We start from the raw sequence: 55,239 nt of genomic DNA, 5'->3' as shown, positions 1-55,239 counted from the left end.
TCTACGACCTAGACAGGGAACTGTCACAAATGAACGGCTACTACGTCCGGTATTCCGACGATATGCTTTTTATCGGCAAGGATTATGAAAAAGCGATGGACACACTCCAAAAACGCCTGGAAGATAAATCCATGAAGCTAAATCCCAAGAAAGTGGAATACCTGGCAGCCGATGTCTGGTTCAAGTTCTTAGGATTCAGTATCAAGGGCGGCATGGTCTCGCTCTCGTCATCACGCATCAAGACCTTCCAGCACGAGATCGAGCGGCGGACAATCCGCTGCCGGGACACGACACTGGCAAAAGCCGTGGACGCCGTGAACCGTTACCTGTACAAGGGCGAGTTCAGCTGGGCGATACAGGTATTGCCGGTCTGTAATGTGAAGAGTGACCTCAACGAGCTGAACAAGTTCGTGATGGACTGCTTTAGAGCCGTTCAGACGGGCAGGTGCAAGATCGGCGGTCTGGGATATGTCCGAACCAAACCGGATGGCTGCATCGTCCGGGGACGGGGACGCAACGTGAAGGCCAACCGCGATAAAACAGACCGGGACATACCGGGTTACCTGACTGTCGGCTGCATGCGTAACGCCCTTCTGACCAGCCGGGCGGTGTACAACACGCTGGTGGCATCGCTATAAGTTACGCCGGGCACACGGCAGAACGGGTGGACGGGCAGGCTATTCAACGTTACAGGCTTATAACCAGAATCCATATCGAGATTAACCGGTCTAACACCCGGTTAATCCCATCTCGATTCTGGCTGCGCCTGTAATGTATCGGGAAATTAAAGTCATGTGCCGTCTGTCCCGTACCCGTTACCGGAGCACACCGGGAAAGTTCAAGGAATAGGTTTGGGCATCCCGCGTACCAACGTCTTCTTTCCGAGTCTGAAGGCGGCTGACCGTCGCCTTCGGACTCCGCAGAAGACCCATACGCGGGATACATCGGAAGCATAAAGCCATGTGCCGGTATTATGAGAACTTTCAGTCTTTTCCAGCACGGGAACGTGCGGTTCGGGGGAATGGATTCAGCCTGCTGTCCCCGATAAGCCCGTCTCGCGCCGTCGTATCCCTAACGTTATACGACGGCGCCATTCCGGCTTCCGCCACAGCAGACATCGGACCTGTAAAGGAACGTGCCGGCATTCCGGGAACCGCAAAAAGAACAGCACAGGGCAAAGGGGGCAAGGCCGGGATTTCAACAGAGCCGCAATTCACACGGCTGGAGCCTGTGTTATCTCCTGCTAACACGACAGATGACACAGGTTCCAGCTGTACTCGCGGCCCGTATCAGGTTTTTAAAGGGATGTGCCGTCCGGATGAGTCCCCTGAACAGAAGGTAGCGCGACCGCATATGCACGAGGGACCCAAATTCAAGATACAGTATTCAAGCTTGGTCCTGAGCCAGGCAACTACCTGGTTCAGGACCGAAGTCCTACTGTATTTATCAGGACTATAAAGATACGCGCCAGGGGTTTGAGTGCCATTAATTGTAAACAGGTGAGAAAATGGAAGATATTTACCGAGAAACCGTCACCGCCATAGAGAACGGCGCAAATTTCCGGATTGATTTCCAGTCCAGAAGTTTAAAAGTAAACGGGAGACACATGATACGGAACGGCAGGTATGATGGCGCTCCGTGGTTGCCGGAGTACGGCTGCGGGGATTTTTTCACGGATGTGGAGGAGCTGTACCGCCGCTATAAACATTCGATACCATCGGAGCGCAGCCAGAGCAAGTCCCGCCGGTATTTCATGGCATTGCCCGAAAGTGACCTCGAGGACGGGGACATGCTGTACGGGCAACACCGGGATACCGCGCAATTCGAGCTGGAATTCTATATCCTCTGCCGGATTATAGGCGGGTTCACATGGAATCCCGAAACGATGGGCAAATGGTTCTGGCAAAGCGAAAAAGACAAGGACCTGGTGATACTCAGAAAATGGGTGGAACCCGGAAGTAATCAACTATTAACAAATTCACAATGAGCAGAAAGAAACAAGAAACAAAAGTCCTGTGCCCCGGATGCGGCACGGAATTCGCCATCGCGGACAAGGAATTTGCCGCCACGGGCACCGTTATCGGCAAGAATTCGGATTTGGGCACCGTCTATCCGGTGGTGGCCGGCCATAATTCTCCCGCCGGACTTCCCAAAGGGGCGCGGGAGCGTATCGAGGCACTCCGCGGTGCCGGTGTGGACGTGAGCTGCCTGTTCGCCATGCAGGGAGCCGAGGGCGGCGAGTATATCGCCTCCAACAAAGACGGGAAACTTACCATCCTGGATGACAACGACCCGATATTCGGCAGCATCATGGCACAGGGTACCGTTCCCAACAACCGACTCTTCCGCCGGTGGGTCATGGCACAAATGTTCCATATGATGTCATACACGCATTACCGTGAAAAAGAGCCGGCAGGGGTGACCGAGATGATTCACCGGAAAGGCTATGATTACCAGTGGAAAATGCTCTTGAACGAGCTGCACGCCCAGATGAAGATGGAACACAAGGACATCACGGGTTTTGCCGAGAGAAACCGCTGGTTCAACCGTGATGTGGTTTTGGCCATCGCGAGCGACTATGTCAACGCGCTGAAAAAACACGTGGGCAACCTGGAAACAAGAAAATGCAAGGGAGTTCCCTACAAGCGTATACACGGCCGTAATATTTTCGTGGAGGACCTGCAATCCAAACTGTACTACCCGCTTTCCATCGCGATAACCCACATCAGGCACGCGTTGGACGCCACACAGCTTTACAACGCGGTCAGACAGTTCAATGACCGTCGTATCCGGCTGCCATGGGGCACTCCTCAAAGCAAGGCATGGATGGATGCCTATAAGGGAGCCGGGGCGTTCTTTACCATGCAGAACCTGATTCGTTTCCACGGTTGCACGGCTGTCAGTGACCGGGGTCGGCGTCTGGACAAGTACCAGTCACTGGCGTTCCTGTCAGCCAAGGCGGAAGAGTATAAAAACGGAGAAGGCTGGCGGTTGCTGGCAGTCCTGAAAAAAATGCTGGCGGACAACAATATCAACATCAAAAAGAAGATGGCGGCATGGCGTAAGAAATAGGCCGTCATCTCCATCCGCCCGGTAGGCGGCACGGTGTGGCGGGTCAGAATAAATTAGTACTCCCTCCATTGAAATGATGCTCATCCCTGTTAACACAAGATGAGCATCTTTCAATGGAGGCATTACATCGAAAACGTAAAGAGATGCCCCTGTTTGACGACCACACCGCTATTCTAATCAAAACGACATAATCCTTTATACGATGAGCAAGAAACAACTACGACGCAGGGCCTACCTGCTGTACCGGTTACGAAAACAGGGTATCCGATGCCTGACACGTTGCCGGACCATCTTCTACCCTTACGGGGAGGATCCTAAATCAGTACCGCAGATCTGCAGCCTGATAAGCGAATTCCATTTCCATGTCCAGTTTGAAATACCCGCCTGACATGAAACCGGGAGACATTGCAACGCTGAAAGTGCCCTACAAGGGCTATCGCCGTATAGAGCTGTTGGAACGGCTCCAATACACCTGGCTGGTACGCATCTGCGAGAGCGGGAAGGAGATCGAGGTCTATGAAGACGAGTTCGAAACGGATTAAAGGCACGGAACAATGAAAGGAGAACAACAGGAAGAACGCATACCGAACTTTATCGGCAATGCCGTCATTATCCTCACAGCCGCCCATCTGGGCTGCGAGGTGGAGATGCTCGCCACCGCACAGGAGGTGTGGCGGACGAAACGCCTGCCCGAGGCGGTACTGCTGGGCATGTACGAAAAGGCCGCATGCGATGCCGTGTCGGCTGTCCGGAAGAGAGGTCTGGCGGAACAGGCTGACCGTCTCGGAGAGATATTTTACAGGACGGGGGAATTTCCCCCGCCGGAAGAAGACAATACATAAAAAGGAGTAACAAATGAAAACAAGGACTTTTCAGGAAATATATGATTTCTGCCGTACGGACGATACCTACCGGAGCTATTTCGAGGCATCGGACGAGTCCCGCATTACCGGAGCAAGGGCAAGAAAGTACTATTACGGCGACATCCGCCGAGGCCAGTGCCGCGTGGGGACATTCATCTACTGCCAGTCGATGCGGCAGCTTGAAAGGTTCCTCGAGGGCGCAAGGCAGGACCACTACATCCATGTTGACCCGCCGGCCTGCCGGGAAGTGAGCCTCAAGGACGATATGTTCCCCGGCCAGACCGCCTATATCGTGGTACATGTCAGGAGGCAGGGTGTGCAGATTGAAATCGAACACCCGTTGCATGGTGGATGGGTGCATTTCACGGCACGCTCCCACCGTCCCTTCACCAGGGAGGGAATCATAGCCGAGGCGAAGTCCTACATTGACAGCCACATCCTGCTGGCACCGGGAAGATACCGGGACTTGCAGCTGGAACATATGGTTTCCAAGGAACAGTTCCCCGCATGGTACAGGCAGTATAAAATGAGGCTGCACGACCGGGCGGAAGCCGAACATCGGGATATGGTGGACAGATACAGGCACAGGAACGACCTTACCTACGGAGAAGCCCGTGACATGCTCGCGGCTTCGGGTATATTCTTCGACCTGAACTGCGACGAGTTCGAGCGGGACGAGATTACGGAACAATTTGTAAGACTTTGTAACAAAACATAATACCCAGGCAAATGAATCTATATAATCAAATCAAATATAACGGGTATCGCATCAACATCTATTATGATGATGACGCCCGAAGCCCGCGTGAAGCGTATGACAATCTCGGTACGCTTTATACGGCACATCGTCGCTACCGCCCGGAGAAGGAGTTTGATGACCACTTCGATATCGACAAGGTTTTTGAAGGGCATATCGGAAATTTCCGGGAATCGTTCCTGAAGGAATATATCGCCCTGCCGGTCTACCTCTACGACCATGGCGGCATTACAATATCCACCTCGCCGTTCAGCTGCCCGTGGGATTCCGGATTTTTCGGAATCATCGCGGTACCGTTGGACAAGGTGCGCCGGGAATACGGGTGGAAGAACATCACCGCGAAACGCAGGAAGCGGATCGAGGGATACCTGCAAGACGAAATCAGTACCCTTGACAACTACTATACCGGGGAAGTTTTCGGGTATCGCATCATGCCGGAAAGTGACGATGACAATGAACTGGACAGTTGTTGGGGATTCTATGGTACGGAATGTATGAAAGAACTGGAAGCCGAATGCAGGCATATTATCGACGGGCAGAACAAAGCGGCAGCATAAAATAGAAAAATACGCATAATAACTGGAAATACAATGAAGACATCATACGGACTTGAATTTGACACGGTAACAGAAATCAATCCTGAATGGAGCGACTATGACAAGACGATAGCAGGATGTCACCTGGCCAATGCCAGGGTGGTCATCGTGGATACGGAATACGGGCAACCGATAGACAATGAGCATGACCTTGAAGAAATCTACCGGATTCTCGAAAAGAAAAAGACAGGCCATACTAAAAATGAACGACATGGAAGAAAAACGAGATAACAAGGAAATCAGGGTACGCCTGCACCATATCGACCGTGGAAACTGCACGGAAGTATGGGAGGTGCAGACAGAGAAGGGGAAGCCCAGACGCTATCTGGGACGTGACGACGGTTATGGACCGAAGGAGTGGTACACGCTCTGCGATGCTCCCTACGGCTATTGCGAACGCGACTGCCATGTGAGGGAGGACCTCACCCTCATTGTCTGCGACAAAGATTGGAACGAGGTGTTGCGAGACGGAACGGACAGGGAACGCTTTCCTGAAAGTTTCCCTTCACTGGATGAAGCCTGCAACGAGGCATGGAGCAAGGTCGTGAAAGTGCTTCCGCATGTCACGCACAAAGGTTTCGGGCAGTGGATCACCAAACAGTCATTCCTCCCGCTCAGCCAGACCGAAGAATTGAATTGGCGGGATAGCTACTATGAGGAAGAAGCGAGTGAGATACTCTCACGTTTTACATGGATCGGTGAAGAGTATGCCATATTCAAGGTTACCCAGAGGCACACCAAGTGCGACGCCCAATGGTACGAGTATTACGCGGGGAAGACAAACCGGCAGGAACACGAGTGGTATACCCGTTTCTTCGGTTACGAGTACCATGACCGGCATATCAGCGACGTACTCCGGACACTCGGAAGGCGGTGCGACGACATCATCCGTACTGCGGTGGAAACCCGCACGGACCACTATTACGGGCGTACGGTTTCCTGTTTCATGGACGAGTTCATCGGTTACGACCTGTCCCATGAACAGGTCCGTGACGCCAAGGAATGCAGATTGCGCAAGGCACGGGAAGACTACGACGAAGCGAACGCCTACTATTACAAACTGAAAGAGAATGAGGAAAGCATCCGTGGTATCGAATTGATGCTGCACTGCATAAGACAACAAATCCGAAAAATGAAAAGATAATGGCCAGAAAACTACATGTAGCCAGAGTTTGGCAAATCGAATACAAATATCCGGGTATGTATGGCGGGGGCGGTCAGGATATCTTTTATGATATCCTGACAATGTTCGAAGTTGATAACTCCGCAGAAGACGCCTATACCGATGACTTCGAAATAGCCCGTTCGGGTCTGCAGCAGCTAAGAAAACATATCTCAGAACAGGATGAAACCTTCCGGCAGAATGCCGAAGAATTTTATTCCTGCCTGGCAAAGGTCGGGATGGACCGGGAAAAGTTTATCGAAGTACTCGATTGTCTAATCAACGGCAGTGACCAAAGCGATGCCTATGTGCATGTCTCATGGTTTTAATGATATGCCATGAAGGCGTTTCGAGCAAACCTGCCGTAACATCAAACCTGTATGAAACCTAAAGATAACGGGCTGGCCAACCTTCATGACCGGAAACGTGAGGAACGCGGTTTCTGCTGCATGCAACTGATCATATTCCTTACAGACAATGGAGTGAAGAGCTGGGATGAATGGCACCGGGCGCATACCGACGCGGCCCGGGGCGAATGCAGATACCGCAAGCGGTGCCCGGTTTATGGACGTAGCAAACATTTAATGAACAATAAATAATATGGTACTTAATATTGTAAAAAACGACCTGCCTGCCTCATGCATTGCAGAATATGTAAGATGCGTATTTGACAATGCCAAAGTAAACATCAAAGATGAAAATGCAGTATCCGTCGACATCGAAGTGACCGGAAAGAACGAGCTGCACTCTTTGGAAGGATTAAAAGAGTTGGAATACTATTTTAAAGATTATGACATAAGAATATGGTGACCGCCATGCAACGGGCGGCAAACCGGAAATTGTTCAACTACAGATAAAAAACAAGCAACATGGAACAGGAAAAACCTACAAAGCCGGAAACAGACAGAACCTTTCCGGAAGACGATGACACACTTTACCGTGAAATGACAGTGCACATGCCCCGCTGCTATTTTCCGACTTCGCTAGGCGAGAACAGTATCCTCAAATTTGCCGGAGAGGAATTCCGCCGCGTCAAGAATATTGTCTGCCGGCGCTACAACTTTAACGAGGACAAATATATCCGGGAGAACGCCGGCGTATCCCCTTTCGACTCTGTTCGAGGCAACTTCGAGCAGGAAGTGTACAGACGTCTCCGTAAGGATTATGCGCACCTCAGTATCATCTCCATCAGAAGATCACTTATGGAGAAAATCCGCGACGCCGTGAAGAAGGAGAACAACATCATCGGCACGTTCTACCGCAACTGCGGCGTACATTACCGGGAGGCGGAATCAGCGGAGTATGAAACCTCCCCGATAGTGGTGGTCCACAATTCCGCTTTTTACGGATACGGCGGTTATGAAAGTGCGACCGTTTATGAACTTTTCATCGACGGGAACGGCAAACTGCTCTGCACGCTCAACGGCGAAGCCGGCGAGGATTTCGATGAGCCCATCGGACAGGTACAGACCGAGGGATTGCTTGAGATTGCCCACTGGCTGGAAGAACACGGGTTCATCTCCGCTGATGTCAATGACGACGAGATTGTCGTATGCGAGGGGTGCGGTTCAGACAATATACAGACCCAGGCATGGGTGGATCCGAATGCCCGTACATTCATCGGTACCACGGGTATAGACCGCTATGATAACTGGTGCGACGAATGCGAGGACCATCAGCCATTCTGTACTTTAAAAGAGTTCAAAGAACGCATGGAGGAATGGTGGAACTCGTTGGACGCAAATCAAATGGAACAGATCACGGGTTGCCGTCAGGACAAGTGTCCGGCCGGAGACAACCATCAGGGGTTTGCCGAAACCTGCAATGAATGGTGGGAAAACAAGGGCTATGACGAGAAACGTAAAATCTGGAAAGAACATAATGACTGCTGATTATGATTTACAATCTTCTTAAACGCATACAGAACCTGTTGGCTTCCAAGCCGTCCGGGACAAAGGAGGAACAGGAAATCCTGAGTCTGGTCAGCCAGGCGCTTCCTGCAATGCTCAATGGGCATGATACGGAAACACTTGCCGCCAATGAGCTGCTGGTACGGATATGCCCCGACACCAAACGGCCGGTCCTCGTATGCCATAACGGCAACGGGCAGTGCCTGTGCCTGCACAATGGGACGACGGAAGAGGATGCCGTCGACGTGGACTTATGGCTGCGTTCCAACGGTAGAGAGTGTAACGGCTACAACAAGTTGCAGGAGGCTGTCGTGGACCTTGCCTACAATGCCGGGGCGGACAACCTGTGGGAGGACAGGGACTCCCGTGCCGTCAATGCCGAGATCGTCCAGTGGGCGGAAGAATTCGAGACTGAGCATGCGGGCACTGATTGGGATGCGGAGGACTACTTCCTTGCCATCGACAGGTTTTACAAGGAAAAGACAAAACAAATGAATCCGGTTACAATACCGGCGAACTGAAAAAATGGCAACCGAATGGACAAGGAAATTGCAGAAGAAATCATCCGGGAAAACCGTTATCCGTCCGGATATGACATACAAGACTATCTGTTTGACAATGAGGATACTGTGCTTTCTCTGGAGGACGGAACGGAGCTGCTTGATGACTTCGACCTCTGGAAAGAACGTTCCGACCTCGAACTTGAAAAAATCATGGACCGGAACTACTGGTCCTCGACTGGTGGATATTAGATTAAAAACAGGAATATAATTATGGTAAGAGAACTTTATCAACGGCTCAGGGAATATTTCAACAACTTACCCGAACCGACAGAAGAGGAAAGACAATTTATCCGGGAGCTGAACGCCGGGTATTTCCCTATCACGTCCGTCCACCGCGATGACCTGGAAGGACAAGGTTTCGATGTGGAAAAGATCAGCGATGACGACATGCAGAATCTGGCGGAAAAGATGGCCGACGATTACTGCGAACAGTTGTTCTGGCCCAGCATGGAAATCATTGCCGGAGAAATCCTGAGTTTCCCGAAAGTAAAAACAAAAGACATTATCTGTCCGAAATGCAATTCGGAAAATATCCGTTATGATATTCACGAAAGTCGGTTCCACTGCGGCGAGTGTTCCCTGGCATGGGATGACAAGTTATATGCACTCGTGGAATTTCCCGAGGAAAGTGCTCCTTTCGAGGAAGAAGGAACCGGTTATCCGGCATGGGGAAGCGGGGAGAACGGGGCGCTTTACGTGCCCGAGGAAGACTATATACGCCATACCGGCAAATCTCCCGAACGGGACAAGTGTTACCGTGCCGTGTGTTGGCCGGACTCCCAGAAATACATGGGAACGAAAGGTTGTGAACCCATACAGGATGAAAACGGGATACGGGATTTCGGCACATCGGCATACTGGGTGCCGCTGCTTCTGACGGAAGAAGCGGCAGAGCGACGAATGGACAAGAAAAAGGTACCGGTATGCCCCGAATGTGGGGGCACAGATATTGACATTCTGAGTGACGAGGGCGTGGCCGTATGCAATGACTGCTGCCTTGAATGGCCTTACGCGGAGGATTGAGAATGGAAACGGTAGATGTTTATACGGAACGAGGCGACCTGGTCACCTGTTCCGATTGCGGCAAGGTGATGCTCCTGCCGTATGGAGCGGATAAATGTCCCGCCTGCAAGAAAGAAGGTTGCCTGGTATGGACGGACGAAAGCTTGCGGGAAGCCGACATCGACTCCCTGCTCGAGAGGCACTGTAACCTGCACCAGAAGAGCGAACTGCAACCGGAGGAGTATCTTTCACTTTCCATACTGGTGACCGAGTATATTCCATATCTGGCCGATAAACCGCAGACAGCGCGTGAAACCCTGTTCCTACTCCTTGAAACCGGCTCTCTTTTCGAGAAATACTGGCGGGATACAAGATGCTTCCAATCCGAAAATATCTACACGCCCGCCATCAAGACACTGCTTGACAAACTGGACGTGAAACTGCGAGAGGGCGACACGATTCCGGTAGAATACCAGGATTGCCGCTCCCTGGAGGACTTCTTCAGGGTCGTTGCCGGCGAGCGTCCGGCAAAGGAAGAGGTATCGTTTTCTTCAGATAAGGAGGGAAACTATTATTTCAACGGACGCAAGGTCAAGGTGGAAAATTCTGACGAGTACGCCTACCGCCTGCTGAAAACCAAAATACAGACGAGCTACCGGCGTCCGGTAGATTTTTACTTCCGCTTCCTTGCCCGTTTCGGACCATACGGAACTTATGGCAACGTGTATTACCCGAGTATCACGGACCTGATATGCAGGCGTTACCTGCCTGAAACCGCAAAATGAATTCCGGAAAGGCGATGGACAACGGTTCACCGCCTTTCTTATTGTATAACTTTTTTAATATCAATCATTATGGCAACAGCATTAGCAACAACGGCCGCCCCCGTGCAGTTCGATTTCCAGAACAACAACGTCGAGGTGATGACGCTCGACACGCTCCGGCGCACACACAAGGAAAATGACATCTATGGCAACCCGCTCAAGGGAATCTACCATTACGAGGTGATAGAGCGCATGGCGGACATCTGCCAGAAACACAACCTGAATTACGAGGTGGAGGAAATCTTCGCCGCCCAGAACAAGAACAAGGCACAGCCCGGCGTGGTCGTCCTGCCCCAGGTGGAACAAAAGTACGGGGCGATGGCCGTCGAGGCGCATATCCTGCGCCGCGTTTATACGACCATCCGCATTAAGGAATGGGAAACGGACGAGCTGACCACGACGCTTGTCATCGCCTTCCATCAGGACGGCATCCAGGCGGCCATCGGCCCGTGCGTCAGGGTGTGCCACAACCAGTGCATCCTCTCCCCCGAACGCAGTGTGTCGAACTACGGGAAAGACAAAGTCACCACCGAAGAGCTTTTCGGTCGTGTAGACGAGTGGCTCTCGAACTTCGAGGTACAGATGAACGAGGACAGGGAACGCATCCGCCGCCTGAAAGCGAAAGTAATTACCCCGGTGGAGATGTACGCCTACATCGGATTGCTGACAGCATTGCGCGTATCGCATGACAGTTCCGACAAGCGTCTTTCGTCCAAGGTGGAGACCTATCCCCTGAACCAGTCCCAGATTTCCATCTTCACCGAGGACCTGCTCAAACTCACCGAAGAGAAGAAGACGCTCACGGCGTGGGATATCTATAACGTGGCAACCGAAATCTACAAGCCCGGACGTACGGACATTCCGGCCATGATTCCCCAGAACGGGGCGCTGGCCGAGCTGATGCTCTCGGAAGGGTTGCCGGAATCTTAAAAGGCTGCCACGTGACAAGAATCAAGGGACAACTGACGACAGCCGACTACCTGCCCATAGCGGAATATAACAGGCTGGTCCGCGGGCTTGAGAAGGACGGCGAGTACCTGTGGGAGACCTACTGCTGGCTGTCGTTCTGCACGGCATGCAGGGCCTCCGACGTGAGGACCCTGCGCTGGAAAGACATCTTAGGAAAAAGCACCATGACCCGCATCGAGCAGAAAACAAAGAAAAACCGCCTGATCAAGTTCAACAGGGACGTGCAGGAGAAGAACCGTTTCCTGTACGAGATGCTCGGACAACCCGCCCCCGAACAGTACATCTTTCTCAGCCCGCGTACCGGGAAACCTTACTCGCTGGAATACATCAACAGGCTGCTCAAGGTATTCAAGGTAAGGTACAGGCTGCCGATCAGGGCATTCTCCACACATACCTTCCGCAAGACTTTCGGGCGCTATGTCTACGAGCTGATGGGACGCTCGGCCGAGGGCCTGATCCTGCTCAACCAGATATTCCGCCATTCCAACCTGGAAACCACCCGGCGCTACATCGGGCTGGCGCAGGAGGACATCGACAAAGTGTTCGATTCCATACGTCTATGAGAATATTTTCAACGATGCCCGGAACCCGAGCGGGAGGTTCCGGGCTATGCTTTATATAACATATCAAAATCAGAACTGTAAATGGACACACCGATATATATCGACACATACTTCCGCGTCGAGTCCGGCTATGACGGCGGTCGCATGCCGGAAGAGAAAGCCGGACGCTTCTTCGACGAGGTAAAGCGCCTTTTCACGGAAACAGGGTTCAGCATCAAGGAAAACAAATACAAAGACGGTTGTCCCGAGGTGTATCTCGGAAAGACATGCCTGTACTGTCATCCCCAATCGTTATCGGGCCCTGTTCTTAAAGAGCACATGGAGCTTATCGAGAAGATTCTGGCACAAGGAACGACCTTCCGGTACCTACGTACTGACACTTACGGCGAGATTCTCGACCTGACGGAGGAGGAAGAACTCGCGTATTACCACAAGACTCATGACATGACTATCGGGGGTGTCTTTCTCGACGCCTTCCGCACCAAGCGCCGGAACCTGTACAAGAGCCGGGAGCAGGTGCTGGAAATACTCGTCGAAAAGCTGCGTGTCAAGACACTCCGTGGGAAGTCCGTTTATTCGAACACCTCCCCGGCATACCGTTATATCAGGGAAATGTACGGGAAAATGGTGTCCGAAGGACGGCTCGTCGAGGGATGCAAGCAAACCGCTTCCGGGAAACTGCCGCTCTGCCGCACGGCAACCGGCAGGGAACTGAAAATGAAAAGACGGGAAGACGACAGGACGGAATGACACGCGGTTCCGTACCGGACATGGCCGGATACCAGTCCGAAGACTTCTGTAAATCATAATTTTCAAGCCGGACTGTCAATCGAAAGAAGGACGACCCGGCTATACTTCAACAACAAGAGATAGCACTATTATGAGCATACAAATCGGAAAACTGTTGCCGGACGGCAGTGTCCGGCACATCAAGGCGCTCCATGAGACGCTTTCAAAAGACCTTGTGAGGAAACTCCGGGTGTTCTATCCCAATGACAGACGGGTAGATGCCCTGCTGTCGCTGGGCGACATACAAAAACTGGGACCGTCACCCTATGGAAAATGGACAGGAACCGGCGATACCGTCCACTGTTTTTCAAAGATCCGTGACGGACGGGAAACACCGCGGCAATCCGCATCACGCATCGCGGACAACGCAGACATTTTCGGCCGCATGGAGGACACGTGCCTCCTGTTCGATAACGGCAGATGGCATGTCATGGACAAGGGAGAATACTGTGAACTGCCGCTCTTCGTCGAAGATACGCCCTCCCATGACAGCATGAAACCGATCACGGTATATGTGAACAACCATGTCCGACTCGAAAAGATAAATACACCGCAGCACTGGCAGGGACTTGAGGAACTCGCCGAACGGGAATCCAGGATACTCTATGTCTACCGGGGGTGCCGCCTTGTGAGAATCGTCCGTTCGTCCAACCTTAAAAAGAAACTGTATGCGGCACAATAACATCGTATCGGCCATAGAATGGCTGCCGGAACACCTGTTCACGGAAGAGATCGTGGAAGCAGCCGTCGAAAGCAAGGAAATAGAGGTGCTGAGCCATATTCCGGGACGTTTCCTCACACCCGGACGTATAGAACGAATCATCGCGGGCAGCACGGAGAGCTGGCACAGCTTCGAGCTGCGCAATATTCCGGAGGCGTACCGTTCGGGAGCAGTCTGTGACTACGCCATGCGCAAAAAAACGAAGAATATCACGGCCGTTCCCGAAGCAATGGTTACCCGAGAAATGGCAGAAGCGGTCATCCGAAACGGACGCGGGGATTTCGACATTCTCGCCTTCATACCTGAACGCCTTTGGGACGCACAACTGGCATACCTGGCCTTGCGCAGCTATATTTACGACCCGTATTACACGGACAGCAGGACAGACGCCGTCATGAAAACGGGGCTTATCCTCGGATATGTCCCCGTTGAGGTAAAGACTCAAGAGTTCTATTACGGGATGCTCGACGGGATGAAAATATTGAGCACGGTTACCGATGCCGTCGTGCCGTCCCGTTTCAAGACTGCGGCATACTACCGCAAGATGGCGGAACATGACCTCTCGCTTGTTCCCGCCCGGTTCTATTCCTATGAGATTCTCCATGCGGCTGTCTGTTCGACCGAAGGAAAAAACTTCATCACAGACCCCCAGTTTTTCAAGCCGTTGTCGGTATATCTGGACGACATGCTGGCGGACCGGCTGATGGAGAAACACCCTTACATGTTCGGGGAGTTGCCGAAGCGGTTCAAGACACCGGAAAGACTGGTCATTGCCATCGATAACAGCAAACGGGAGACGAACTGCTATATCGACGAGGAAACTGAACAATCCCTGCTCACGGTGGAAGTGTGCAAGGCATTCATCCGAAGAAACGGCAACTGTCCCGAATTTCCTGAAAATGTATGGACGCGGGAATTTGTCGACTACTGCATGGAGCACGGGACGTGTTTCCGCTGGTTCCGCCAGATGCCCAAAAAGTTCCAGACCTACGCGAACACGCAGGCGGCGTATGATTACGGCCATCACCATATCTGTGACTTTGCCAAACGGTTCATCACCCCACAAATGGCGAAGGAGTGCTACCGGGAGCGCAGTTATGCACGTGCCATCCCCGGACATTTCCTCACGGAGTTCTGCCGACAGACCGGACTGCCCGAGAAGTTCTACGGCGGGGAAACCACGATGCTGTCGCTGAAAAACAGCCGTGACGACTATACTTACTGCAAAGTCGGCAATACCTGTCTGGCCTTTTACCTGAAAGAACAATACGAGCCGTCCTCGGCACATCTGATGATGACGCGGTCGGATTCAAAATACTGCACACCGGAGAAGGTGTTCGACGTGCCTGTCGGAACCTTCCACCGCACGTGGCTGGAAAAGATCGTGGCGGAAAACGACCCCCGCTTTGTCAAACCCCGTGTGGACAAAGCGTTGAAAGCCGTACAGGCGGTCTGCTATTACGGTGTCGAGAAGTTGAAGGACCTGAACCGTACGGAAATCTTCCGCAACACCTTCATGGGCGAGACCATCGGTTACTGCGCCCGCCACAGGGACCTGACCTACCACAGCGACAACTGCGGGACCCTTATCGAGGGCTTGAAGTTCAAGATCCGGGGAATGGCTGTCCCCGTAACCCTGGCGGAAGACATGACTCCTTATACGGCCGACATGCTGCACCGGAAGTTCGGCTTCTGCTATATCGGAATGACGGCATTCGCCACGGACTACGGCCTGGACATGGAGAAGGCATACACCTTTGCACAGATGCGCCAGATCGTAAGGGAGAAAGGGCACAAGCCGTCATTGAGAAACTACAAACGTGAACTGAAACAAATAAACATCATACAATGAAAAAATACCGGATAGCTATCGAAGAGACGCTCCGTAAGGTCGTGGAGATCGAGGCGGAAACGCCCGGTCTGGCCGTCTGCAGGGCGGAAGACGAATACAATGAAGAGAAACACGTGCTGTCAGCCGACAATTTCGCAGGAGCTGACATCGCGCTCTCGACTGATGACATCACGGTCATGGAGACTCTGGAAGACGTGGGTTTCATCGGATACGTGCAACGCCGTTTTGAGGAATGCCGGGAGTCCATATCCGTCGAAGACAAAGTCCGGCTGGCATTCGGAAGTTTCGACAACGCCCTGTATGAGTTCGGCGAATACCGTAAGGAGGCGGCCCGGAACCGCCCGCAGGTCTACCTGCTGTACCGGAGCGATGCCTGGCACAACCGTTCTTCCATGGAGCTCATAGCCCCGTTCTCCTCCCTCGAAAACATGATGGAGTACCTGCGGCGTAAGAAGAAGGAATTCCGCCTGACGGAAAGTGATCTGGAAGAGTTCAAGAACAACCGGCAGACGAAGGGGCGCGGCGAAAACTACCTGTACGAGTCGGATTATCTGGATGTGCTGCCGGAACAGGAACCCGAACTGCCGCCGAAAGATGACGCTTTCTATGACAAGGTTTTCACCTGCGGGCAATCCGAGCTGTCACGCAGGGAGTTGGAATCTCTGCCGGAGCCGTTCGATACCTACCATGTTACGGACGAAGAAATGGAACAGATTGTGTACGAAACGGAAATGGAGACACGGGACCGGCTGCGGCTCGGTAAAAGAAAGCCCATAGATTTTGACAATGACCGCCATAGTGAAATCTGGTGGGAAGAAATGGAAAAAGCAGTGGTAAGGCACGGCGTACCGTACTACGAGGCCGAATAACGAAAATAGAACCTGTTCATCACATGCCATAATGATGACGGGCCGTCGCGGCTACGGCTGCGGCGGTCTTTTTTTTCAAAACGAGGTGAGTATTCCACCCCTTATACAAAACGATTACCTACTCTTAAAAAAACGGATTTATGAAACAGACAAGACAGGATTTCTTCACGGCGAACGGGGAAGGAATCAAAATCATGACATTTACGGAGTTCGCCCGGCATATCCTGCGTATGGAATGCGGGGAAAGTCTGGAACTGTATGCCGTTGTGAACCGGCAGACACGGGAATGCTCCCGGCCGCTCTCTGTCAGAAAGGAACAATGGAACGGTACGCCCTTTTACCTGCTCGGCGGGCACGGGCAGGAAGTCCGTACCATCAATTTTGCGGGTCGTCCGAAAGAGGAGTTTGAAACGACCTGCCATGATGCCTTGGACAGCTACGATGCCGTGGAAAGTATCGGGGCGGTCGTGTCAAGACTGCGTGAATTATCTCCTGAAGAACTGCATAAGCGGATTGCGGAAGAGATGAAGACCGGCTGTAAATACCTGTTGGTCTACCGCAGCGAGGAGGAGATGACGGCCGCACTCGACGGCAAGATATACGCCATCAGCGATACGGACGGCAAATTCCTTTGCGACCTGTATCAGCCGGATTATCTCCATCTGGAAAACGGGGGCGATATTGTGGACACCGCATCCATTCCGGACATGCATTTCCATTCCGATTGGGCAATCGCCAACCCCACGGTACGCGACAAGGTGCTCTCCTCCCGGATGGTGATTATATATACCCACGAAACGGCAACGCTATGATAGAGATTGGCAACAGGATAGAAACGCCGGAAGGTGTGTTCTATGAACTGGAATACGGAGGGGAAGGAAACATCTACAAGAACGAGGATGCCTTTCTCAACCGCCCCGATGAAGTGTGCTATATACCCGAATACGCGGCAGAAGACCGTGAGGACTGGCGTGTGCCGGAGAGCAGTGACGGCTGTTTCACGCATAACTCACTGCTCGCCCTGTGCAAGGGTAATGAAGAGGTGTGCCAGGATCTGTTTTACAGCCTTGAATGGACGTACCCGACCACCTTGCTGGAAGAATGGGACTCGAACGGCTATTTCGATGAGATCGAGGGCTGGTATGACAGTAACGATTAAATGGAACGGCATATCATGGACAGGAAATACAAAATCACATACTCGGGAAAAATCACGGGCAAGACCCCGAACTACATATTGAGCCTGCGGGCGCATCTGAAAGGCATTTTCCCTGAAATGGAACGGTATGGTAAGGAAGAATTCGACCACGTGCTTCATTGCATCAGCTCGTTCATTGATGATTTTACCTTCAAGGTACGCAATTCCCGATACCGGGGAGACATCCTGAAAAGGACTATCAGTAACGACTGCCTGAAAGTGTTCAACCTGGGTGACGAGAAAGTGATACTGACCGTCTCCTTCACCCCGCTGGAAACATGAAACCAACAATATGACAGATATGGATAAAATACAGAAAGACAATGCGGAGCCGGGCAAAGCCCCGGACAAAATGAGCGCCGACAAGCTGCATCTGTTCGCCACCCAGTACGCCTTTATCGACGGACGGCTGCACGAGGCCGAGCAAGCCATGCTGAAATTCATGCTGGAGTTCCTGGCACAATATGGCCGCGTATCACTCGGCCTTACAGAAGAGGAGGAACTCGATGACAACAACTTCCCCGTCACGACAACCTTGTACGGGAAGCACGACACGCCCCGTATCAAGCTTACCGATGTCTACCTGACGGATGACGGGGAATATCTCCTTGCTGACGGAATAGATGCGGAGACCGGGGAAAAACGGGACGGATTCTATATCTACAGCGAACAATACGCCGATATCTTCCAGTTCGTCGGCCACGCTTCGGAGATGAACTGACGAATGAGGAACAACCATAAAACGAAATATCAATGGACTGTATCAAAGATTTACAAGACGCCATCCGCAACATTCTCGTGAACAACGGTCTTACGGAACTCTGTCTGGGAGAGCCTGACGAACTGGACGATCCCACCTATATCATCTGGTATGACAGGCACTGTGAGCCTCACGAAGACCCGGTATTGAAGGTTTGCCTTGAAGATGAGGGCATTGCCGTTGAGGTCGAAGCCCGCAGTTTCGGGAACACGATAACCGTCTACGATTATGACATAGACCGTATTGAATGGTGGAAAGGCATTCATGCCAATATTCTGGAAGTGCTGGAGCGTGACGGCAAGCGCCGGTGTCCGGCCTGTGGCAGGACGGTCAAGGAAAAGCAGCTGTATTGCAGTGCCGGATGCCGTGATTTCATGACTCCCGGACCGACCGTGGAGCAGGTCGCGGAAAAAGCCAACCGGAATATCCGCAAACTGGCAAGCCTTGCCGCCGGAAAGGACAAGGCGTACCGGAAGCGGCTGATAGAGAAATATACCGTCGGCCTGTCATAGGCCGGCTTTGTGACACTAAAAAATGTATGATATTATGGCAACAAGAACCATCTACCTGACCGTACGGCTCGATATCGACAACCCGAAGGCCGATGAGATAACGGACGAAGAGGTTGACGAAATTATCAGCGAAGTGGACTATGAATTCAAAAATTACGGGGACTATGAAATCGACACGGAAATCTGCGGGAAAAATGACGAAGGTGGTCTTTAGACGCTATCCCGACGGACAGGTCATCGCCCTGTTCCCGGACATACCGTGGAGCGGACGGCGGGGTGAAATAACCTCCTACATGCATGTCGGCCAGCATGGCGCAGCCGACTATGCGGGCGTGATCGCCATGACACGGCCAGCCCATGAAAAGGAGTACCGCAACCCGCTTTCCGAACTGAGAGCCATCGGTTACGATGACCTACACATCATGCGGCGTGCAAGACCGAAATTCATAAACAGCTAAAAACAAATCTTATGTCTCATAAACCGAATGCCGTTCCTGTCTTGCAGGAGGGAACGGTCTATACAATTATACTTGACAACGGACGAAAGGTCCACGACGTAATCTATCATGCCTGTGTCGCCTCCGGCAAGTCGTATTTCGCCAAAGGCGATAAGACCTATCCCGCCGAAAAGGTGCGGAACCATTCAATCACCGGACATGCCGCATCGGACGGCTCTAGAAGGAACGGCACACCCAATCCCGACCGCTTCGCCATCACGGATGAAGTGTGCGAGGTCGTTGATGTAGTTACCACGCCGGAAACCAATCCGGAAATGTTCCGGTGTCGTGTCAAATGCCTGATGTATTCAGGCCTGTCACAAGCCGAGGCTGAGAAAGTCATCGCTTCAACGCCACTAAAGCTGGAACTCTTCTACGACGTAGGCCGTGGCAGTTTCGCTATTGACGCCGAGGCAGTTGGCAACACACCGCTGTATAATCCTTACACGGGAAAGGAAATCCCGGATGAAACTTAAGCCGAACTACATCGAATATGAGAGAACTATATATCAAGAATCTCTGCATCGAGATTACCCGACGTTGCAACATGCGCTGTACCCATTGCATGCGGGGAGATGCCGAATCCGTGGATATCCCTTTGAAACATATAAGCAACCTGCTGCGGCATGTCAGGCATATTCGCCATTTCAACATCACGGGCGGCGAGCCGTCGCTTAACGTCCGGGCCATCCGCCATATCCTCGAACGGGTACGCGCCTACGGTATTACTGTCAATGACTTTTATATCGTAACCAACGGCTCTGCCACATCCCGTTCGGAGGAATTCATAGAAGCCTGCGCCGCACTGTACGAGTACCAGGAGGAAAAGGAACAGGACTCCGGCCACATGCTCGAAATGAGCGACGACCGCTTCCATGATCCGGCAGAGCATGCCGCCACGCTCGCGGCACTTTCCCCGTATCCCTTTTTCGGAGTCCGGGGACAGGCCGAGCGTATCTTCCTTTTCCGGGAAGGCCGCAGCACGGAGGGGTTTCCGAACCCTGTTCATGGGATTTATCTTACGGAGGAGAACTACGTTTACGGCGACCTCTGTCTCAATGCTGAAGGCATGGTTCTCTCCAACGGGGACCTGAGTTATGCCCGCCAACGGGAACATGCCCTGTGTCCCTGCGGGAAACTGATGCAATATCTCCGGATGACCTTGAAAAAGCGTCAAAAAGAAAGATTGTACGAATAAATACACAAATCAAAAAACTTATGTCAATCGTATGCAGTATCTGCGGCGGCACTGGAGTGAAATGTACCGCCGTCATCGACCCGAACACCAGACAGTTCCTCGAATTTACCCGCAACGCCTTGTCGGACGGCCGGTGCAGCCAGTGCGGCAACGTTGCCCTGACCGACCCTGACGAAGTAAAAGCCGGGCTGGACAAGCTTTGGACGGAATATACGGCGCGGCATCGTGCCGCCCCTAACTACATCTGCTGCGACATTGTCCGGCATGGTGATTACGACGGGTGTGAAAAGGCGTATATCCGCATCGGAGGCCCGTCAGACGTGGTCGAGAAGTATCCGGTCGTGGCCGTGTGCCGCGACCTCGAAGAGCTCAAATCACTTGCGCTCCCTGACCCGACGCGAGAATTTACCCTCATGGGAATTCAAGGGTTCGAGTTCCACGACGTGTTGGAAAACAAGACCTACGAGATCGGGGTGGACGACCTGAAAATTCCCGTCACGACGAAAGAGGTGCTGGACTTTTACCCGGCGGAACATCGGCTGAAAGAAACGGACATCGAACAATATGCCGCGGCTTACACGGCCCGTATCAAGGCGTACAGGGAGTATACCCGTCAGCTCGACGCCACACTCGTGCGGCGGCTTCTCGACGAAGAGCGGCTGATGAAAGTCGGCGAGAGCGACGGTTTCCGCTTGAAACTCCATTTCGACTGGTTTGTCATTTTAAAGCGGGAGAACGAAAGGATGTACGCGCCTTTCAAATACGCTGTAAATGCTTATTGTCTGGATAATATCCAAACTTTCGACCGTCGTTATGTCACGCTCGAAGATGCCTTGCTCCACTGCCTGAACGGTTTCAACGAGAACGCGAACATTCCTAACCGTTACAAGTCCATCGGGCATTACCTGTCGGGGAAATCCTGACGACGGGCAGTGTATCGACGGGTTACCGGAGGCCACGGGTGCTTTCCCCTTGACCGGAATACCGTCGGAACAAGTAACAATGTAACCAAAGAATAAAAAATATGATGAATGATTATAAAATCAAGAACATTCTCGAATCCCTGAAAGAGGAGGTCGAGAACGGGAAGGTATCCCTGCGGGAAGCTGCTGTCGAACTTCATAAAGCCGGCTGGACGAATTTCATCGACATCGACGCCACGAGGAACCTACTGAAGACCCGGAATGTAACGGGGAACGGAAATGTCCCGGGAGTTTCCGACATGATGGGAAAATACCGCGAGATGAAAGCGGCGCACCCGGATGCCCTGTACATTTTCCGAAACGGGGAATCTTGTGAATTGTATGAGGATGATGCCATCGCCGCTTCCGGCATTTTGGGCATTGCCACCGCCGAACGCGTCGACGGGCAAGGGAAAGGCGTCAAGGAACTGCGGTTTTCTTTTCGTGACCTGGACGTGTATCTCCCCAAACTGATACGCGCCGGAAACCGGGTGGCTGTCTGCGAACCGAATCAAACCGGTTCGGGCAAACGAGTTTGATAACCATTAAATAACAAATATTCAAAACCCAAAGACACATGATAAAGATAACAACGATTTTCGGCGAGGACGCCGTACGGGAATATGAAGAGAACAATGAACTGCCTTCTGAAGAATGGCTGGCGGATAACGGGGGCGTCGTGGACGAGAAAGAGTTCGAGACTGAGGCGGAGTACAATGCCTACATCGCCGGGGTAAACGATGCCGACGGATGGAGTGATTATCATATCATACGCCACCGGTCGGAAGAGGCGGACACCTCGAGAGAGGAAAATCTCTGGCTACGTCTCGGAATTAGCGTCCGGGGCAGCCGGGAGGACATCGAAAGGATTCTAAACGGGGACACCGAAACCCTTCGGAAACTGCTCGATGCCGGACGTTATGGGATTGGCGGAGAGACCTATGTCCCTGGTTCGACCGTCGAGGGGTACAACGAGGACCACGACACGGAGTTCGAGGAGGAAGACGTGGAGTTCCATTTATAATAAAACCACACCATCTGCAATAATGATAACAGTAAAAGTTCTACTCGGTAAGGATACTGTAAGCATATACAGGAAAACCGGGGATATCTCGTCGGTGGAGAGCACGGCCGAATCCGGGGGATATGTGATAACCAGACATTTCGAGACCGAAGCTGAATACAAAGCCTACGCAATGGCTGTGGAAGACCTGGACGGACATGAAGACTGGCAGATGCTGGCTCCTGCCGTTACGCCGGAAGCTCCGTTCCGCAAAGGGGAATTTGTCCGGCTGACAGACGATGCAATTAAGCGGATACGTGAAAGTTTCGGGGACGGACCGGCTGACTACAGAAAGGAAATGATTTTGGAGGTGATTGCCTGGTGCCGCTATGAAGGCACATGGATCATTGAAGTCCGAGATATCCGTGAAGACGATACTCAGGAGTTCGATGCCGTTTTTCTGCGCCCCTTGACGGCACGGGATCTCGTGGCTATTTCCGCACCCCGACACCCGCTATCCACTGCGATATATCCTATTCACATCCGATAACTTAAATGATGCATGATGGAAAATATATTCATACTGCCCGGAAACGAACAGGAACTGTTTAACCGGTATTTAGATAACAACGAATACGGCCCTCTGAAAGAACGGCTGGAACTGGTCAGGAAAGCCTTGAGCAACAAGCTTTCCCCGGATGAACGCAATAAGCACGGGCTGAACGTGGGTGTGCATGAACTGTCCATGGAACGTAAGGAACTGGAAAGAAAGATATTCCAAATGGCACTCAAATCCTTTGCAGAACGGGTTTGTGACGAGCAACGCGCTCTTTGCGAACAGGGGTTCTGGCAGGCACCGTGCGGCAAAGAGGCGGAATATATCTCCTCCGCTCCGGTTCCGGACCTTGTAACGGACGTGAAGCAGTACAAGACCATTTGCCGCTGGTGGGAGAAGCTGTCCGATACCAGGAGGCTGAAGGTAGCGGCGATGTTTGCAAACGAACTGGGACCGATATACGGGCACGACACCGAAACGCTGGAACGGATTTATAGCCGCTGGTTTCTACTCTCCTTAGATGGCAAACAACGCATCTACCATTCATGGACCACAAACGAAAAACAGACTTCACCATGCCATACAAAAGCTCGGGAATAATCATCAGCGGGACACAATATGACCGCAGGCAGAAGCTCACTCCTTTTCAGAAGGCTGAAATTTTCCACCGTTACATGACAGAAGCTGTCAGCCAGCGCCAGCTTGCCCGGGAATACGGTGTCAGCCGCAGGCTGATAACCTTCATTGTGAACCCAGAAAGCGAAGAGCGGAACAAGGAACTGCTGAGAGAGAACAAGGCAAAAGGCTTGTATAAATATGACCGGAAGAAACATACCGAAAATATACGCAACCACCGTCGTTACAAACAGAGATTATTTCAAGAAGGTAAAATCATACTAAAAGATGGATAGACAATGAGAATACAGGAGAAACAAAAAGCGTTGGAACAGGAAGTTATAGCCAACCTGTGTGCGATACCGAAAATGCCGGAAAATATGTTGCCCCATACGGTATATGTCGAGGAGGAAGGGGAAGACGGGTATGGCCACGGGATACCGGTATACACCATGTACCGGTTGGAGGAGATACGCACGGACGGAAGCTGCACGCTTTACAACGCGGAAAGCCGGGAGCGTTTCACCTGCCGCCACCTGCATGAGATTAACATGGACTGGCTGGTGACAGTCTGGGAACGTTATCTGGAACTCTGTGTCGAGCAGGATATCTGGAAAGGGAATGCCGTTGCATTCCTGAAAGACCGTACCGGCAAACCGGAAGAGGAAATCATTTCATTCGTGGAAACCTCGTGGGACAAATGCCAGGCTTATACAGACAACCTCAAGGCGTTTCTTGGGGAAGATAAAGACCGGGAAATATGGATATTCTCTTTCCCGCTGGACGAATTTGAACGTGACGTTCCGGCCGGAAAAATCATCGTTGATTACGAAAATAACCCCGCAACGCGGGTTGAGAAGATGACACCGCTGGAATTTACGGCCAACATCAATGATGAATGTTTTGATGACCGGAACAATTGGGTAAGAGCCATTGAACTTCCCAAGCAGGAATAATAAACTATTTGAATCAATAAATATGATTACAAAAGAAAACATTGGCAACGAGACCTTTGAGTCTATGACCATCAATGACACGCCTGCATTGTTTACGGATATGCGGATTGACCGGAATGCCGTTCCGGAGGGACTGTACGCATACGATATCCGGGAGTCGGATGACGGGGACCGTCTGGCGACCATCGAACCGACGGTGATGGTAAATCATGGCGGAACCATCCTGACCAGGAAAGAGTTTATCACGGAAAAGGACGGCTATGTACAGATTGACGAATACGGTTTCGAGGACTCCATGACACTGGAAGAGTGGCTTGAGGAAAACAATTAAATGTATAAAGGATATGGATATTAAGGAACTGACAGAAAGGTATCGGGATCGTTTCGATGCCCATTACCTGCAAGACGATAACGGAACCGGCAGAAAAGGTCGGAAACGGAAAAAGGAAGTTGAGACCCCGAATTTTCTCAAGGATGTTATCCGGCCGATCCTGGACACTTTGCCGGACTTGTTGCCGGAGTACGGGTTCACCAAAACTACGGATGATTACGCCATGTACGGCGAGTATTACCGTATCAAGGCGGGTATCGTCCTCGTGGGAGGTTTTTCCATCGATGAGGATTTTAACCTGTACTTCACGCCATTGTTCCATGGCAAAGCCTGCGGTAAGAGTCACAAAATCGACAGCATCGGACAACTCGTTGAAATCATCCGCGAACAATTTGAAAGAAGGGAGGTGAAGATGAAAGGATAGTTTCATGCAATAGACATGGGTCGTTCCGTAATTTATTGTATATTTGTCAGATGAAGAAAGTCTGTATATGTATTTCGGACGAAAGCCCGGCAGTTGAACGGATTACAGGCACTTTCATGTTTGGCTGACATCAAACCTAATATATCTATTTGATATGAAAAAGGAAGAGATTATTCGCCGCTGTTACGGCGGCATGAAGGAAAGGCATGGCGTGGAAACCATCATCCTTTTCCATGTCGGAGATTCATTCGAGGCGTATTTTGATGATGCCGAAACGATTACCCGGATCACGGAAGTGCCCCGGTTCAAGATGACGGCGGCAGGTATACCTGCCATCAGGATTTCCGACGCCGCCTTGGAAGAATGTAGAAACCGGTTGCTGGATGCAGGATGCAAGGTATGCGTGTCCGAGGTCCGGGGGGTATCCGGCCGCCACATTCTCAAAATCAATGAAACAAATACGGAAACGGGCCGATGAATTGATATTGATAGCGGCAGCAATAGGTCCTTGGACACTGTTGGTGGTAGCGGTATTAATCATCGGAACGCTGAAATGCTGTCTGACCACGGACTCGGACAGCATTGACGAAAGTATCAACAAATCACCGGGGATAGTCGCGCATGTCATGGTACTGGACAGTACGGATAATGGTTTTCGGGTGGTTTATGCGACGGCTGAGCCGGTAACGGATGAAAGGTTTGCCGAGATATGCGACAGGCCGGGTATTCTGGAGGGGTTCGAGAACCTGAAACGGAAAGCTCCCGAACACTTTGGCGGCAACCTGCTGGAAACCGACATCTGTGACTTCGCGTTGTACGCCTACCGGTTTCCTATCGATAAGGACGTACGGATACACAATATCTTTGTCGCCGGTAAAGAGAAAATGGACTTCTATGTCCGGAACAACCCGGACCTGCCCGGGTGCGCTACATGGATGCACCACGGTACGGAACAAGGGAACCAATATCTGAATGCTGACGATATAAATCACTGTATACCCAACGGAAGGCGGATTTACCGTTATTGGAAATGCCGTTATCTACTGCAAACTTCTGATACTGACGAGCGTTTCAGTCATTTTACAGAGGAGGAAAGGCTGTACTGAATGCAGCCTTTTCTCTATATATATTACACATAACCATCTGAAAATTAATAACTAAAACGTTTTGTTGGCGTGAAAAATTGGCATATATTTGTATGGAAAAGTGACCCATTGAAAACAGATTGTCAATTGAAAGCAATAGATTGAATATGAAAGAACAGTAATATGACATCGGAAAAATCGCAACTGAAGTTTGCGAGATCGGAAGAGACGGGCGAACTGATAGGGTTCGTTTCGCGCCATTCCAAGACACGTAAATTGATGGGAGTCCGTGAAGACTCAAGATTCGGCAAGCAGATTTGTGTCCTTTCGGAAGACCTGAAAGGAACTCTCGAGCCAAACATACTATACTCGGTAGAGTTGAAACCCATGCACAAAGCCAACGGGTATGTAGTCGTTGCCGCTACCCCCGTGTTATTTCAGGCGCATGTGGAAACAGTGATCGTCCCGAAGACATTGTATCAAGTAACTGTGACGTTCGGCAACAAAAAGATTTTCTTCGACCCGAAAGACGGCAAGAGCGTAATGAGCCGCACAATAGACGGTGTGCTGGAAATCCTCAAGGGACGCAAGGATATCAAGTACAAGGAAGGTGTCATCACCGACTATCTGAATCAGGCGCGTGCTCTGGTACGACGTATGGAATCCGACGGGTTCATCTATACGGGAGACAGACATCAGGGAGGAATTCAATGAAAGAAAAACCGGTCGTGGGTATTGCGACCGACGGTGCCCATTCTGCAAAAGAGAGGTTGACACGCTTCCGGGCTGTCGACCTCTCTTCAGGAAAAGAACTCTTTTCCAAAGCTATCGGTAACTGGACGAACAATATCGGGGAGTTTCTCGGCATTGTCGAGGCGGTCAGATATGTCATGGAACATCCGGAAAGTCCGCGAACAATCTACTCGGACAGCATTACAGCCATCACGTGGTATTGTAACAAACAGACAGCCTCTTCACGCAGATGCCCGGCATTGCAGAAAGCGGAGATATTCCTCAAAGTGATGGAGGCAAGAATCAAGGACATCGAAGTGCTGCACTGGGACAACCGCCTGTGGGGTGAGATTCCTGCCGACTTCGGAAACAAATAACAACATCAATATGGCAAAATTAAAATCACAGTCACAGAAATATGTTGAGCTGAAGGAGGAAGACTACCTGCTGCTCATCGAGAATACCATCAAGATGGAAGCCCTGAAGATTGCCGGTATCGAAAAGATGCCCATATACAAGGCTATGGAACATATCCTTGAACACGAGCACATCGACCTGCTCGTCAAACCCGTTTCAAGGAGATATTCTTGATTTTTTTAGGTGGACAATAATACACCCCACAAGCAAAATCAATGCTTATCAGTACCAAATGATAGTATATAATAACAATTAATGTAAATCAATGCAAATCAGATGATTAAGAAAGTGGCGCATGTACGGAATTATCTATACCATACATGCGCCACTTTGCTCTATACACTTTTTGATTTCCTTGATTGATAAAAGAAGGTTCTTTTCCAGTGTTTTACAATCCGACTTTTTTATATACTTTTGTCTTCAGTATCAGTTGGTTATTGAAACCCTCTATGTATGCTTATAAGTAGAGATTAGCTTTTTTAAGCGAAACTAACTACTGGTTATCAATCAATTATCAAACAAAAAAAGTTTGCCATTCGGGACATCCCTTATTTTTTATTCATTGTTCTCTTACAGTGCCTTTTCCTTAATCAGGTATTCTGCAATCTGCACCGCATTCAGTGCAGCGCCTTTCTTAATCTGGTCGCCCACAATCCAGAACGTCAATCCGTTTTCGTTGCTGAGGTCCTTGCGGATACGGCCTACGTAAACCGGGTCTTTGCCCGCGAGGAACAACGGCATGGGGTATTCCTTTTCTGCCGGGTTGTCCATCAACACCAGTCCGTCGCCTTTGGCAAATGCTTCGCGGGCTTCTTCGATGGAGATGGGACGCTCGGTTTCTACCCAGATGCTTTCGGAGTGGGAGCGGAGAGCGGGAACACGTACGCAGGTAGCACTGACTTTTACGTCAGAGTGCATAATCTTACGGGTCTCGTTGAACATCTTCATCTCCTCTTTGGTATAGCCGTTTTCGGTGAATACGTCGATTTGCGGAATGAGGTTGAATGCCAGCTGGTAAGCGAATTTCTCAACGGTTACGGGTTCGCCTGCCAATACCTGGCGGTACTGCTCGTACAACTCATCCATGGCAGCGGCGCCGGCACCACTGGCAGCCTGATAGGTAGAAACGTGTACGGTCTTTATATGGGAAAGCTGTTCGATGGCTTTCAGTGCCACTACCATTTGGATAGTAGTACAGTTGGGGTTGGCGATGATGCCGAGAGGACGTTCTTTGGCGTCGGCGGCATTCACTTCGGGCACTACCAAAGGTACATTGTCGTCCATACGGTAAGCGCTGGAATTGTCAATCATCACTGCTCCGTACTTGGTAATGGTTTCGGCAAATTCTTTGGAGGTGCCTGCGCCTGCGGAAGTGAAAGCGATATCAACCCCTTTAAAGTCATCATTGTGTTGCAAGAGTTTCACCTCGATCTGTTTACCGCGGAAGGTATATTTGGTTCCGGCACTGCGTTTAGAACCGAACAATACTAACTCGTCCAACGGGAAATTTCTTTCATCGAGCACTCGCAGGAACTCTTGTCCCACGGCTCCGCTTGCTCCAACAATAGCTACTTTCATTTTTCTTTTGTTTTAAATTAAGTTTATAAAAAAGTGAAATACTATCTCTAAAAAGATAGAATTGGTCGCAAATTTATAACAAAATGCTGTATAACACCGCATAAAGTGAAAAGTTTTTCGTTATTTTGCATTCAAAACCTAAAACTTATAGCCTATGGATTGGTTTGACTTCAGCTTGAAACTTCCCATCACCGACCCTACATGGATATTCCTCCTTGTACTCCTCATTATATTGTTTGCTCCCATATTGTTGAATAAGCTTCGTATTCCGCACATTATCGGAATGATACTGGCGGGGCTTGTCATTGGGGAGCATGGTTTCAATATCTTGGTGCGTGACAGCAGTTTTGAGCTTTTCGGCAAAGTGGGTTTGTATTACATCATGTTCCTTGCCGGTCTGGAAATGAATATGGGGGACTTCAAACAGAACCGGGGCAAAGCGCTTGTTCTGGGGCTCTTGGCTTTTATTGTGCCCATAGGCATAGGCTTGGTAACGAATATAGCTTTGTTGAAGTACGGGGTACTGACCTCTGTCCTACTGGCAAGTATGTATGCATCGCATACACTGGTGGCCTATCCCATCGTGATTCGTTACGGTGTGTCGCGGCATCGCAGTGTGAGTATTGCAGTGGGGGGGACGGCGGTTACGGATACACTCACTTTGCTGGTCCTGGCCGTTGTGGGTGGTATGTTCAAGGGGGAGTCGGACGGCTTCTTCTGGGTATGGCTTGTCATAAAGGTTATCTTCCTGGGTATTTTGATTGTATATCTGTTTCCACGCATAGGCCGTTGGTTCTTCCGGAGGTACGATGACAACGTGATGCAGTTCATATTTGTGCTTGCCATGGTTTTCCTCGGAGCCGGATTGATGGAGTTTGTGGGGATGGAAGGTATCCTGGGTGCTTTCCTTGCAGGTTTGGTTTTGAACCGGCTGATTCCGCATGTCTCTCCGTTGATGAACCATCTGGAGTTTGTGGGCAACGCCTTGTTTATTCCCTATTTCCTGATAGGTGTGGGTATGCTGATTGATGTGCACGTGATTTTCGGTCATGGCGATGCTCTGAAAGTAGCGGCTGTAATGATTGTGGTGGCATTGGCAGGTAAATGGATTGCCTGCTGGCTGACGCAGAAAATATATAAGATGGGAGGGATTGAACGGGAGCTGATGTACGGATTGAGCAATGCACAAGCAGCGGCAACGCTGGCGGCTGTGTTGGTGGGATACAACATCATTCTGCCCAATGAGGAACGCTTGCTGAACGATGATGTTTTGAATGGTACTGTCCTGCTGATTCTTGTAACTTGCATTGTGAGCTCGTTCATTACGGAGCGTGCCGCACGGAAGATTGCCATGGAGGAGGCGCATCTGGAAGAAAACCGCTCCGTGGAAGCGGAGAAGATATTGATTCCGATAGCCAACCCCGATACGATTGAAGACTTGATAAATCTTTCTTTGGTGATACGCGACCCGAAGCAACGGGATAATCTGTTGGCACTGAATGTCATCAACGATGATAGTAGCTCTGAAAGTGCCGAACTACGCGGGAAACGCTATCTGGAAAAGGCTGCCATGATAACGGCCTCGGCAGATGTGCCGTTGAGGCAAATCACGCGTTACGACTTGAATATCGCTTCGGGCATTATCCATACAGCAAAAGAATATGCGGCAACGGATGTCGTTATAGGTCTGCACCGTAAAGTCAATATTGTGGATTCATTCTTCGGTATGCTGACGGAGAATCTGCTGAAGGGCTTGCATCGCGAGGTGATGGTTTCCAAGTTCCTGATGCCCATTAACACAATTAGGCGGGTGATTGTGGCGGTACCTCCGAAAGCCGAGTATGAGGCGGGATTCCTGAAGTGGGTGGAACATTTCTGCCGGTTGGGGAGTACTTTGGGCTGTCGGGTGCATTTTTATGCCAATGAAGAGACTACCGCCCATCTTCAAGGGCTGGTGAAAGCCAAATATGGACAGACATTGACAGACTTTTCCCGCCTGGACGACTGGGGAGACCTGCTGATACTGACCGGACAAGTGAATTTCGACCATCTGCTGGTCATCATCAGCGCCCGCCGCGGCTCCATCTCCTATGACAGCTCCTTCGAGAAGCTACCGGCACAAATCAGCAAGTACTTTGCAAATAACAGCCTGATAGTACTCTATCCCGACCAACTGGGCGAGCCGCAGGATGCGGTATCCTTCTCCAACCCGCGTGGCAACAACGAGTCGCAGCACTACGAGAAGGTAGGCAAATGGTTCTATAAATGGTTCAAGAAGAATTGACGATTGACAATTGATAATTGACAAAAATCTGTGTAAATCCGTGTAATCTGTGGTGAAAATGGAAGATTGGCAACAACGAACGCAACTTTTATTAGGAGATGAAAAAATGGAACGCCTGCGCCGGGCACATGTACTTGTCGTAGGACTGGGTGGTGTAGGTGCTTATGCGGCCGAGATGATATGCCGTGCCGGAGTGGGGCGGATGACGATTGTCGATGCCGATACCGTGCAGCCTACGAATATAAACCGTCAGTTGCCGGCTCTGCATTCTACCCTGGGGCAAAAGAAGGCGGAGATATTGGCATCACGTTTCAGGGACATTAATCCGGCTCTGGAACTGAGAGTGTTGCCCGTATTCTTGAAAGATGAGAACATACCGGAACTGCTGGATGATGCGGCTTATGACTTTGTGGTGGATGCCATCGATACGCTTGCTCCAAAATGCCACTTGATAGCGGAAAGCATGAAGCGGCATATCAAGATAGTGTCCAGCATGGGGGCAGGAGCAAAGAGTGACATTTCGCAAGTGCGCTTTGCCGATATCTGGGATACCTATCATTGCGGGTTGAGCAAGGCTGTGCGTAAGCGTCTGCAAAAAATGGGCATAAAGCGGAAACTTCCAGTTGTTTTCAGCACCGAACAGGCTGATCCGAATGCCGTTTTGCTGACGGACGACGAGATGAACAAGAAGTCCACCTGTGGAACAGTGAGCTACATGCCCGCAGTTTTTGGCTGCTATTTGGCCGAATATGTAATTAAAAGACTATAGTAATAGCACTTGAAAGAAAACTATCAAATAGTAAATAGTAAATTGTCAAATTGTAAATAGCCTAGTGATTCATTTAGAGAATATAACGAAGAGTTTCGGTAACCTGCAAGTGTTGCGGGGTATTGACCTGGAGATAGAGAAAGGGGAGATTGTCAGCATTGTAGGCCCCAGTGGAGCGGGTAAAACTACCTTGCTGCAAATCATGGGTACGTTGGATATGCCGGATGGCGGTTCGGTGGTTATTGACGGTACACAAGTCAACCGTATGAGGGAGAAGGAACTTTCCGCATTCCGCAACCGCCATATCGGCTTTGTGTTCCAGTTCCATCAACTGCTGCCGGAGTTTACGGCTTTGGAGAATGTAATGATACCAGCCTTCATTGCCGGAAGAGGACAGCAGGAAGCCAAGGAGGCGGCTACGGAAATTCTTGAATTCATGGGGCTTGCCGAACGGGCCTCCCACAAGCCGAATGAGTTGTCGGGAGGTGAGAAGCAGCGTGTGGCGGTGGCCCGTGCTCTCATCAATCATCCAGCAGTGGTGCTGGCAGATGAACCTTCCGGCAGCTTGGATACCCATAATAAGGAAGAACTGCACCAGCTCTTTTTTGATTTACGTAACCGTTTCGGACAAACGTTTGTTATCGTAACCCATGATGAAGGACTGGCGCAGCTCACCGACCGGACGATACATCTGATTGACGGGGAAATCAATAAAATGGTCTGAGCCTATTTCCCCGTGCCCATTACTCCCGAGTCATTGTCACTGTTGTTTACCTTCCGCTGTGCTGTCTTGAAACTGCGGCCGAACGAGAAGTTGTAGGAAAAGTTCACCAGGAACATGCGGGAGCTTTCTTTTATATAATTATTTGTCTTGTAGGATGCGAATTTATTCCAGTTTTCGCTTTGTACTTTATAGTTGTCGGTGAAAGGATTGAATGCACCGACTCCTACCCGAAGATTCTTATGCTTGTAATATACAGCTAACATCTGGATGTTTTCTCCTCCCGAGAGGGTTTCTCCCCAGAAATTGTTCCAATTGGTGTTTATCTGCCAGAACAGAGAGAACTGTTTGTAGTTTAATGAGGCTTCTGCCTCACAAAACCAGTTGGTGTAGGTATGCGAGTAGTGATTGCCATGGCTCATGTAATGGTTGACACCGCCCGTAAAAGAAAATTGCAGAATGTCGCGGATGGGTCCTACGCGGAGCATGGCACGCCCGGAGAGTTTCTGCCAATCCTTCTGATTGTCCCAAGTCTGCACTATTTTGTTGCCTTCTTGAATCTTCTCGTCCATAATGGCATTGGGACGATAGTCATAGGCTCCCCATAGATTGGTATAAAAGATGCCTTTTTTCCATTCGTAAGTCAGTTCCGTATGATAGCACATATATGATTTCAGATGCGGGTTGCCACGACGTATCTGGAATGAGTCCACTGCTTGCTCCACATCGCTGAGGTCGCCCAATGAAGGAGAAGCGTTATAGATGTTTCCCTTCCAGCGGAGGTAGGAGTTGTCTGACATGGCATAGTGCAGAACGATACTCGGGTTGAAACTGTAGTTCTCGGTAGATTTGTCCTTGCCGCTCTGATTATAGTAGAAACGAGTCATGGCCACTCCCAGCCGGTAGTTTAGTTTGTCTATCTTTCCACGGTATTCTCCGAATATGTATGTGTTCTCTTGGTGCATATTGGTTTCATAATAATGCCCGTTTCTGTATTCATTGTTAGAGTAGGACTGTGTATGGCTCAGACCGAAGCTCAATGCGTTCCCCTTGGAATATTGCTTCTCATAAATGGCCTCGGCAATCAGGGAGTATTTGTTGCCTCGGATATTGTTGTCAATATCGGTCAATATGTTCCCCGGGGTGCTTTCTTGGTAGAGCCGCTGCGATTTTTCCCGATTATAGGTGCCTACTACATTGAATACCAGGGTTTGCTTGTTTTTCAGATTCTGTTGGTAGTACAAATCCAGTGAGGGACGTGTCCAGCTCTGGTCGGTACGGTCGGTCATGTCTACCACGTCCGTTTCATCATTGGCATTATAGAGAGTTCCTTTATAATCCCAGTGTGGCTGATTGTTTCCTCGAAGGCGGAAGGTGGCGCTGAAAAGGGAATTCTCAGAAGCCTGCAAACTATAATTTACGTTTAGGTTGTGCTGGCACATGGTTGCCTTGCTGGGCTCTCCTTTCTCCAGGCGTCTGAGTGTAGTGCCGTCTGCCAGGTGGAATTCTTCTTCATTGTCGCGGTACATGCCGTTAAAATCCCGCGGTCCCATGTAGTAGGAGAAGCCGAATTCTGATTTTTTATGGTTTACTTTGCCGTACAGATTATAGTTTCCCCACATCGTGTTCAATCCTTGGGAAATGTCGGCACCGAAGTTTCCGCCCGTTTCGGGACGGCGCACTATGTAGTCCAAAACGACTTCGGCATTACCGTAGCGCAGTCCCGGATTGTCATGGTACTCTATACGTATAATGTCGGCAGGGCGAATGGCTTTTATCTCGTCTATTTCGGCTTTGACTCCATTGATGCGTAATTGCAGTTCTCCACCGCCGGACAATCCAATCTCATTGTTCATGGGGTTGACCAGAATACGTGGCAGCATCAGTTCCTGCAACAGATTCACTCCGTTTGTGGAAGTTTTCATTTGTCTTTCGGATGGGAAAACCAGTTTACGGTCGGCACGGCTGATTTGGCTGGAGCCGGTGATAGTCACTCCTTCCAGTGCGATAGAAGCACTGTCTAATACGATTGGTCCAAGGTCGGTATGGCGCTTTACTCCATTGAGGGTGATGTATCCGGTATTATACCCGATGCTGGAAAGAACAAGTCTGTAATCTCCGGCAGCCGTGTTCTTGAAGATGAATTCTCCTTCTGGACTTGTGGTCACACCGGCGACAAAAGTAGAGTCGATGGTCTGTAATACCACATTGACATACTCTATACTCTTGTCGGAAGCATCGCGGACGGTTCCTTTTATTTCTATTTTTTGAGCAAAAGCATTCTGTGCCATACTGCCCAGCAGCATGGTTATAATCATTAATTTTTTCATATTGATACGATGGTTCTAATCCTTATTGCAGTAGGCCTTCCTGTTTTTAGGGTGTTTCTGCTTGTTAGACGAAATGACTGGTGAAAAGGTTGCATCAGACATTGAAAAATGTTGCATGATGCTGTTATTCAAAGCAAACGTAGTGACTGATTTTCTCCAAATCGGTATCGGAGAATTCCTCGTAAAGTGCAAAAGGTTTCAGACTATGAAGGTCGCCTTTCTTCTTCCGGTATTCTACAAAGGCCTTTGCCTGGTAGAAGTTGATGTAAGGATGGTTACGCAGCCTCTCTATGCTACTACGGTTCAGGTTGATGAGGTGGATGGCCCGGGTGTCGATGGAAAACCAGGACTGCAATTGGGTGGTGTCCAAATGGATTTCTTGTAATTGCGTGATGTTGTAGAATCCTCCCAAGCGTTGCCGATAACCGATGATTAGACGGGCAATGCCACTACCGATGCCTGGTATTTTCTTCAGTTCTGTGGTGTCGGCGCGGTTCAGGTCGACAAGGGTCCCAGACGGATATTTTTCCGGTGCAATTCGGAAAGTAACGGCGCTGTCATTGCTTGCAGGAGAGCTGTATAACTGGACGGTTCTTGTTTCTGTGTCTTCCGGAGTGATGTGGATATAGGGTAGGAGTGTCTGATATTGTTTTTCTGTCATTCCATATATTTTCCGGAAATCTTCTGCCTTATGGAACTTCCCTCCTTTACTACGGTAGCGGAGTATGTTCCGCGCCATCCATCCGGGCAGTCCCAGTCGGCAAAAAATGACGGAGTCGGCGATATTGGGATTGAAACGGGCCAAGGAGACGGTTGTCGGTTGTTTTTGGGAGGAAGGTTTAAGTCTGTTGTCCCATTTTTGTTCCTTTTCTTGTATGGATGCGATGAACGATTCGTATTCTGCCATGGCAGTGGCCTGCCGCCGGATTACTTCATCGGAGAGGGGGCGGTTCTCTCTTTGGTATATATAAATATACCCGGAGAGAAAGACGAGAATAATGCCGGTAATCAAAACCAGTATTCCGCGCCTTTCTCCCCGGGAGAAATAAAGGAATTCTTTAAAGGGGTTCTGCATGATGGCCTATTTCAGAAAACCCAGTTCATTGATAAAAATCAGTGCAATTCCTATCGGAGCAATATATTTCAGGATGAATATCAATAGCTTGTAGACGGATACTTTCAGAGTGCCATTGTTGCTGACTTCTTCCCATACGATTTTCTTGTCCAGATACCAGCCTATGAAGATGGAAATGAAGAAACCGCCTAACGGTAGCATTAGCTTGGCCGTTACAAAGTCGAACAAATCGAATAGGTTTAGCCCGAATACGGTATAGCTTTTGCCGATACCGAGAGACAGTGAGCAGAATACTCCTAAGAAAATACAGCCCGCTGTCACGTATCTGGCTGCCTTGCTGCGTGAGAACTTGAACTCTTCATGTAGATAGGCAGTTACCACTTCGTGCAGGGAAATGGTGGAAGTAAGTGCTGCCAATGCCAGTAGGATATAGAACATCAGAGACAGCAGTATCGCCAGCCAGGGAATATTGCCGAACGCTTGCTGAAAGACATTAGGTAAGGTGATGAATAGCAGACTAGGACCCGCATCCGGTTTGATGCCTACAGAGAAGGCGGCAGGGAAGATGATGAATCCTGCCAAAATGGCTACCATGGTGTCGATAGCCGCCACGTTGAGTGCCGTTTTGGGCAGGTTCGTATCATTGCGGAAGTAAGAAGCGTATGTACAGAGACATCCCATCCCCAAGCTCAAGGAGAAAAATGCCTGGCCCATGGCTCCAAGGAACACATTGCCGTCCACTTTGCTGAAGTCCGGTTTCAACAGGAATTCAATGCCTGCTCCTGCTCCGGGCAGGGATATGGAGCAGATGGCAAGGATTATCAATAGGACAAATAGCATTGGCATCATGATTTTGGCTGATTTTTCAATACCTTTTTCCACTCCTTTGACAATGATGAGATGGGTGGCCAGCAGGAACAGCACCAGCCAGATGACCGGACGCCAGGGGTTGCTGACAAAGCTGTTGAAGGATGCGATGAAATCGGCTGCCGACTTCCCGGCAAAACTGTTGGTAGCCGCTTCGCCGATAAACTCAAGCGTCCATCCTGCCACAACGGAGTAATATCCCAGAATAAGGAATCCGGCCAGTACGCCCATACGTCCTACCCAGCGCCAATGCGTGCCGGGTGCCAATTTCTGATAAGCCCTTGCCGTATTGGCACGCGAGCGCCTGCCGATGAGGAATTCTGCAATCATGATGGGGATGCCGAGAATGAGCACGCAAACCAAGTATACAAGGATAAATGCCGCACCTCCGTGATTCCCGGTCTCAAACGGGAAACGCCAGATATTGCCTAAACCGACTGCGGAGCCTGCCGAGGCAAGTATGACGCCTAATTTGCTTCCGAAGTTGGCTCTGTCACTTTTTGTCATAAAACGTAGATTTTTCTTTCAATTCGTTATTAATACCAGCTAAAACATGCAAATATAGAAAATGTTCTGTACTTTTGCGCACAGTTCGTTGATAATTTGGTATATGCTATATTATATTAAGAAATATCCGGTGTCGCTTTTTATTATTCTGACGGTGATTTATCTTTCATTCTTTAAACCGCCTTCTACAGAAATAAGCAAGATTCCCAATATAGACAAGGTGGTGCATATCTGTATGTATTTCGGCATGTCAGGAATGCTGTGGCTGGAGTTTCTTCGCGCTCACCGGAGAGACAACGCCCCTTTATGGCATGCATGGGCAGGGGCGTTTGTCTGTCCCGTTTTGTTCAGCGGAATGGTGGAGTTGCTGCAAGAATACTGCACGACATACCGTGGTGGAGACTGGCTGGATTTTGCGGCCAATACCACGGGAGCGGTGCTTGCATCAATGGTCGGCTATTTCATTTTAAGGCCAAGGATGAAATAGGATTATAAGTATTCAACTACGGAACTTAGCTTGATGCCGTTCGACCCTTTTATCAGAATTGTTTTCCCGCAAGGTTTCTCTCTTTGCAGCTCTGCGATGAGTGCGGTTACATCGGGATAACTCTGATAAGAGTGGCGTGTGGCGGCAAACAATTCCCCTACAAGAACTACATCCTTGAATCCGCATTCTTCCAGATAGTCTGCAATCTTCTGGTGCTCGTCGGCACTGTCTTTACCCAACTCCCGCATATCTCCCAATATCAACATTTTGTTTTCGGCCTGCATGTTCCGAAAGTTACTAATGGAAGCCATCATGCTTGTGGGATTGGCATTATAGGCATCGATAATCAGAGTGTTGTCCGCTGTTTTTTTCAGTTGTGAACGGTTGTTTTGCGGGGTATATCCGGCCAGTGCCTTGTCTATTTTCTCCGGTTCCACACCAAAAAAATGTCCGATGGTGACAGCTGCCAGAGCATTGGGGAAGTTATATTCACCGATAAGCCGGGTTTGTACTTCGTGATATTTGCTTTCGTTGTCCGTTTTCCACTCGAAGGTGAGGTAAGGAGAATTGCCGGTGACGTGTCCGTTGATGTACAGCCCGTCCTCACTGCCGTAGGCAATCTGGTGGAGTCCGTAGGCTATCTTTTTCAAGTAGGGGTTGTCGTTATGGATAAAGATGGTAGCTTCTTTCCGCGTCCGCAGATAGTCGTACATCTCTCCTTTGGTCTTGATGATTCCTTCAAAAGAGCCGAATCCCTCCAGATGGGCTTTTCCTACGTTGGTAATGATCCCGTAGTCAGGTTCGGCTATCTCTACCAGCTCCTTGATGTCTCCCGGGTGGCTGGCACCCATTTCCACCACGGCAAGGTCGTGTTCAGGGCGCAGGCGAAGCAAGGTGAGGGGAACACCGATGTGATTGTTCAAATTTCCCAAGGTATAGAGCACGTTGTGAGTTTGCGAAAGTACGGTGGACATCAGTTCCTTGGTAGTAGTCTTTCCGTTTGTACCCGTAATGCCGATGATGGGTGTACGCATCTGCCGACGGTGGTAATTGGCAAGTTGTTGCAAGGTTTTCAAGCTGTTTTCCACCACGATGTATCGTGTATCGCCTTCAGGGGCATAGGCTTCTTCGTCCACTATGGCATAAGCACTTCCGCTTTCCAGCGCCCGGGCGGCAAAGGCATTTCCGTTGAACGACTCGCCTTTCAGCGCAATGAATAAAGAGCCTTGGGGGCAGTTACGGCTGTCAGTAGTGACACTGGTGCATGTTAGGAATATCTGATGTATAGCTGTTATATCCATGACTTTATAATTAAATCAATCTGTGTGAATCTGTGTAATCTGTGGTAAACCATCGTGCAAAGATATAGTTTTAATCCTCTCCCTTCCCGGGTACAAGCAAAAAACTTATCAGTTTTATGAGTTTATGTATTTTGAAACCACTTTTTTGTTTACATTTGCAGGTACTATATAGAACAGACTGCCTATGGAAATTACAACTGCCCGATATATAAATGTCAACGGTTCGCTGCTCGACCTCTCTCAACCCCGTGTCATGGGCATACTGAACGTTACTCCCGATTCCTTTTATGCCGGTAGCCGTACACAGACAGAGGTGGAAATAGCACGCCGGGTGAAACAGATAGTTTCGGAGGGAGCGGCCATTATTGACATAGGCGCTTACTCTTCCCGTCCCAATGCCGACAATGTCTCTGCCAGGGAAGAGATGGAACGGTTGCGTATGGGCCTGAAAATACTTTTTGAGATACAGCCGGATGCTGTGGTGTCGGTAGACACTTTTAGGGCGGATGTGGCAAGAATGTGTGTGGAAGAGTATGGTGTTGCCATCATCAATGATATTGCGGCCGGTGAGATGGATGCGAATATGTTCCATACCGTTGCGGCATTGAACGTACCTTATATTATGATGCACATGCAAGGCACTCCGCAAAGTATGCAGCAGCATCCTCATTACGACAATCTTCTGAAAGAGGTTTTCTTGTATTTTGCGCGCAAGGTGCAGCAATTACGTGACTTAGGTGTAAAAGACATCATTCTGGACCTCGGTTTCGGCTTTGGAAAGACAATGGAGCATAACTATGAATTGCTGTCCCATCTGGAAGAGTTCCGTATTTTTGAGTTGCCTTTGCTGGTAGGCGTTTCACGTAAATCGATGATATACCGCTTGTTGGACATTACTCCTCAGGAGGCGCTGAATGGTACTACGGTGCTCGATACCATCTGTTTGCTGAAAGGTGCTGACATTCTCCGCGTACACGACGTGAAAGAAGCCGTGGAAACCGTACGGATTGTGCAAGCCATGCGAAATAATTCCTAATCCCTAACCCCTAATCATTCAATATCGTGTTTTTTGAATTTGGAATAAAAGATTTTATAGATATTCTGTTAGTGGCTTTCTTGCTGTACTATACGTATAAGCTGATGAAAGCCTCCGGCTCTATCAATGTGTTTACGGGTATCCTGGTGTTTATCCTGATATGGCTGGTGGTGTCGCAGGTGCTGGAGATGAAATTGCTCGGCTCCATCTTCGACAAGCTGGTCAGTGTGGGCGTGCTGGCGCTTATCATTTTGTTTCAGGACGAGATACGGCGCTTCTTGCTGACACTCGGCTCGCATCAGCATGCCAGTGCGCTGGTACGCTTCTTCACCGGCAATAAGAAAGAGAAGTTGGAACATGACGACATCATGCCGGTGGTAATGGCATGTATCAGCATGGGGAAGCAGAAGGTTGGTGCCTTGATTGTCATTGAACATAATTTGCCTTTGGATGATGTGGTGCGTACGGGAGAAATTATCAATGCCGATATAAACCAGCGTCTGATTGAGAATATTTTCTTTAAGAACAGTCCGTTGCACGATGGAGCGATGGTTATCAGTAAGAAACGTATCAAAGCGGCGGGATGTATCCTGCCTGTTTCCCATAATCTGGACATTCCTAAGGAACTGGGGCTGAGGCATCGTGCTGCCATGGGAATTTCCCAGGTGTCTGATGCGCATGCTATCATTGTATCGGAGGAGACCGGAGGTATTTCAGTGGCTTATAAAGGACAATTCTATCTGCGCCTAAATGCTGAGGAATTGGAAAGTTTGTTAACAAAGGAAAGCTGAGGTGTGACAAAATCCCCTATTTTTACGTCATATAACTATGATATAAAATAAAAACAATATCTTATAACTAATAACTGAAAAGGATGGATAGACGAAATTTCTTACGGACGGGAAGTCTGGCGATGTTAGGCTCGCTGGCAGTACCCTCGTTGGCTATGCCTGCGTCAGTACGCGGAGCTTTGGGAGGAGCAGATAATCAGTCTGCCGTAGCTTCGGCAATGGCTCACTTTGGCGTGACGGAAGCTGACTTGAAGAAAGTGATGGCTGCCGCTCTGGAAAAAGGCGGAGATTATGCCGACCTCTATTTTGAGCACACGTTTAATAATAGTGTGGTTCTGATGGACGGTAAAGTAAACAATTGTGGAGCCAACATTGACTTCGGTATGGGCGTGCGCGTATTAGCAGGCGACCAGACTGGCTATGCCTATGTAGAAGGCGTGACCGTAGAAGAAATGCTGCGTGCTGCCCGTACGGCTGCCCGTATAGCTTCTTCGGGTAAGGCCGGAAAGCCTGTGGGGCTGACGGAGAAGACGATTGCCAAAAGCCGTTATGCCGTCACCGAACCTTGGGAAGACGTGAGCCTTAAGGCAAAGATTCCTTATCTGGAGAAACTGAACGAAAAGATTTTTTCTCTGGACAACCGGGTGCGCAAGGTCCAGGCGTCTCTTGTAGACAGTACTTCTCATGTCTTATTCTGTAACTCAGAGGGCGTGAGCTACTATGATTACCGCCCAATGGTCTCTTTCATGGCCGTGTGTATTATGGAAGAGAATGGAAAAATGGAGAACGGTTATGCCGGTCGTTCTTACCGCAAAGGGTTTGAATTCATGACGGACGATATTGTGGATACCCTTGCGCGTGAAGCTGTGGATAAGACCTCCATCTTGTTCAAGGCAGTGAAGCCCAAAGGCGGTGAAATGCCTGTCGTGATGGGAGCGGGTGGTTCGGGCATCTTGTTACACGAAGCCATAGGACATGCTTTTGAGGCTGACTTTAACCGTAAGCGTACTTCCATCTTCTGCGACTTGTTTGGCAAGAAGGTGTGCAACGAGCATATCAATGTGGTGGATGATGGTACCATTGCCTTCAACCGCGGAGCCGTGAACTTTGACGATGAGGGTGTGGAAGGCCAGAAGACCTATATTGTGAAAGAAGGTATCCTGACCAGCTATCTGCACGACCGCATCAGTGCCAAGCATTACGGGGTGGCTCCTACCGGAAACGGACGTCGCGATACTTTCCGTAATACTCCTATCCCCCGTATGCGTGCCACTTATATGGAAGCCGGCAATATGAAGGAAGCGGACATTATCTCCACCGTGAAGAAAGGTATCTATTGTGACCAGTTTACCAATGGCCAGGTGCAAATCGGTGCCGGAGACTTTACCTTCTTTGTGAAGTCGGGTTACTTGATTGAGGATGGCAAGCTGACGCAGCCCGTCAAGGATATAAATATCATCGGTAATGGTCCGAAAGCATTGGCTGACATCACGATGGTGGCAAATAACGATAAGATTGACAACGGTACTTGGACTTGTGGTAAAGACGGTCAGTCTTGTCCCGTTACCTGCGGTATGCCATCGGCACTAGTCAGCAAGCTGACTGTAGGAGGAGAAAGTTAATTATCAACTATCAATTAAAGACATGATTACAGACGACAATAAGAAATTGGCACAATGGGCAATGGAATATGCCTTGAAGAACGGTTGCCAGGCAGCCAAACTGGTGCTATATACAAATTCTAATTCTTCTTTTGAACTGCGTGACGGCAAAATGGACCGTTTGCAGCAGTCTACGGAGAATGGTTTGGGATTGAATCTTTATGTGGACGGACGTTTCGGCTCTTTTTCCACCAATCGGCTGGATAAGAAAGAATTGGAAACTCTTATCACGAATGGTATAGAGTCTACCCGCTATCTGGCGGTGGATGAGTCGCGTATGCTGGCCGACCCTGCACGCTACTATAAAGGAGGCAAGCCTGACTTGCAGCTTTTTGATAAGAAACTCTATGAAGTCAACCCGGATGATAAAGTGGCGATTGCCCGTGCTGCTGCAGAGGAGGTATTGGGCAAGGATGAGCGTATCATTTCGGTTGATTCTTCTTATAGTGATGGTGAGGGTTCTTCCTATCGTTTGATAAGCAACGGATTTGAAGGCGAGTCGAAGAGTACCTGGTTCTCTGTCTCAGCCAGTGTATCCATTAAGGGAGAAGGTGAAGCGCGTCCTCAGGATTACTGGTACGACTCGGCTCTGTTCTATGATAAATTGACGAAGGCGGGAATCGGTGCCAAGGCATTGGAACGCGTATTGCGCAAGCTGGGACAGAAGAAAGCAAAGTCGGGTAAATATACAATGGTGGTTGACCCTATGAATGTGGGAAATCTGCTCAGCCCGATGCTAAGTGCATTGTATGGCAGTGCTTTGCAACAAAAGAATTCCTTCCTGATGGACAAGCTGGATACGAAAGTGGCTTCCGACCTCTTCACGTTGCGTGACGAGCCGCATGCTATCGGTGCAAACGGTTCACGCTATTTCGATAATGAGGGTGTGGCTACCGAACCCCGCACTGTTTTTGACAAAGGCGTGCTGAAAACTTATTTCATCGATACCTACAATGGTAAGAAGATGGATATAGCTCCTACTATCAGTGCACCTTCACGTCTAATTCTGACACCGGGCGATAAGGACCTGAACGGATTGGTTGCAGATATTAAACAAGGCATCTTGGTTACGGGCTTCAATGGCGGTAACAGCAATAGCAGTACCGGTGACTTCTCTTATGGTATAGAGGGTTTCCTTATTGAAGACGGCAAGCTGACACAGCCCGTCAACGAAATGAATGTGACGGGTAACATGGTTACTTTATGGAATTCCTTGGTTGCTGTGGGCAATGACCCTCAACCGAACCGTTCATGGCAGATTCCTTCGCTGGTATTTGAGGGAGTCGACTTCAGCGGATTATAATGCTAGTTCAACATCAGGCTCATATATGGGCTTGATGTTGCAAATATTTTTTCGGTGAGTTCACCGATTGTAAGTGCCAAGTGGCTGCCCGGCAGACGCTTGGCACTATTCATATATTTACCATTGTTCAGGTAGTAGTAGCCGTTATTGGCACTGACCTGCTCATCGGTGAGATGAATGCTGAGTTCCAGTTCCGGATGGGCCGTAGCATAGAGTTGCAGCATGGTTTTGGCATTGATGATGCGTGCCATGCCCAAAAGTTGGCTTTCACCGGTAGCGGGAGGAGTGAGAACCCGGATGGACGGGAGATTCAAGCTTTGGCAGATATGTTGAAGCAGTAAAGTTTTTGTTGCGGGAGTATCCGACACGATTTCTCCAATGCGCCAGTTGGCTTTCCCTATCGGATAGGTAATGGCCAAAGCCGTGATTTCCTCCCCATTGCTCAATGTGCAAACGAAGCCCTGTCCCAGTTGTAAATCGGCAATGATAACCTGGAAATCCTCTTCCGTATGCTGGATGCAGCAAGGGCGCTCCCGCAATTTCCGGTCGAGATATTCATATCTTTTTTCAGTATATTCGGCAGACATTTCCAAAGTAAGGCCCGTATCGGCTGTCGGTGTACCGGAAGCGATAAAGGTCTCTTCGGCATAGCGGAATACGGGGGCATAACCGCTGCGGCCATAGTAGTCGAACAGCCACGGTTCTGCCGGTATCAGGGTGGATAAGGCGACATTATTGTGTAGCATCCGTGCAAAGGCTTGTGATAACAGCTCGTGCATTACGCCCCGGTTACGGTAATCAGGGTGTGTGCAGGCGCCGGATATATAGGCCGTATGAATATCTTCTCCTTCGAACGTCATAGGATAAGGCAACATCTGTAGGGCGGCAATCACTTCTTCGCCGCTTTGGATGGCAATATTGATATCATTGTTGTAGCGGAGCCGAAAATACAGTTCAGTAAATTCCTCGCTATCATTGAAACAGAGCTTCCATAAGTTCTTTACCTTTTCCCGTATCATCAATCCCTTATCCTTTTAATCCTTAATCTCTAATCCTTACTCTCACCATTTGATAGCTTCCACCGGTTCATCTTTCAGGCATGCCACGTATTTTTCCAGAATAATGGCAGGCTGGTACGAAAGTTTGGCCTTGCGCAATCCTTCAATACCCAAATCCTCTTCACGGTTGAGGTAGACATATTGTTCGGGGATATGGTTGGCAAATTCATAGTTAATCATTGCGTACGCTCCGTCTATGCTGGTGTCGGCCTTTTCCACATGTACTCCGAAGGTATCTTGGTTGATGGGCATTCCGAAAGTGAAGGCGGCAATTTTGCCGTCTACATGCAGGATGCCTCCGGTCAATCCCAGTTCTTCAAAATTGTGGAGGGCGTAGACCAGTGCGCGACGTTCGTTGCCCGTTCCTTCATGCTGGTCGCAATTGTTGGCCTTACACCATTCGGCTTCCAGGTCCAGACATTCCTGGATGCGGTCGGGAGTGATGGGAGTATATTCGTAATTATAGGTGCGTTTGAATTTGTTGACATGATTCCGTTTGGACTGGAATTTCTTTCCGGCAAGCGTGGCGAGGTCTGTACGCAGATAGAGGTAATCGGCATAGTCCCGGTCTGCTGTGAACTGGAATTTTCCGGGCATGAAGGCTTCCAGTTCCGAGCACATGCCCGAACATATTCCCAGCAGGCAGAAAGGTTCCCCTTCCCGGTGTGCGTCTTCGACCAGTGCGTCCAGTACTTTTGTCAAATCTCCGTTACCTATCGGCATCATGTACACCAGTTCGTCGTTTGCCCAGAATTTCAGCAGGAGGAAGCCGTCCATGATGGCAAACTTTGTATTGTATAGAAAACGCCAGCTGCATAGGTTGGAGAATGAGAGGTCACAATTCCGTCGCGGACTGTTCTGTGTATAGGAAGTAATCAGTTCTTTGTCTTGTAATTCGATATCTTTAAATGAAATCATACGTTGTTTTTAGTTGGTTATGATTATAGATAACAAAAATAAGAAGATTTTGTTAGAGTAGCCCTAATAATCGCAGAATAGTTGGGGTCAGCAATGCAGTGAAAATACCGTTCAGGGTCAGGCCGAGGCTGGCGAATGCGCCGTATTTGCGGCTGATGTCCATGGCTGTGGAAGTTCCTACCGCGTGGGCGGCGGCTCCCAAGGAAAGGCCTTGTGCCATAGGACTGCCGATGTGGGTCAGTTTCATGGTCTTGAAGCCCAGTATTCCTCCCAGCAAGCCTACACAGACCACTACGGCGGCGGTAAGTGAGGGAATGCCGCCCAGCGACTTAGTTACTTCCATGGCTATCGGCGTAGTGACCGACTTGGGCGCCAGGGAGTAGATAATCTCGTCGGAAGCCCCCATCAATTTAGCTATCAGCACGACAGAGATAACTCCCACAATGCAGCCGGCAAGTTGTGACAGCATGATGGGGAGCAGCTGTTTCTTAATCGTTTCCAATTGGAGGTATAGGGGGACTCCCAGGGCTACAACAGCGGGTTTCAGCCAGAATTCTATCAGATGTCCTCCTTCATTGTAGGTCTCATAACTGATATGTGTCATCTTCAGGAAGACAATGAGGATGGCAATTGTCAGCAGGATGGGGTTCAGCAACATGATGCCGGTCTTTTTCTGCAGGAGTTTGGCCAGAAAGAAAATCCCGAAGGTGACAGCCAATAGGAAAAATTCGTTTTCTAAAAAGTTCATTTGATTTTACGTGTTAGTTGATGAACCCATCCGGTGACTACAATCACCAGCAGGGTGCTGATTATGGAAGCGGTCACTATCGGCCAGAACTCGGAGGCGATGACATCGAAGTAAAGCATGAGAGCTACACCGGGCGGTACGAAGAAGAAGCCCAGGTTGGCAACCAGGAAGTCGGACATACCCTGCACCCAGTGCAGTTTAATCCAACCCAATTTCAAGAATAGGGTGAGCAACAGCATACCGATGATGCTGGAAGGTAACTTGATACCCGTAAAGAAAACAATCAGTTCACCCAAAGCTAAGCATCCGAAAAGGATGGCGCATTGACGAATCATATTATTATAATACCTATTGTTATACGTTGAAAACGCTGCAAAGGTAGGTATTCTATGTATTGCTTGTTATCGTTGTATCCTGATTTTTTTTATGTCGTTTGTAGAGTCGGGCGGGTTGTTCCTGCCGGACGGGTAATTGTTTGTTGCAGAGGGGCACGTGTGCGTACACATGAATGCTGGGAATACCTAATGTTAAATATTATAATAATTATGGTCTGAACGGTAAAAAGACCGATGTTTGCAATGTAGATATTGCAAAATTGTGTACTTTTGCGGCGTGAATAACACATACTGCCGATTCTTAATAGACAATTAAAATATCATGCAAAGATTAATTAACGAAATTGTTGAGCGTGCCAAAGCAAACCGCCAACGAATTGTTCTTCCCGAGGGTACGGAAGAGCGTACACTGAAAGCTGCCAATCAAATCTTGACTGACGGAGTAGCCGACTTGATTATCCTTGGAAAACCTGCCGAGATAGAGGCTTGTGCCAAAGAGTGGGGGCTGGGAAATATAAACAAGGCTACCATTATCGACCCGGAAGACCATCCTAAGAAAGAAGAATATGCCCAACTGCTTTGCGAGCTCCGCAAAAAGAAAGGCATGACCATCGAAGAGGCTCGCAAGTTGGTTGTCGATCCGCTTTATCTGGGCTGCCTGATTATAAAGAATGGCGATGCTGACGGCCAGTTGGCAGGTGCACGCAACACTACGGGTAATGTACTTCGCCCTGCTTTGCAGATTATCAAGACTTCCCCGGGCATCACTTGCGTTTCGGGTGCCATGCTGCTGCTGACACATGCTCCTGAATATGGAAAGAACGGTATCCTGGTGATGGGTGACGTGGCTGTGACTCCGGTGCCCGATGCAGAACAATTGGCACAGATTGCCGTATGTACGGCACGTACAGCCCAGGCAGTTGCCGGTCTCGACCCGAAAGTTGCCATGCTGAGCTTCTCTACCAAGGGCTCTGCCAAGCACGAAGTGGTGGATAAAGTGGTTGAGGCATTGAAGATTGCCAAGGAGATGGCTCCCGATATTGCCATCGACGGTGAGTTGCAGGCCGATGCAGCTTTGGTGCCGGAAGTAGGTGCAAGCAAGGCTCCGGGTTCTTCTATCGCCGGACATGCTAACGTATTGGTTGTCCCCAGCCTCGAAGTGGGCAACATCTCCTACAAACTGGTGCAACGTCTGGGACATGCTGATGCCGTAGGACCTATCCTACAAGGTATCGCCCGTCCGGTGAACGACCTTTCACGCGGTTGCTCCATCGAGGATGTGTATCGCATGATTGCCATCACTGCCAATCAGGCCATTGCTGCCAAAAAGAATGCTGAATAACTTTTAAATCTGATATATAGTATGAAAATCTTAGTATTGAACTGCGGTAGCTCGTCCATCAAATACAAATTGTTTGATATGGACCGGAAAGAAGTTATCGCCCAGGGTGGTATCGAAAAAATTGGTTTGAAGGACTCTTTCCTGAAGTTCACCTTGCCCAGTGGCGAGAAGAAAGTTCTTGAGAGGGACATTCCAGAGCATACCGTAGGTGTGGAATTTATCCTGAACACTTTGACAAGCCCTGAATATGGAGCCATCAAGTCTTTGGACGAAATCAATGCCGTAGGTCACCGTATGGTGCATGGAGGCGAAAAGTTCAGCGAGTCTGTACGGCTGACGCCGGAAGTGCTTGCCGCCTTCACTGCCTGCAACGACCTGGCTCCGCTCCACAATCCTGCTAACCTGAAGGGGGTAAATGCAATATCTGCCATTCTGCCTAATGTTCCGCAGATTGGTGTGTTCGATACGGCTTTCCATCAGACCATGCCGAAGCATGCCTATCTGTATGCCGTGCCTTACGAACTTTATGAAAAGTACGGCGTACGCCGTTATGGTTTCCACGGAACCTCACACCGCTACGTATCGCAGCGCGTCTGCGAGTTCCTAGGTGTAGAGCCGGAAGGAAAGAAAATCATCACTTGCCACATTGGCAACGGTGGTTCCATTACTGCCATCAAGGACGGTAAGTGTGTAGACACCAGCATGGGCTTGACCCCGCTGGAAGGTCTGATGATGGGTACCCGCAGTGGTGATATTGATGCCGGTGCCGTTTCCTTCATCATGGAGAAAGAGGGTCTGGATGCCAACGGCATCTCCAACCTGCTGAACAAGAAGAGCGGTGTGCTGGGTATCTTCGGTGAATCCAGTGACATGCGCGACCTGGAAAATGCCGTAGCTGCCGGCAATCCGAAGGCTGTTCTGGCTGAAGAAATGTACTTCTACCGCATCAAGAAATATATCGGTGCCTATGCCGCTGCTTTGGGTGGTGTGGATATCGTGGTATTTACCGGTGGTGTCGGCGAGAATCAGGCAAGTGCCCGCTGGGGTGCATGTGAAGGCCTGGAATTCATGGGCATAAAGCTGGATGCCGAGAAGAACAAAGTACGCGGTGAAGAAATGGTTATCTCTACCGAAGATTCTCAGGTGAAGGTGGTGGTAATTCCCACTGACGAGGAACTGATGATTGCTTCGGACACGATGGATATTCTGAAGAAGTAATATCGCTGTAATATTTCCCGGTTCCGGCTTCCCGGAGTCCGGATGTGGTTTCGCCCCTGCAAATATGTAATGTATTTGTTGGGGCGAAATGTTTTCCGAATCCTTTAAAATCCTTATCTTTGTTACTCGGTTAAAAACAATAAAGGCAATTTTTCGAATAACTTTAAATAAGAACTGCTTATGAAACGATTAATGTATGTGTTGTTCTTTGTACTGCTGACCAGCGGCATGGCCTATGCCCAGCAGGCGAAGTACGTGTTTTATTTCATCGGTGATGGAATGGGTGTGAACCAGGTGAACGGTACGGAGATGTATCTGGCCGAACAAGAAGGGCGCATCGGTGTAAAGCCTTTGCTGTTCACTTCTTTCCCGGTTGCCAGCATGGCAACTACCTTTTCTGCCACCAACTCGGTGACTGACTCTTCTGCTGCCGGAACAGCCCTGGCTACCGGTGCAAAGACCTACAACGGTGCCATTGGTATGGACGATAACAAGAGTGTGCTTCAGAGTGTGGCCGAGAGAGCCAAAAAGTCCGGTAAGAAAGTTGGGGTAACTACCAGCGTCAGTGTAGACCATGCTACTCCCGCCGCATTCTATGCCCATCAGCCGGACCGTGGCATGTATTACGAGATAGCCCTCGACCTGCCGAAAGCCGGTTTCGACTTCTATGCAGGCGGTGGTTTCTTGAAACCGACTACCACTGCCGACAAGAAAGAGGCTCCGAGCATCTTCCCTATCTTTGAAGAAGCCGGTTATACCGTTGCAAGAGGCCTTGACGAATATAAGTCGAAGTCTGCCCAGGCGGACAAGATGATTCTTATCCAGAAAGAAGGGGCAGAGCCTTCTTGCCTGCCCTATGCCATCGACCGCCAGGAAGGCGACCTGACGCTGGCCGAAATTACCGAAAGCGCCATCTCTTTCCTGACCAAAGGCAGTAACAAGGGTTTCTTCCTGATGGTTGAAGGTGGAAAGATTGACTGGGCCTGCCACGGAAACGACCCCGCCACAGTCTTTGAGGAAGTGGTGGATATGGACAACGCCATCAAGGTGGCTTACGAGTTCTATAAGAAGCATCCCAAAGAAACGCTGATTGTGGTAACTGCCGACCATGAAACCGGCGGTCTGGGGCTGGGTACCGGTAAGTACGAGCTTCAACTGAAAGCCCTTGCCAAGCAGAAGCAGTCTCAGGATATCCTTTCACGTTCCATCACGGATTTACGCAAGATGCGCAAGGTTATCAACTGGCCGGAAATGAAGGAATTCCTGGCAGAAAAGATGGGTTTCTGGAAAGAACTGCCGGTGAGCTGGGAGCAGGAGAAGATGCTGCGTGATGCTTACGAAGAATCATTCGTGAACAAGCATGTAGTGTTTGAGGAAAGTCTTTATGCCAAGACTGAGCCCCTGGCCGTTGCCGCCAAGAAGGTGATGAGCCAGATTGCCATGGTAGGCTGGACCAGCGGTGGCCATACAGCCGGATATGTGCCGGTATTCGCAGTAGGTGCAGGTTCCAAGCTGTTCGTGGGTAAGATGGACAACACGGAAATCCCGAAACGCATAGCCAAGGCTGGCGGATACAAATAATAAAAGGTCACCACAGATTACACGGATTCTCACAGATTGGAAGCTCTGAAATCAAGTATAAGAGACTAATCTGTGAGAATCTGTGCTATCTGTGGTGATTATTCCTTAAGGTCCTTCTTTATAATTTCATCCATCTCCCGGATACGTTTCTCCCGTTCCTTGGCAGATTTTATTTTCTGGTCCTTGTATCCGGTATCTGTCCGTTCGGAGACCTCTTCGCTCCATTCCTCGAATTCATCCGTTGCCGGACGTCCGTGCGGGTCTATGTTCTCTTCGGCAATCGGGTCGTTTCTGTAAATCATATCATCCATGACGCTAATGTTTTTAATGTTATGATGTTATTACAACCATGCCGGGAAAAAGTTCCGGTAATCTTCACTTTTTCGTAATCATTTATAAGAATAAACGTTTTATAGCGCGGGCAGCAGGTACTTCCATATTAGATTCAGCTCTGCCTGCATGTCGGGGATGTTGGCGGTGACGGCAATGACGGCATCCTTGTCCGGCAACACCAGTATGTATTGTCCGTTGGCACCATCGGCACGGTAGGCGTTGTGGCGGCAGCGCCACATCTGGTAGCCGTAGCCCTGCAGCCAGTCGCTTGTCTTGGCGCTCATCTTCGCTTTCTTCAGCATCTCCGGTTTCATGCCGGCGGGCAGTGAGGGCACTTGGCAGGCAGATGCCTCCTTTACCCATTCTTCGGGCAGAATCTGCTGTCCGTTCCAGTTTCCTTTCTGCAGGAACAGTTGTCCCATCTTGGCAAGGTCTTCCGTTTTGAGGTACAACCCCCAGCCTCCGGTATTGATGCCTTGCGGGCTTTCCTGCCACCGGGCGTTGACGATGCCAAGCGGGCGGAACAGACGGGGATAGAGATAATCCACCACTTTCTCGCCCGTCACTTTCTGTACGATGGCTGAGAGCATGTAGGTTCCCAGGCTGTTGTAGGTGTAGAAGGTACCGGGCTTGTGCTCCACGGGGAAGGCAAGGAACTCCTGCACCCAATCGGCGTCCGCCTTTTTGCGTACCGTTCCGGTGGGGTCGGTGTCGTGCCCGCAGTTCATGGTCAGCAGGTCGCGTACGGTCATGGCTGCCAGATTTTCGCTGACGGTTGCCGGAAGCTTGTCGGGGAAGAAGGAGATGACCTTGTCCGTCAGCTTCAGCCTGCCTTCGGAGGCGGCAAGTCCCACGGCGGTGGCGGTGAATGTCTTGCTGACGGAGTTCAGGATGTGAGGCTCATCCTCTTTCCCTTCGCCCATCCATTCTTCGGCAATGACATTGCCGTGTTGCACAATCATGATACTGTGCAGGTCTTGTCCGGCTTTCTTTACGGCATCCAGATATCTGTTCATGGCCTTGTCCAGCTTCGGAGTAGCGGCGGTGCGGGGCAGGCCCTTGGTCAGTTGGTTGATGGAAATCAGCTTTATGCCTTTGTCCTCAATGGCTTTCCGGACATGGGGGCTTGTCAGCAGGTCGGTCACTCCCTGGCGGTCCAGCGCCACGTCCTCATATCCGACGTGGAAGACGGTTTTCATTTCATCGTTGTCCAGTGCCGGGTGGTCTAAGAAAAGGTAGCGCTGGCCCGGCTGCAACTTCTCCAATGCTTTGATGAAGCTGGCCTCCTTTTCTTCGGCGGTTCTTTTGGGGCCGTCGTACCCGATGTAGGTAAACCGGTAGTCCTTGGAGGAGTCCATGCGGTCGATGGACGGCAGGTTGTATTCTTTGGCGAGCCGTTGCACCAGCTCGTTCACTTCCTTGCTGAAACCGGTGGAGAGCATGTGTCCGGACAGATGGCTGAGTTGCGGAATGCTTTTCAGCGTCGTCTCTATCTGCGCGCGGAACTCCTGCTCTATCTCCTTGATGTCCCATTTCTGCTCCATGATGGACTGTCCCGGATAGGCGGGGTTAGGGAACATCATCGGGTAGAAATAGCCGTTCTCGTCCGTCAGGCTGGGGCAGTGGGTCAGCGGACGCCACTTCACGTTCTCCCACTCGCTGGTGATGACGAGGTGCAGGCCGACGTCCAGTCCCGGATTTTCTTTCAGCATCTTGATGGCTTCTGGATACCAGGCTGCTACGGGCATCACTTCCACGCTGCGGGCAATACCCGAGCGGTAGGTCTGGATGCAGGCTTCGTTGACGGAATGCAGGGCACCGAGATCGTCAATGCGGATGACAAGTGTCGGGGCGCCGGATTGTCCCCATACCGGCAATGCTCCTGCTGCGAGCAGGCATCCGGCAATCATGTTTTTCAGTCTTAAAGGTTTCATGGGTGGTAATGGTATGATGGTTAACAGTTTGGAAATGCGGGTTATAGCTTCGTCTCTCCCTCCACAAAATTCTCAAGGAAGAGGTTCTCGCCGTCAAAGACGGCGTACGAGAAGTAGTTTATCCAGTCGCCGAGGATGAGGATGCGGGCGGTACTGCTCAGCATCAGGTCCAGTTCGATGTGGCGGTGACCGTAGATGAAGTAGTTGATGTTGGGATGGCTTTTCAGGTATTCCTTGGTGTAGAGCACCAGGTATTCGTTGTTTTCTCCCATGTATGCGGGTTCTTTCCCGTCTATGCGTTTCAAGCGGCTGTGCTTGGCCCAGTTCAGTCCCAGCTCCATGCTCCAGCGGGGGTGCAGGGCAGAGAACAGCGTCTGTAGGGTACGGCTGCGGAACATGGCGCGCAGCATCTTGAACTTCTTGTCCGGGTCGCCTAGCCCGTCACCGTGGGCAAGGTAGAACTCTTTTCCGAAGATTTCGGTGGTCAGCGGTTCGCGGTGTATCATGACGCCGCACTCCTTGGTCAGATAGTCGCCGCACCAAAGGTCATGGTTTCCCGTGAAAAAGTGGACTTCTACTCCCAGGTCGGTCAGTTCGGACAGCTTGCCCAGAAAGCGGGTGTATCCTTTGGGCACTACGGTACGGAATTCGTACCAGAAGTCGAACATGTCTCCCAGCAGGTATACGGCCGATGCCTTGTGCTTGATGCTGTCCAAGAAGTTGACCAGCCTCCGTTCTTGGGTTCGTCCGTGTTCGATGGCTCGTGAGCCCAGGTGAGCATCCGAGAGGAAATATACATTCTTCATTTTCAACTTTCCATTTTCAACTTTGAACTTTCAACTGATTTAAAGGAATCCCAGTTCCAGTTTCGCTTCTTCGCTCATCATGTCCTTGTCCCACTCGGGTTCGAAAACGAGATTGATGGTGGCGGAGGTTACGCCGTCGATGGATTCCACCTTCTGGCGCACATCTTCCATGATGAAGTCGGCTGCCGGACAGTTGGGGGCAGTCAGCGTCATGTCGATGGAGGCTTCTCCCTGGTCGGAGACGTCTATTTTGTAAATCAGTCCCAGGTCGTATACATTTACCGGTATTTCCGGGTCGAATACGGTCTTGAGCATGGAGACTATTTTCTCTTCTATTTCAAATTTGGTCATATTCGTAGGGTTTTATATATAGGTTTTCAAAGAACAAAGCTATGGAATTTAATTGAAAATGCAAAGGAACGCCCTCCTTTTCATTACTTCAGAAAGGGTTTGTCTTATCCTGATATAGGTAGACACATTTACAAACTAATAAATGTG

At 50.0% G+C, this 55,239-nt stretch carries 70 protein-coding genes (1 of these 70 only partly in view); 57 read left to right on the top strand and 13 right to left on the bottom strand.

The annotated features are described in order from the left end of the window. The 46 genes from DW896_RS09030 to DW896_RS08795 form a co-directional block, all read left to right on the top strand. Positions 1-638, top strand: partial view of an RNA-directed DNA polymerase gene (locus DW896_RS09030; protein WP_004303952.1) — the 3' portion only. It extends 625 nt beyond the left edge of the window; the window shows 638 of its 1,263 coding nt (coding positions 626-1,263); its start codon lies off the left edge, out of view; the stop codon is at positions 636-638. An 869-nt stretch (positions 639-1,507) separates the two neighbouring features. After that, positions 1,508-1,987 carry a hypothetical protein gene (locus DW896_RS09020; RefSeq protein WP_004293642.1) on the top strand — a complete coding sequence of 160 codons (480 nt, stop codon included), beginning with the start codon at positions 1,508-1,510 and terminating at the stop codon, positions 1,985-1,987. Next, positions 1,984-3,072, top strand: coding sequence for a ubiquitin carboxyl-hydrolase (locus tag DW896_RS09015; protein WP_119993147.1), 1,089 nt, complete (start codon positions 1,984-1,986; stop codon positions 3,070-3,072). Before DW896_RS09020 ends, DW896_RS09015 begins: the two co-directional genes overlap by 4 nt. A 362-nt stretch (positions 3,073-3,434) precedes the next feature. Continuing rightward, a complete protein-coding gene (locus DW896_RS09005; protein WP_004322731.1) occupies positions 3,435-3,614 on the top strand; it encodes a hypothetical protein in 180 nt (59 codons plus the stop codon). 12 nt (positions 3,615-3,626) lie between these two features. Continuing rightward, positions 3,627-3,914 (top strand): hypothetical protein, encoded by a 288-nt coding sequence (locus DW896_RS09000; RefSeq protein ID WP_004322729.1) that lies wholly within the window; start codon positions 3,627-3,629, stop codon positions 3,912-3,914. Positions 3,915-3,927: 13 nt separating this feature from the next. Next, positions 3,928-4,653, top strand: coding sequence for a hypothetical protein (locus DW896_RS08995; protein ID WP_008860791.1), 726 nt, complete (start codon positions 3,928-3,930; stop codon positions 4,651-4,653). 11 nt (positions 4,654-4,664) lie between these two features. Further along, positions 4,665-5,249 (top strand): hypothetical protein, encoded by a 585-nt coding sequence (locus tag DW896_RS08990; protein ID WP_008143037.1) that lies wholly within the window; start codon positions 4,665-4,667, stop codon positions 5,247-5,249. 33 nt (positions 5,250-5,282) lie between these two features. Further along, the gene (locus DW896_RS08985) at positions 5,283-5,519 is read left to right on the top strand and encodes a hypothetical protein (protein WP_004322721.1); all 237 of its coding nucleotides are present in this window, start codon (positions 5,283-5,285) and stop codon (positions 5,517-5,519) included. Further along, positions 5,500-6,432 (top strand): hypothetical protein, encoded by a 933-nt coding sequence (locus DW896_RS08980; RefSeq protein ID WP_008143040.1) that lies wholly within the window; start codon positions 5,500-5,502, stop codon positions 6,430-6,432. The genes DW896_RS08985 and DW896_RS08980 overlap by 20 nt, the downstream gene beginning before the upstream one ends. Then, a complete protein-coding gene (locus tag DW896_RS08975) occupies positions 6,432-6,779 on the top strand; it encodes a hypothetical protein (RefSeq protein ID WP_119993145.1) in 348 nt (115 codons plus the stop codon). Before DW896_RS08980 ends, DW896_RS08975 begins: the two co-directional genes overlap by 1 nt. A gap of 51 nt (positions 6,780-6,830) precedes the next feature. After that, the gene (locus DW896_RS08970) at positions 6,831-7,049 is read left to right on the top strand and encodes a hypothetical protein (protein ID WP_004293651.1); all 219 of its coding nucleotides are present in this window, start codon (positions 6,831-6,833) and stop codon (positions 7,047-7,049) included. 1 nt (position 7,050) lies between these two features. Continuing rightward, complete coding sequence (locus DW896_RS08965) at positions 7,051-7,260, top strand: hypothetical protein (RefSeq protein WP_004293652.1); 210 nt, start codon at positions 7,051-7,053, stop codon at positions 7,258-7,260. 59 nt (positions 7,261-7,319) lie between these two features. Further along, positions 7,320-8,342, top strand: coding sequence for a hypothetical protein (locus DW896_RS08960; protein WP_004293653.1), 1,023 nt, complete (start codon positions 7,320-7,322; stop codon positions 8,340-8,342). Between the two features lie 2 nt (positions 8,343-8,344). Continuing rightward, a complete protein-coding gene (locus DW896_RS08955; RefSeq protein WP_004293654.1) occupies positions 8,345-8,881 on the top strand; it encodes a hypothetical protein in 537 nt (178 codons plus the stop codon). 15 nt (positions 8,882-8,896) lie between these two features. Then, a complete protein-coding gene (locus tag DW896_RS08950; RefSeq protein WP_004303944.1) occupies positions 8,897-9,112 on the top strand; it encodes a hypothetical protein in 216 nt (71 codons plus the stop codon). 21 nt (positions 9,113-9,133) lie between these two features. Beyond that, entirely contained in the window at positions 9,134-9,946 is an 813-nt protein-coding gene (locus tag DW896_RS08945; RefSeq protein ID WP_004293656.1) for a hypothetical protein, read from the top strand. After that, positions 9,925-10,710, top strand: coding sequence for a hypothetical protein (locus DW896_RS08940; protein WP_004293657.1), 786 nt, complete (start codon positions 9,925-9,927; stop codon positions 10,708-10,710). Before DW896_RS08945 ends, DW896_RS08940 begins: the two co-directional genes overlap by 22 nt. Before the next feature lie 69 nt (positions 10,711-10,779). Further along, on the top strand, positions 10,780-11,679 hold the full coding sequence (locus tag DW896_RS08935; RefSeq protein ID WP_004293658.1) for a DUF932 domain-containing protein: 900 nt from the start codon (positions 10,780-10,782) through the stop codon (positions 11,677-11,679). Between the two features lie 11 nt (positions 11,680-11,690). Continuing rightward, positions 11,691-12,281, top strand: coding sequence for a tyrosine-type recombinase/integrase (locus tag DW896_RS08930; RefSeq protein ID WP_004293659.1), 591 nt, complete (start codon positions 11,691-11,693; stop codon positions 12,279-12,281). 81 nt (positions 12,282-12,362) lie between these two features. Then, positions 12,363-13,031, top strand: coding sequence for a hypothetical protein (locus DW896_RS08925; RefSeq protein ID WP_004293660.1), 669 nt, complete (start codon positions 12,363-12,365; stop codon positions 13,029-13,031). A gap of 130 nt (positions 13,032-13,161) precedes the next feature. After that, a complete protein-coding gene (locus tag DW896_RS08920) occupies positions 13,162-13,752 on the top strand; it encodes a hypothetical protein (protein WP_018665671.1) in 591 nt (196 codons plus the stop codon). Next, complete coding sequence (locus DW896_RS08915) at positions 13,739-15,643, top strand: hypothetical protein (RefSeq protein ID WP_119993142.1); 1,905 nt, start codon at positions 13,739-13,741, stop codon at positions 15,641-15,643. Before DW896_RS08920 ends, DW896_RS08915 begins: the two co-directional genes overlap by 14 nt. Next, positions 15,640-16,512 carry a DpnD/PcfM family protein gene (locus DW896_RS08910; protein ID WP_119993140.1) on the top strand — a complete coding sequence of 291 codons (873 nt, stop codon included), beginning with the start codon at positions 15,640-15,642 and terminating at the stop codon, positions 16,510-16,512. The genes DW896_RS08915 and DW896_RS08910 overlap by 4 nt, the downstream gene beginning before the upstream one ends. Before the next feature lie 140 nt (positions 16,513-16,652). Continuing rightward, positions 16,653-17,324: a hypothetical protein gene (locus DW896_RS08905; protein WP_018665674.1), complete on the top strand. Its 672-nt coding sequence runs from the start codon at positions 16,653-16,655 to the stop codon at positions 17,322-17,324. Continuing rightward, positions 17,321-17,671: a hypothetical protein gene (locus DW896_RS08900; protein ID WP_018665675.1), complete on the top strand. Its 351-nt coding sequence runs from the start codon at positions 17,321-17,323 to the stop codon at positions 17,669-17,671. Before DW896_RS08905 ends, DW896_RS08900 begins: the two co-directional genes overlap by 4 nt. A 15-nt stretch (positions 17,672-17,686) precedes the next feature. Then, positions 17,687-17,992, top strand: a complete 306-nt coding sequence (locus DW896_RS08895; protein ID WP_004303937.1) for a hypothetical protein — start codon at positions 17,687-17,689, stop codon at positions 17,990-17,992. A gap of 19 nt (positions 17,993-18,011) precedes the next feature. Continuing rightward, the gene (locus DW896_RS08890) at positions 18,012-18,431 is read left to right on the top strand and encodes a hypothetical protein (protein WP_004303935.1); all 420 of its coding nucleotides are present in this window, start codon (positions 18,012-18,014) and stop codon (positions 18,429-18,431) included. 32 nt (positions 18,432-18,463) lie between these two features. Beyond that, positions 18,464-18,982, top strand: a complete 519-nt coding sequence (locus DW896_RS08885; RefSeq protein ID WP_018665676.1) for a hypothetical protein — start codon at positions 18,464-18,466, stop codon at positions 18,980-18,982. Between the two features lie 34 nt (positions 18,983-19,016). Continuing rightward, positions 19,017-19,196 (top strand): hypothetical protein, encoded by a 180-nt coding sequence (locus tag DW896_RS08880; protein ID WP_004293669.1) that lies wholly within the window; start codon positions 19,017-19,019, stop codon positions 19,194-19,196. Further along, a complete protein-coding gene (locus DW896_RS08875; RefSeq protein ID WP_004293670.1) occupies positions 19,177-19,440 on the top strand; it encodes a hypothetical protein in 264 nt (87 codons plus the stop codon). The genes DW896_RS08880 and DW896_RS08875 overlap by 20 nt, the downstream gene beginning before the upstream one ends. 11 nt (positions 19,441-19,451) lie before the next feature. After that, a complete protein-coding gene (locus DW896_RS08870) occupies positions 19,452-19,955 on the top strand; it encodes a hypothetical protein (protein WP_004293671.1) in 504 nt (167 codons plus the stop codon). 17 nt (positions 19,956-19,972) lie between these two features. Continuing rightward, entirely contained in the window at positions 19,973-20,677 is a 705-nt protein-coding gene (locus DW896_RS08865) for a radical SAM protein (RefSeq protein ID WP_025068530.1), read from the top strand. Next, entirely contained in the window at positions 20,602-21,600 is a 999-nt protein-coding gene (locus DW896_RS08860; protein ID WP_243634824.1) for a hypothetical protein, read from the top strand. Before DW896_RS08865 ends, DW896_RS08860 begins: the two co-directional genes overlap by 76 nt. Before the next feature lie 101 nt (positions 21,601-21,701). Beyond that, positions 21,702-22,178 carry a hypothetical protein gene (locus DW896_RS08855; RefSeq protein WP_008143055.1) on the top strand — a complete coding sequence of 159 codons (477 nt, stop codon included), beginning with the start codon at positions 21,702-21,704 and terminating at the stop codon, positions 22,176-22,178. A gap of 38 nt (positions 22,179-22,216) precedes the next feature. Continuing rightward, the gene (locus DW896_RS08850; RefSeq protein ID WP_004293675.1) at positions 22,217-22,663 is read left to right on the top strand and encodes a hypothetical protein; all 447 of its coding nucleotides are present in this window, start codon (positions 22,217-22,219) and stop codon (positions 22,661-22,663) included. Positions 22,664-22,685: 22 nt separating this feature from the next. After that, positions 22,686-23,192, top strand: coding sequence for a hypothetical protein (locus DW896_RS08845; protein ID WP_008143058.1), 507 nt, complete (start codon positions 22,686-22,688; stop codon positions 23,190-23,192). Positions 23,193-23,204: 12 nt separating this feature from the next. After that, positions 23,205-23,798: a hypothetical protein gene (locus DW896_RS08840; RefSeq protein WP_004293677.1), complete on the top strand. Its 594-nt coding sequence runs from the start codon at positions 23,205-23,207 to the stop codon at positions 23,796-23,798. Next, a complete protein-coding gene (locus tag DW896_RS08835; protein ID WP_004293678.1) occupies positions 23,774-24,109 on the top strand; it encodes a hypothetical protein in 336 nt (111 codons plus the stop codon). The genes DW896_RS08840 and DW896_RS08835 overlap by 25 nt, the downstream gene beginning before the upstream one ends. Before the next feature lie 3 nt (positions 24,110-24,112). After that, a complete protein-coding gene (locus tag DW896_RS08830) occupies positions 24,113-24,769 on the top strand; it encodes a hypothetical protein (protein ID WP_004293679.1) in 657 nt (218 codons plus the stop codon). Positions 24,770-24,791: 22 nt separating this feature from the next. Then, entirely contained in the window at positions 24,792-25,100 is a 309-nt protein-coding gene (locus tag DW896_RS08825) for an LPD28 domain-containing protein (protein ID WP_008143065.1), read from the top strand. A 13-nt stretch (positions 25,101-25,113) separates the two neighbouring features. Beyond that, positions 25,114-25,524: a hypothetical protein gene (locus DW896_RS08820; RefSeq protein WP_021891778.1), complete on the top strand. Its 411-nt coding sequence runs from the start codon at positions 25,114-25,116 to the stop codon at positions 25,522-25,524. A gap of 154 nt (positions 25,525-25,678) precedes the next feature. Then, on the top strand, positions 25,679-26,002 hold the full coding sequence (locus tag DW896_RS08815) for a hypothetical protein (RefSeq protein WP_004293682.1): 324 nt from the start codon (positions 25,679-25,681) through the stop codon (positions 26,000-26,002). Beyond that, the gene (locus tag DW896_RS08810) at positions 25,974-26,630 is read left to right on the top strand and encodes a hypothetical protein (RefSeq protein ID WP_117901651.1); all 657 of its coding nucleotides are present in this window, start codon (positions 25,974-25,976) and stop codon (positions 26,628-26,630) included. The genes DW896_RS08815 and DW896_RS08810 overlap by 29 nt, the downstream gene beginning before the upstream one ends. Positions 26,631-26,792: 162 nt before the next feature. Next, entirely contained in the window at positions 26,793-27,323 is a 531-nt protein-coding gene (locus DW896_RS08805; RefSeq protein WP_004293684.1) for a hypothetical protein, read from the top strand. Beyond that, positions 27,320-27,718, top strand: a complete 399-nt coding sequence (locus DW896_RS08800) for a hypothetical protein (RefSeq protein ID WP_008143073.1) — start codon at positions 27,320-27,322, stop codon at positions 27,716-27,718. The genes DW896_RS08805 and DW896_RS08800 overlap by 4 nt, the downstream gene beginning before the upstream one ends. A 10-nt stretch (positions 27,719-27,728) precedes the next feature. Then, positions 27,729-27,932 carry a hypothetical protein gene (locus DW896_RS08795; protein ID WP_004303920.1) on the top strand — a complete coding sequence of 68 codons (204 nt, stop codon included), beginning with the start codon at positions 27,729-27,731 and terminating at the stop codon, positions 27,930-27,932. A 396-nt stretch (positions 27,933-28,328) separates the two neighbouring features. Here DW896_RS08795 and DW896_RS08790 read toward each other — a convergent pair whose 3' ends face one another. Next, positions 28,329-29,336, bottom strand: a complete 1,008-nt coding sequence (locus DW896_RS08790) for an aspartate-semialdehyde dehydrogenase (protein WP_009037764.1) — start codon at positions 29,334-29,336, stop codon at positions 28,329-28,331. Positions 29,337-29,490: 154 nt separating this feature from the next. Between DW896_RS08790 and DW896_RS08785 the strand changes: the two genes are divergently transcribed. From DW896_RS08785 to DW896_RS08775, 3 genes are all read left to right on the top strand, one after another. Next, positions 29,491-31,620 carry a cation:proton antiporter gene (locus DW896_RS08785; RefSeq protein ID WP_008662816.1) on the top strand — a complete coding sequence of 710 codons (2,130 nt, stop codon included), beginning with the start codon at positions 29,491-29,493 and terminating at the stop codon, positions 31,618-31,620. Between the two features lie 58 nt (positions 31,621-31,678). Then, a complete protein-coding gene (locus tag DW896_RS08780; RefSeq protein ID WP_005834703.1) occupies positions 31,679-32,389 on the top strand; it encodes a ThiF family adenylyltransferase in 711 nt (236 codons plus the stop codon). Positions 32,390-32,453: 64 nt separating this feature from the next. Further along, complete coding sequence (locus DW896_RS08775) at positions 32,454-33,113, top strand: ABC transporter ATP-binding protein (protein WP_008662818.1); 660 nt, start codon at positions 32,454-32,456, stop codon at positions 33,111-33,113. Positions 33,114-33,115: 2 nt separating this feature from the next. Here the strand turns inward: DW896_RS08775 and DW896_RS08770 are convergent, their stop codons facing one another. The 3 genes from DW896_RS08770 to DW896_RS08760 all read right to left on the bottom strand — a co-directional run bounded on the left by DW896_RS08770 (position 33,116) and on the right by DW896_RS08760 (position 37,889). Continuing rightward, complete coding sequence (locus DW896_RS08770; RefSeq protein WP_009037765.1) at positions 33,116-35,440, bottom strand: TonB-dependent receptor; 2,325 nt, start codon at positions 35,438-35,440, stop codon at positions 33,116-33,118. A 124-nt stretch (positions 35,441-35,564) separates the two neighbouring features. Further along, a complete protein-coding gene (locus DW896_RS08765; protein ID WP_005824917.1) occupies positions 35,565-36,515 on the bottom strand; it encodes a helix-hairpin-helix domain-containing protein in 951 nt (316 codons plus the stop codon). A gap of 6 nt (positions 36,516-36,521) precedes the next feature. Next, positions 36,522-37,889: a sodium-dependent transporter gene (locus DW896_RS08760; RefSeq protein ID WP_005834711.1), complete on the bottom strand. Its 1,368-nt coding sequence runs from the start codon at positions 37,887-37,889 to the stop codon at positions 36,522-36,524. Between the two features lie 103 nt (positions 37,890-37,992). Between DW896_RS08760 and DW896_RS08755 the strand changes: the two genes are divergently transcribed. Further along, complete coding sequence (locus DW896_RS08755) at positions 37,993-38,376, top strand: VanZ family protein (protein WP_005824913.1); 384 nt, start codon at positions 37,993-37,995, stop codon at positions 38,374-38,376. A 2-nt stretch (positions 38,377-38,378) separates the two neighbouring features. Here DW896_RS08755 and murF read toward each other — a convergent pair whose 3' ends face one another. Next, positions 38,379-39,677 (bottom strand): UDP-N-acetylmuramoyl-tripeptide--D-alanyl-D-alanine ligase, encoded by a 1,299-nt coding sequence (murF, locus tag DW896_RS08750; protein ID WP_005834715.1) that lies wholly within the window; start codon positions 39,675-39,677, stop codon positions 38,379-38,381. A gap of 184 nt (positions 39,678-39,861) precedes the next feature. Here murF and folP point away from each other — a divergent pair, with 184 nt between their 5' ends. From folP to DW896_RS08730, 4 genes are all read left to right on the top strand, one after another. Continuing rightward, positions 39,862-40,713, top strand: a complete 852-nt coding sequence (gene folP / locus DW896_RS08745; protein ID WP_009037766.1) for a dihydropteroate synthase — start codon at positions 39,862-39,864, stop codon at positions 40,711-40,713. A 26-nt stretch (positions 40,714-40,739) separates the two neighbouring features. Continuing rightward, positions 40,740-41,504 (top strand): diadenylate cyclase CdaA, encoded by a 765-nt coding sequence (gene cdaA / locus DW896_RS08740; RefSeq protein WP_005824908.1) that lies wholly within the window; start codon positions 40,740-40,742, stop codon positions 41,502-41,504. 83 nt (positions 41,505-41,587) lie between these two features. After that, positions 41,588-43,126 (top strand): TldD/PmbA family protein, encoded by a 1,539-nt coding sequence (locus DW896_RS08735; RefSeq protein WP_009037767.1) that lies wholly within the window; start codon positions 41,588-41,590, stop codon positions 43,124-43,126. 22 nt (positions 43,127-43,148) lie between these two features. Further along, positions 43,149-44,468, top strand: a complete 1,320-nt coding sequence (locus tag DW896_RS08730) for a TldD/PmbA family protein (RefSeq protein ID WP_008662830.1) — start codon at positions 43,149-43,151, stop codon at positions 44,466-44,468. A gap of 2 nt (positions 44,469-44,470) precedes the next feature. Here the strand turns inward: DW896_RS08730 and DW896_RS08725 are convergent, their stop codons facing one another. The 4 genes from DW896_RS08725 to DW896_RS08710 are packed head-to-tail and all read right to left on the bottom strand — an operon-like array spanning position 44,471 to position 47,527. Next, positions 44,471-45,487 (bottom strand): GNAT family N-acetyltransferase, encoded by a 1,017-nt coding sequence (locus DW896_RS08725; RefSeq protein WP_005834723.1) that lies wholly within the window; start codon positions 45,485-45,487, stop codon positions 44,471-44,473. Positions 45,488-45,529: 42 nt separating this feature from the next. Then, a complete protein-coding gene (locus tag DW896_RS08720) occupies positions 45,530-46,444 on the bottom strand; it encodes a DUF2156 domain-containing protein (RefSeq protein WP_005824900.1) in 915 nt (304 codons plus the stop codon). A gap of 52 nt (positions 46,445-46,496) precedes the next feature. Continuing rightward, entirely contained in the window at positions 46,497-47,192 is a 696-nt protein-coding gene (locus tag DW896_RS08715; RefSeq protein ID WP_005824898.1) for an LrgB family protein, read from the bottom strand. Beyond that, the gene (locus tag DW896_RS08710) at positions 47,189-47,527 is read right to left on the bottom strand and encodes a CidA/LrgA family protein (protein ID WP_005824896.1); all 339 of its coding nucleotides are present in this window, start codon (positions 47,525-47,527) and stop codon (positions 47,189-47,191) included. Before DW896_RS08710 ends, DW896_RS08715 begins: the two co-directional genes overlap by 4 nt. A 322-nt stretch (positions 47,528-47,849) precedes the next feature. On the opposite strand from DW896_RS08710, the gene pta reads away from it, so the two are divergent. The 3 genes from pta (at position 47,850) to DW896_RS08690 (ending at position 51,668) form a co-directional block, all read left to right on the top strand. Beyond that, positions 47,850-48,869, top strand: coding sequence for a phosphate acetyltransferase (gene pta / locus DW896_RS08700; RefSeq protein ID WP_005824889.1), 1,020 nt, complete (start codon positions 47,850-47,852; stop codon positions 48,867-48,869). 21 nt (positions 48,870-48,890) lie between these two features. Next, positions 48,891-50,087 carry an acetate/propionate family kinase gene (locus DW896_RS08695; RefSeq protein ID WP_022401075.1) on the top strand — a complete coding sequence of 399 codons (1,197 nt, stop codon included), beginning with the start codon at positions 48,891-48,893 and terminating at the stop codon, positions 50,085-50,087. Between the two features lie 180 nt (positions 50,088-50,267). Further along, the gene (locus DW896_RS08690) at positions 50,268-51,668 is read left to right on the top strand and encodes an alkaline phosphatase (protein ID WP_005824885.1); all 1,401 of its coding nucleotides are present in this window, start codon (positions 50,268-50,270) and stop codon (positions 51,666-51,668) included. Positions 51,669-51,766: 98 nt separating this feature from the next. Here the strand turns inward: DW896_RS08690 and DW896_RS08685 are convergent, their stop codons facing one another. From DW896_RS08685 to DW896_RS08670, 4 genes are all read right to left on the bottom strand, one after another. Beyond that, a complete protein-coding gene (locus DW896_RS08685) occupies positions 51,767-51,979 on the bottom strand; it encodes a hypothetical protein (protein ID WP_008662841.1) in 213 nt (70 codons plus the stop codon). 99 nt (positions 51,980-52,078) lie between these two features. Further along, on the bottom strand, positions 52,079-53,935 hold the full coding sequence (locus tag DW896_RS08680; RefSeq protein WP_119993138.1) for a ChbG/HpnK family deacetylase: 1,857 nt from the start codon (positions 53,933-53,935) through the stop codon (positions 52,079-52,081). Between the two features lie 41 nt (positions 53,936-53,976). Next, on the bottom strand, positions 53,977-54,741 hold the full coding sequence (locus tag DW896_RS08675; RefSeq protein WP_005824878.1) for a UDP-2,3-diacylglucosamine diphosphatase: 765 nt from the start codon (positions 54,739-54,741) through the stop codon (positions 53,977-53,979). A 39-nt stretch (positions 54,742-54,780) separates the two neighbouring features. Continuing rightward, positions 54,781-55,092: a metal-sulfur cluster assembly factor gene (locus DW896_RS08670; protein ID WP_005824875.1), complete on the bottom strand. Its 312-nt coding sequence runs from the start codon at positions 55,090-55,092 to the stop codon at positions 54,781-54,783. Positions 55,093-55,239: the final 147 nt, after the last annotated feature.

The sequence above is a fragment of the Bacteroides sp. AM41-16 genome, assembly GCF_003603495.1.
Taxonomy (GTDB): Bacteria; Bacteroidota; Bacteroidia; order Bacteroidales; family Bacteroidaceae; genus Bacteroides; species Bacteroides uniformis.
This window is presented reverse-complemented; position numbering and strand designations above follow the sequence as displayed.

Bases quoted from the DNA above. Each gene is read 5' to 3' on its own strand.
- pta (WP_005824889.1), top strand. From the start codon at position 47,850: ATGCAAAGATTAATTAACGAAATTGTTGAGCGTGCCAAAGCAAACCGC.
- murF (WP_005834715.1), bottom strand. From the start codon at position 39,677: ATGGATATAACAGCTATACATCAGATATTCCTAACATGCACCAGTGTC.
- DW896_RS09020 (WP_004293642.1), top strand. From the start codon at position 1,508: ATGGAAGATATTTACCGAGAAACCGTCACCGCCATAGAGAACGGCGCA.
- DW896_RS08940 (WP_004293657.1), top strand. From the start codon at position 9,925: ATGGCCTTACGCGGAGGATTGAGAATGGAAACGGTAGATGTTTATACG.
- DW896_RS08900 (WP_018665675.1), top strand. From the start codon at position 17,321: ATGATAGAGATTGGCAACAGGATAGAAACGCCGGAAGGTGTGTTCTAT.
- DW896_RS08915 (WP_119993142.1), top strand. From the start codon at position 13,739: ATGCGGCACAATAACATCGTATCGGCCATAGAATGGCTGCCGGAACAC.
- DW896_RS08670 (WP_005824875.1), bottom strand. From the start codon at position 55,092: ATGACCAAATTTGAAATAGAAGAGAAAATAGTCTCCATGCTCAAGACC.
- DW896_RS08805 (WP_004293684.1), top strand. From the start codon at position 26,793: ATGACATCGGAAAAATCGCAACTGAAGTTTGCGAGATCGGAAGAGACG.
- DW896_RS08820 (WP_021891778.1), top strand. From the start codon at position 25,114: ATGGATATTAAGGAACTGACAGAAAGGTATCGGGATCGTTTCGATGCC.
- DW896_RS08730 (WP_008662830.1), top strand. From the start codon at position 43,149: ATGATTACAGACGACAATAAGAAATTGGCACAATGGGCAATGGAATAT.
- DW896_RS08880 (WP_004293669.1), top strand. From the start codon at position 19,017: ATGGCAACAAGAACCATCTACCTGACCGTACGGCTCGATATCGACAAC.
- DW896_RS08920 (WP_018665671.1), top strand. From the start codon at position 13,162: ATGAGCATACAAATCGGAAAACTGTTGCCGGACGGCAGTGTCCGGCAC.
- DW896_RS08975 (WP_119993145.1), top strand. From the start codon at position 6,432: ATGGCCAGAAAACTACATGTAGCCAGAGTTTGGCAAATCGAATACAAA.
- DW896_RS08840 (WP_004293677.1), top strand. From the start codon at position 23,205: ATGATGGAAAATATATTCATACTGCCCGGAAACGAACAGGAACTGTTT.
- DW896_RS08990 (WP_008143037.1), top strand. From the start codon at position 4,665: ATGAATCTATATAATCAAATCAAATATAACGGGTATCGCATCAACATC.
- DW896_RS08925 (WP_004293660.1), top strand. From the start codon at position 12,363: ATGGACACACCGATATATATCGACACATACTTCCGCGTCGAGTCCGGC.
- DW896_RS08875 (WP_004293670.1), top strand. From the start codon at position 19,177: ATGACGAAGGTGGTCTTTAGACGCTATCCCGACGGACAGGTCATCGCC.
- DW896_RS08905 (WP_018665674.1), top strand. From the start codon at position 16,653: ATGAAACAGACAAGACAGGATTTCTTCACGGCGAACGGGGAAGGAATC.
- DW896_RS08815 (WP_004293682.1), top strand. From the start codon at position 25,679: ATGAAAAAGGAAGAGATTATTCGCCGCTGTTACGGCGGCATGAAGGAA.
- DW896_RS08885 (WP_018665676.1), top strand. From the start codon at position 18,464: ATGGACTGTATCAAAGATTTACAAGACGCCATCCGCAACATTCTCGTG.
- DW896_RS08955 (WP_004293654.1), top strand. From the start codon at position 8,345: ATGATTTACAATCTTCTTAAACGCATACAGAACCTGTTGGCTTCCAAG.
- DW896_RS08895 (WP_004303937.1), top strand. From the start codon at position 17,687: ATGGACAGGAAATACAAAATCACATACTCGGGAAAAATCACGGGCAAG.
- DW896_RS08800 (WP_008143073.1), top strand. From the start codon at position 27,320: ATGAAAGAAAAACCGGTCGTGGGTATTGCGACCGACGGTGCCCATTCT.
- DW896_RS08785 (WP_008662816.1), top strand. From the start codon at position 29,491: ATGGATTGGTTTGACTTCAGCTTGAAACTTCCCATCACCGACCCTACA.
- DW896_RS08735 (WP_009037767.1), top strand. From the start codon at position 41,588: ATGGATAGACGAAATTTCTTACGGACGGGAAGTCTGGCGATGTTAGGC.
- DW896_RS09015 (WP_119993147.1), top strand. From the start codon at position 1,984: ATGAGCAGAAAGAAACAAGAAACAAAAGTCCTGTGCCCCGGATGCGGC.
- DW896_RS08795 (WP_004303920.1), top strand. From the start codon at position 27,729: ATGGCAAAATTAAAATCACAGTCACAGAAATATGTTGAGCTGAAGGAG.
- DW896_RS08695 (WP_022401075.1), top strand. From the start codon at position 48,891: ATGAAAATCTTAGTATTGAACTGCGGTAGCTCGTCCATCAAATACAAA.
- DW896_RS08995 (WP_008860791.1), top strand. From the start codon at position 3,928: ATGAAAACAAGGACTTTTCAGGAAATATATGATTTCTGCCGTACGGAC.
- DW896_RS08890 (WP_004303935.1), top strand. From the start codon at position 18,012: ATGGATAAAATACAGAAAGACAATGCGGAGCCGGGCAAAGCCCCGGAC.
- DW896_RS08835 (WP_004293678.1), top strand. From the start codon at position 23,774: ATGCCATACAAAAGCTCGGGAATAATCATCAGCGGGACACAATATGAC.
- DW896_RS09000 (WP_004322729.1), top strand. From the start codon at position 3,627: ATGAAAGGAGAACAACAGGAAGAACGCATACCGAACTTTATCGGCAAT.
- DW896_RS08950 (WP_004303944.1), top strand. From the start codon at position 8,897: ATGGACAAGGAAATTGCAGAAGAAATCATCCGGGAAAACCGTTATCCG.
- DW896_RS08850 (WP_004293675.1), top strand. From the start codon at position 22,217: ATGATAAAGATAACAACGATTTTCGGCGAGGACGCCGTACGGGAATAT.
- DW896_RS08870 (WP_004293671.1), top strand. From the start codon at position 19,452: ATGTCTCATAAACCGAATGCCGTTCCTGTCTTGCAGGAGGGAACGGTC.
- DW896_RS08715 (WP_005824898.1), bottom strand. From the start codon at position 47,192: ATGAACTTTTTAGAAAACGAATTTTTCCTATTGGCTGTCACCTTCGGG.
- DW896_RS08810 (WP_117901651.1), top strand. From the start codon at position 25,974: ATGAAACAAATACGGAAACGGGCCGATGAATTGATATTGATAGCGGCA.
- DW896_RS08765 (WP_005824917.1), bottom strand. From the start codon at position 36,515: ATGCAGAACCCCTTTAAAGAATTCCTTTATTTCTCCCGGGGAGAAAGG.
- folP (WP_009037766.1), top strand. From the start codon at position 39,862: ATGGAAATTACAACTGCCCGATATATAAATGTCAACGGTTCGCTGCTC.
- DW896_RS08685 (WP_008662841.1), bottom strand. From the start codon at position 51,979: ATGGATGATATGATTTACAGAAACGACCCGATTGCCGAAGAGAACATA.
- DW896_RS08675 (WP_005824878.1), bottom strand. From the start codon at position 54,741: ATGAAGAATGTATATTTCCTCTCGGATGCTCACCTGGGCTCACGAGCC.
- DW896_RS09005 (WP_004322731.1), top strand. From the start codon at position 3,435: ATGTCCAGTTTGAAATACCCGCCTGACATGAAACCGGGAGACATTGCA.
- DW896_RS08855 (WP_008143055.1), top strand. From the start codon at position 21,702: ATGATGAATGATTATAAAATCAAGAACATTCTCGAATCCCTGAAAGAG.
- DW896_RS08825 (WP_008143065.1), top strand. From the start codon at position 24,792: ATGATTACAAAAGAAAACATTGGCAACGAGACCTTTGAGTCTATGACC.
- DW896_RS08910 (WP_119993140.1), top strand. From the start codon at position 15,640: ATGAAAAAATACCGGATAGCTATCGAAGAGACGCTCCGTAAGGTCGTG.
- DW896_RS08760 (WP_005834711.1), bottom strand. From the start codon at position 37,889: ATGACAAAAAGTGACAGAGCCAACTTCGGAAGCAAATTAGGCGTCATA.
- DW896_RS08830 (WP_004293679.1), top strand. From the start codon at position 24,113: ATGAGAATACAGGAGAAACAAAAAGCGTTGGAACAGGAAGTTATAGCC.
- DW896_RS08770 (WP_009037765.1), bottom strand. From the start codon at position 35,440: ATGAAAAAATTAATGATTATAACCATGCTGCTGGGCAGTATGGCACAG.
- DW896_RS08710 (WP_005824896.1), bottom strand. From the start codon at position 47,527: ATGATTCGTCAATGCGCCATCCTTTTCGGATGCTTAGCTTTGGGTGAA.
- DW896_RS08980 (WP_008143040.1), top strand. From the start codon at position 5,500: ATGGAAGAAAAACGAGATAACAAGGAAATCAGGGTACGCCTGCACCAT.
- DW896_RS08945 (WP_004293656.1), top strand. From the start codon at position 9,134: ATGGTAAGAGAACTTTATCAACGGCTCAGGGAATATTTCAACAACTTA.
- DW896_RS08780 (WP_005834703.1), top strand. From the start codon at position 31,679: ATGGAAGATTGGCAACAACGAACGCAACTTTTATTAGGAGATGAAAAA.
- DW896_RS08790 (WP_009037764.1), bottom strand. From the start codon at position 29,336: ATGAAAGTAGCTATTGTTGGAGCAAGCGGAGCCGTGGGACAAGAGTTC.
- DW896_RS08725 (WP_005834723.1), bottom strand. From the start codon at position 45,487: ATGATACGGGAAAAGGTAAAGAACTTATGGAAGCTCTGTTTCAATGAT.
- DW896_RS08965 (WP_004293652.1), top strand. From the start codon at position 7,051: ATGGTACTTAATATTGTAAAAAACGACCTGCCTGCCTCATGCATTGCA.
- DW896_RS08960 (WP_004293653.1), top strand. From the start codon at position 7,320: ATGGAACAGGAAAAACCTACAAAGCCGGAAACAGACAGAACCTTTCCG.
- DW896_RS08690 (WP_005824885.1), top strand. From the start codon at position 50,268: ATGAAACGATTAATGTATGTGTTGTTCTTTGTACTGCTGACCAGCGGC.
- DW896_RS08720 (WP_005824900.1), bottom strand. From the start codon at position 46,444: ATGATTTCATTTAAAGATATCGAATTACAAGACAAAGAACTGATTACT.
- DW896_RS08680 (WP_119993138.1), bottom strand. From the start codon at position 53,935: ATGAAACCTTTAAGACTGAAAAACATGATTGCCGGATGCCTGCTCGCA.
- DW896_RS08755 (WP_005824913.1), top strand. From the start codon at position 37,993: ATGCTATATTATATTAAGAAATATCCGGTGTCGCTTTTTATTATTCTG.
- DW896_RS08845 (WP_008143058.1), top strand. From the start codon at position 22,686: ATGATAACAGTAAAAGTTCTACTCGGTAAGGATACTGTAAGCATATAC.
- DW896_RS08935 (WP_004293658.1), top strand. From the start codon at position 10,780: ATGGCAACAGCATTAGCAACAACGGCCGCCCCCGTGCAGTTCGATTTC.
- DW896_RS08865 (WP_025068530.1), top strand. From the start codon at position 19,973: ATGAGAGAACTATATATCAAGAATCTCTGCATCGAGATTACCCGACGT.
- DW896_RS08970 (WP_004293651.1), top strand. From the start codon at position 6,831: ATGAAACCTAAAGATAACGGGCTGGCCAACCTTCATGACCGGAAACGT.
- DW896_RS08985 (WP_004322721.1), top strand. From the start codon at position 5,283: ATGAAGACATCATACGGACTTGAATTTGACACGGTAACAGAAATCAAT.